This is a genomic window from Herbidospora yilanensis (assembly GCF_001570565.1).
GTDB classification, from domain to species: Bacteria; Actinomycetota; Actinomycetes; order Streptosporangiales; family Streptosporangiaceae; genus Herbidospora; species Herbidospora yilanensis.
This window is the reverse complement of sequence record NZ_BBXE01000041.1, coordinates 54,667-101,179: the sequence shown is the minus strand read 5'-3', so window position 1 is coordinate 101,179 and position 46,513 is coordinate 54,667. Positions and strand designations below refer to the sequence as shown.

The following is a 46,513-nucleotide window of genomic DNA, read 5'->3' as shown; positions in this document are numbered from 1 at the left end:
CCTTTATCTTCTCAGTGGCCCCGTTTAGTGTCAAACTCAGTGTTTTGACTTCCGGGCCCGAATCCGAGAGGAATTCGGCGCCCCCCTTCCGGAGGGCAACCCCTCTAACTTACCAGCGATCGGGGCGGAAGGCGAACCAGCCGCTAGACCTTGGGGTTCAGGGGATGAAGCAACCCACGCCGGATCGCCGTGAGGCGGTGGGTGGGGTTTCGCCGGACCAGGCCGACACGAGAAGACTAACAGTTCCCCCGACCACTCACGCCACAAACGACTGCCGTGGCCTGACAACCAACCTGGTCACTCGCGCATCTAAGTAGCACCCGGTTCGAGCGCGGCCGCATGACCTCGGTGAGGGCAAGCCGATGTCAAGCCGACCGCAATCAGGGCGGGATACGAATGAGATGCGGGAGTCACCCGGCGCCAACCCGGCGTCTGGACCCCCGCCGTGGAGGTGGCCATCATGACGCAGCGCTCGGAGTTCGACGACATCCGCGCCCACATCACGGCCGAGGCCGGGCACGCCGGCGATCTTCTCCGGATCGCCAGGGAACTGCTCGACGACCTGGAGCAGGCGCGCATGCGAGAGGCGTCCCTGCGCAACTACTACCTCGCCCTCCTGACGGCCAGCCGCGCGACGGTCGCCGCCCACGCGACGGGCGAACCCGAGCCGATGACCTTCCTTGAGCACGAGCTGGCCAAGAACGGCCAGCTTCCCGTGGGTGAGGAGGCCGCCCGGGTGCTGGCCGACGCCAAGACTGCCCAGGCGCTGGTGGCCGCGCTCGACCAGCCGGTCCGCGAGCCGCGGCGCATGGGCCCGGCGAGCAGCCGACTGCGCCGCTGCGTGAGCGTGCACCGCAGCCTGCCGCACTGACCACAGCCGTAGAGCTCGAAGCCACCGCGGCATGAACGCGGAAGGCGACCACACCAGGGGCTGCCACCCCGCGACCGCCCTCCGCCGATGGCCCGCACCCCACACCCACACCCCGGGGTACGGCCCGGCCCGGTTCCGATCCCGTCGGAACCGGGCCACCCAAGCACCACCAAGGGGGAACGGGGCCTGATTCCGGGGGTCGGGATCAGGCCCCACCACCCCTACGGCCCGCGATGGGGGAAGTTCTCTCTCCGTTACGGCTCCCGCCCACCCCACCCTCCTCGCCGTGTCCGGCCCGGCGAGTGCTCGGCGGCAACCGGCCGCTCCCGCAATGCACCGCCACGAGTCACCTCGGGCAGCCCGACTCTCCGCACGCCCCGCCGAGATCCGACCGGCAATGAGCGTGCCGAACGCCTTAGTCATGCCGGCCGTGTGGGGCCGCCCACACGGCGCACCGGAACCCGAGCCCGAACGTCGGCAGGGCCCGCGGGGACGTGGACACAACGACTCGATGTCGCCTCGGCTGAAACCCACAGCCCGAGGAGCAACATCCGATCGGGTGAACATCGACGTGTTGTTCACAACCAGAAGAGTCAGCCGCGATGACGCCGGGCTCCCCGGCCGGTCTTGAGCACGGTGACGGCGAGGTCGTCGCGGGGCCACCTCGGATCCACCGGCTCAGCCGTCCGTCTCACCCGAATTTCGCGAATTCCCGATTCGACCGGCCAAGACCCACCGCGCAAATTCGACATCAGATCATTTGGCCGGGAATCGCCATCTCGTACACGAGGGAAAACAAAGTGGCCCGGTTCCAGATCTGGAACCGGGCCACTTTCTTGGTAGCGGGGACAGGATTTGAACCTGCGACCTCTGGGTTATGAGCCCAGCGAGCTACCGAGCTGCTCCACCCCGCGTCGGTATGTAAGAACACTATCCATGAACGTCGGGTAGTGCAAATCAAAAGGCCCGGAGAGTGATCTCCGGGCCTTTTGGCTGAGTAGCGGGGACAGGATTTGAACCTGCGACCTCTGGGTTATGAGCCCAGCGAGCTACCGAGCTGCTCCACCCCGCGTCGGTGTGTCTTAAGACTATCCGGCGCGGGGTGATGCGGCAAATCGAATGCTCCGATCAGGGCGCTTGCGGTGGTGTCGAGGGTGTCGCCGTGGGTGTCGGTGTCGCCGACCCCGAGGCGGCCGGGGTCGATGACGGGCTGGGTGACGGGGCCGGGCTCGCCGCCGCGCCCTGGGCGGCGGCCAGCTCGTCGAGAGCGGCCTTCAGGGCGGCCTGGGCGGTGCCGTAGGCCTGCCAGTTGGGCGGGTTGGCCGACAGGGCCGCCTGGGCGTCCTCGTAGGCCTTCTGCGCCTTGCCCAGCGCCGTGGAGACCGAGGCCTGCTGTGCCGGTGTCTCGGCCTGCTCGTTCTGTGTCGGCTGGGTCTGTTCCTCGTTCTGCTCGGCCGGTTGGCTGGTGCCCGCCTCGCCGAAGACCTGCTTCAGCGCGGTCTCCAGGTCGTCGCCGAAGCCGACCCGCTGGCCGTAGAGGACCAGGACCTTCTGGAGGGTCGGGAAGCGGCCGGCCGCCTCGTCCTTCGGCTGGATGTAGACCGGCTCCACGTAGAGCAGGCCACCGCCGAACGGGAGGGTCAGCAGGTTGCCGAAGATGACGTCGGTGGCTCCGCCGCTGCCTCTCAGGATGTTGAGCTGGGCGGAGACCGTCGGGTCGGTCAGGAACGTGTTCTGCGCCTGGGGCGGACCCTGGATCGTCGTGGTGCTCGGTAGCTGGAGGATCTCCAGCTTCGCGTTCTTCGCGTCGGCCGTGGCGTCGACCGCCATGAACGCGGCCATGTTCTGCCGGTTGTTCGGGACGAACGTGGTCGTCAGGGAGAACTTCTCCTGGGCGACGCCCGGCATCTTCATGGTCACGTAGTAGGGCGGCTGCTTGCTCTTCTTGGTGGCCGGGTCTTCCGGGACCTTCCAGAAGTCCTGGCCGCCGAAGAACGAGTCGGGGTCGGTGACGTGGTATTCGGTGAGGATCTCGCGCTGGGCCTTGAACAGGTCGGCCGGGTAGCGCAGGTGCTCACGGAGCTGGTCGGAGATCTCGGACGCGGGCTTGACGATGCCGCCGAAGGCCTTCTGCCAGGTCTTCAGCACCGGGTCGGTGTCGTCCCACGCGTAGAGGGTGACGGTGCCGTCGTAGGCGTCGACGGTGGCCTTCACCGAGTTGCGGATGTAGTTGATGTTGTCGCGCGGCACCTGCGGAATACCGGGCTGGAGCTGGGAGGTCACGTCGGTCGTGAGGGTCTCCAGGCTGCGCGGCTCGGAGTAGGGGTAGGCGTCGGAGGTGGTGTAGGCGTCCACGATCCACTTGATCCGGCCGTCGACGATGGCCGGGTAGGGGTCGCGGTCGAGCGTCAGGAACGGGGCCACCGCCTGGATGCGCTCGATCGGCTTGCGGACGTACATGATCTTCGAGTCGGCGTTGATGCTGGAGTTCAGCAGCAGGTTGGTCTCGCCGTACTTGAGGGCGTAGAGGAACCGGGTGAAGATGCCGCCGACCGGGACGCCGCCGGTGCCGGCGTAGGTGTTGTTCTTCTGACCGCTGGTGCTCTGCTCGGGGTAGTCGAGCTCGACCGGGTTGCTGCCCTGGGGGCCGCCGACGATCGAGTATTCGGGTGAGTTCTCGCCGAAGTAGATCCGGGGCTCGTACTTGCCGAGGGCCTGGGTCGGCGGGATGTCCTTCTCGTTGAAGCTCGGCACGCCGCTGCCGTCGACCGCGCTGCCGGGGGCGGCCACGAAGCCGAAGCCGTGGGTGTAGACGAGGTGGTCGTTGATCCAGTTGCTCTGGGCGGCCGGCGGGGTGCCCATCTCGCGGACCGCCACGACCGTGTCCTGGTATTTGCCCGTGGCCGGGTTCTTGTAGCGGTCGACGTCGAGCTGCTCGGGGAACTGGTAGTAGCCGCGGATCTGCTGCCGCTGCTGGTAGGTCGGGCTGAGCACGCTCGGGTCGAGCAGGCGCAGGCCGGGGATCTGGGACGACTCGGTCTGCAGCACCTCGGGCTTGGCCTCGGTCTCGGCGCCGTATTGGGTGACCGTCGCGTTGTCGACCCCGTAGGCGGCTCTCGTCGCCTTGATGTTGCGGTCGATGTAGTCGCGCTCCTTGGCCTGCTGGTTCGGCTTGACCTGGAACTGCTCGACGAGCGCCGGGTAGACGCCGCCGATCAGGACCGCCGACAGGACGAGCAGGCCGAGCGCGACGCCGGGCAGCATGCCGCCGGAGCGCACGACCCCCGCGAAGAACAGCGCGGCGCAGATGAGCGCGATGAACGCGAGGATGGTCTTGGCCGGGAGCACCGCGTTGACGTCGGTGAACGAGGCGCCGAACACCTTGCCCCGGTCGGAGAAGACCAGGCCGAACCGGTCGAGCCAGTAGGCCAGCGCCTTCAGCAGCACGAACACGCCCAGCAGCACCGACAGGTGGGCCCGCGCGCCGCGCGAGGCGTGCACCCCGCCGGGGGTCTGGATGCGGAAGCCGCCGTAGAGGTAGTGGACCAGCGCCGCCGCGATCGCCGACAGGACGACCGCCACGAACAGGAAGTTCAGCACCATCCGCAGGAACGGATAGGTGAACGTGAAGAACGACAGGTCCATGCCGAATTCGGCGTCGACCTTGCCGAACGGCGTGGCGTTCTGGAACAGCAGCCAGGTCTTCCACTGGCCCGAGGTCGACGACCCGGCGAACAGGGCGAGGATCGCCATGCCGATCAGGAAGATGATCTTCCGGTGCGGGTCGATGGCCAGGCGGTAGCGGTCGGCGCCCTGGGCGTTGCCGAACATGCCGGGGCCGAACATGGGACGCACCCGGAAGGCCAGGGCCATGTTGCCGCCGACGATGCCGACCATCAGGGCGGCGCCGACGACGAACAGCAGGATCTGGGTGATCAGCATGGTCGAGAAGACCGAACTGAATTGCACCGAGTCATACCAGAGATAGTCGGTATAGAAACCGGCGAAGATGTAGAGGACGATCACGACCGCGACGATCGCGATTCCCACGGGAATGAGCAGGCGGGGCCGGCGGGGCACGCGCATCGCCCGACCGGCTCCGGGGCTCCGGAAGCTCAACGCCAAACCCCTTTGGTCAAAAGCACAAACGGTCTGTGCCTGGCAACCTACACCGCGTTCGGCAGTGCTGCGCTTCCGGAAAGCTCTCGGGAAAGTGTTCAGGAAGCGCAGGCGGGGACGGATCCCGATCCGGTCCGAATCGCGTCGATCGCCTTGATGGCGCCGTTCAGGGTGTCGACCTTGACCAGGCGCAATCCGTCGGGGACGGCCGCGACGGCGGCGGGACAGTTCGCCGAGGGCGTCAGGAAGACCGTGGCGCCGGCCTTCTTGGCGCCGACCATCTTCTGCTCGATTCCGCCGATGGCGCCGACGTTGCCCTCGCCGTCCATCGTGCCGGTGCCGGCGATGGCCTTGCCGCCGGTCAGCGGGCCGGGGGTGAGCTTGTCGTAGATGCCCAGGGAGAACATCAGGCCCGCGCTCGGGCCGCCGACGTCGCCGACGCTGATGTCGACGGTGAAGGGGAACTTGTAGGACATCCCCATGCGGACGCCGACGATGGCCTGGCCGTTGGGACCCTTCACGGTCTTGACCGTCACGTCCTGTTTGACGTTCTTGCGGTCGATGCCGAAGGTGACGTCGTCGCCGGGGGTGTGCTTGCGGACCAGGGAGGCCACCGTCTCCATGTCGGTGGCCGGGTCGCCGTCGACGGTCGTGATCACGTCGCCGGGCAGCAGTTTGCCCTCGGCCGGGGAACCCTTGTCGGTGCTGGCGACCTCGACCACGTTCTGGTAGGCGATCTTGAGTTCCCGCAGGGCGGCGGCGGTGGAGGTCTCCTGGGAGGTCGCCATCTCGGCGGTGTTCTCCTCTTCGACCTCTTCGACGGTCTGCTCCCTGGGGAAGATCGTCTCTTCCGGCACGACGGCGATGGTGTCGTCGAGCCAGCCGCGCAGCGCGGTCAGCAGGCCGATGCGGTTGCCGGGGCCGCCCTGGTAGGCGACGGTGACCATGCTGAGCATGCCGGTCGTGGGATAGGTCTGGTGGCCGGTGACGGTGATCACCGGCTTGCCCTTCACGTCGCCGATCGTGTTCTCGGTCGGGCCGGGTGACAACACCACGTAGGGGACGGGGAGCAGCGCTCCGCCCACAGCCAGCGCGAGTGTGAGGAAACCCGCCACGAGCAGGGTGAGGGCACGTCGGGACATGCCAGAACTCTAAGGGCTCACCGATAAGGAGCGGCTAACAGGCGCCGACCCACTCGGCCGATCCGTCCGTGAAGCGCTGGTTCTTCCAGATCGGCACCTCGTGCTTGAGGTCGTCGATCAGCCGCCGCGATGCCGCGAACGCCTCGCCCCGGTGGGGGCAGGCCACCGCGACGATCACCGCGATGTCGCCCAGCTCCAGGTCGCCGACCCGGTGGACGGCCGCGAGCGCGGTCACCGGGAAGTCGGCGGCCACCTTCTCGGCCACCCGCCGGAGCTCGGCCTCGGCACTCGGGTGGGCCGAGTAGGACAGCAGCTCGACGCCGCGGCCCTCGTCGAGGTCGCGGACGGTGCCGATGAAGAGCGTGGTGCCCCCGGCCGCGTGGTCGCCGACGGCGGCGACCACCTCGTCGACGGAGAGCGGGGTCTCGCGGATGGCCAGGAGGCGGATGACGTCCACCCGACGAGTCTAAATCTTCTTCTTCCGCCGGGCCGCGCGGACGATCGCGGCCGTGCCGATGACGGCGACGGTGGCGCCGGCGGCGGTCAGGGTGGCGTCCTTGCCGGAGAGGCGGCGGCCGACGACGGCGTGCTTGCCCTCGCGGTAGGTCATCAGCTCGCGCAGGGCGGCCTCGTTGGTCCAGGCCGGCTTCCAGCCCGCGGCCCGCAGGGTCGCGCAGTCGACGACCCAGGGGTAGACGACGTAGTGGAGGTCGGTGGCCGGGGCCGGGGTGATGCCCAGACGGTGGAGGCGCTGGGCCGTGGAGAAGGTCAGGCCCGCGGGGAGCTCGAAGCGGCGTACGCCGGAGACCTCCTCGACCTGCTCCATCTCCAGCCAGCCTTCGGAACCCACCGCGACCACGCCGTTGACGTGGCCGAGCGCGGCCAGTTCCAGGGCCGAGACGAGGTCGTCGACGTGGCAGAACTGCCAGCGGGGCAGGCAGCCCTTGACGACGAGCAGGCGGGGGGCCTCGAAGTGGCGGGTGACCACGGTGTCGACCTCGGGCCCGACCAGGGCGGCCGGGCGCAGCACCACGACCTCCAGGCCGGGGTGGGCCCGCAGCGAGCGGCGGACCAGCGACTCGATCTCAAGATGGTCGCCCACGACGCCGGTGTCGGGTTCGGCCGCCACGGGGGCGTCTTCGGGCAGCGGCACGGGGTTGTCGGCGTCGGCGCCGTACACCATCGCGCTGGTGACCAGCACCACCCGGCGCACGCGGGCGGCGGCCGAGGCGGTGAGGACGGTCTGGGCGGCCCGCAGGTTGTAGGCCCGGCGTTCGGCGGGGTCGCCGTCGAGCGAGAAGTCGCCCGCCAGATGGACCAGCACGTCGACGTCGGAGATCCGGTTCGCCAAGAGCGGATCGCGGATGTCAAGCACCCGCCAGGTCACGTCGGTGACGTCGCCGCGTTGCGCGTCGATCGCCACCACACGGCGGAAATCCGCAGACGAGGCGACTTTCGACAGGAACGCCCTGCCTACTCCCGAGGCCGCGCCGGTGACGGCGACGACGGGCGGACGATGGCGTTTCGAGACTGGCACGCGGTCCTCACTTTGCGCTGACACGCCCCACGACGGATAACGTGGCGGATGTGGACTCCTCCATCCTGCACGAGGTGGCGCGGTGACTGACCTGCCAGGTCGCGAAAACGATCCTAACGAGAACCCGTTCGCCATGTTCGGCAACCCCGAGCAGATGGCGCAGGCGATGCGCCAGTTCGCCGACATGCTCTCGGCCCCACCGGGCTCCGGTCCGGTGAACTGGGAGATGGCGAAGAACATCGCCCGCCACGCGGTGGTCGCCGACGGCGGTGATCCCAGCGTGATGGAAGGGGAGAGACGCCAGGTCGTCGACGCGCTGAACCTGGCCGACCTGTGGCTCAACGAGGCCACGTCGTTGCCGAGCGGCGTGTCGAACCCGCAGGCGTGGAGCCGGTCGGAGTGGATCGAGAAGACCACGCCGATCTGGGGCCAGCTCTGCGACCCGGTGGCCGCCAAGATGGTCGAGACCATGGGCGGCAGCCTCGGCGCCGCCGGGCTCCCGGCCGAGGCGCAGGCCATGGCGGGGCCGCTGATGGGCATGCTGAAGCAGATGGGCGGCATGATGGTCGGCCAGCAGATCGGCCAGGCCCTCGGCACCCTCGCCCGGGAGGTCATCGGCACCAGCGACATCGGCCTGCCGCTGTCGGAGACCGCCGCACTGCTGCCCGGCGGGATCGCGGCGTTCAGCCAGGGGCTCGAACTGCCCGCCGAGGAGATCCGCCTCTACCTGGCCCTTCGTGAAGCGGCTCATCACCGGCTGTTCCAGCACGTGCCGTGGCTGAAGTCACACCTGCTCGGGGCGATCGAGGAATACGCCCGCGGCATCACCGTCGACGTCTCGGCCCTCCAGGAGAAGCTCCAGGGGCTCGACATCAACGACCCGTCGCGGCTCCAGGAGATCCTGTCGGGCGGCGACCTGCTCAAGCCCGCCGAGACCGAGCGGCAGAAGGCCGCCCTGGCCCGCCTGGAGACCACGCTCGCGCTGGTCGAGGGCTGGGTCGCCACGGTCGTCGACGCGGCGGCGGCGGGCAAGCTGCCCTCGGCCGGCGCGCTGGCCGAGACGGTCCGGCGCCGCCGGGCCTCCGGCGGTCCCGCCGAGCTCACCTTCTCCACGCTGGTCGGCCTGGAACTGCGGCCCCGGCGGCTGCGCGAGGCGGCGGCGTTGTGGAGGGCGCTGGGCGAGGCGCGCGGCGTCGACGAGCGCGACGCGGTGTGGAGCCACCCCGACCTCATGCCGAACTCCGACGACCTCGACAACCCCGAGGCGTTCGTGGCCGGCAAGGAGGACTTCGACCTCGGCCTGCTGAAGTTCCTCGAAGAAAACGACGACGAAGACAAGTGACCCTGCGCGACGAAGCCGCGGCGCTGCTGGCGGCCTGGACCGGCCCGACCCCGCAGGAGGAGACGCTCCGCCAGGAGTTCCTCCGTCATCTGGCCGACCACGAGAACGGCATGTGGCGTGAGTGCGCACCGGGGCACCTGACCGCCACGACGGCGGTGTTGTCCCACGACGGCGCGAAGGTGCTGCTCACCCACCATCCGAAGGCGAAGTTGTGGCTCCCGATGGGCGGCCACTGCGAGCCTGGCGACCGGACGCTGCCCGACGTGGCGCTGCGTGAGGCGGTCGAGGAGTCGGGCATCCCCGGCCTGACCCTGCTGCCCGGCCCGCTGGCGCTCGACCGGCACGAGGTCTGGTGCCATCCGCCGCGGTGCTGGCACCTCGACGTGGAGTTCGGCGCGGTCGCGCCGCCCGGCGCCGAGTTCGTGATCAGTGACGAGTCGCTCGCGCTCGACTGGTTCCCGGTCGACGACATCCCCGAGCCGAGCGACATGGCCACCCGGCGGCTCGCGCACAGGGCCCGCGCGATGCTCGCACACGATCTTCACAACTGACTTACCCCTCCCCTGCGCGGCGCTGGTTAGTGTGGCCGGGGTGGACACACAGGTAGGCGTCGACGTCGGCGGGGAGATCCGCTCGCCCGCCCCCTCGCCGGGGCGCAAGCGGCGGGCGTTCGCCTGGCTGCTTGCCGGGATCGGCGTGGTCTGGGCGGTCTTCCGGCTGACCGGGATCGAGCTCACCGGGTTCGGCACGCTCCTGTCCACCGGCACGCCCTACGCGGTGCTCGGGGCGGTCGTGGCGGTCCTGGTCGCGGTGTTGTGCCGGGCCCGGCGGGCCGCCGTCGTCGCGCTGGTGCCGGTCGTCGGGTTGTCGTTCGTGGTGCTGCCTCGGGCGCTGCCCTCGGCGCAACCCTCGGCCGACGGGCCGTCGTTGCGGGTGCTGTCGGTCAACATGCGCTTCGGGCGCGCCGACGTCGGTTCTCTGATGGCCCTCGTACGTTCTTCGCGCCCCGATGTGATCTCGGTGCAGGAGCTGAGCCCCCGGGCCGTCGAAGGGCTGGCCGCGGCGGGGCTGGGGGCCCTGATGCCGTACACGCATCTGGAGCCCCACTGGAGCGCCGCGGGGTCGGGCGTCTACTCGCGGTTCCCGGTGACCCCGCTGGTGCCCTTCGCGCCCGGGGACGGGCACCGGATGCCGTACGCGAAGATCGAGATTCCCGGCGGCCCGCCCGTCGAGCTGGTCGACGTGCACACGGTGGCGCCGCTGGGGCGCGACATCGGCCTGTGGCGCGACGGGCTGCGATCGCTGCCCCGGCCCGAGGCCGGCACGATCCGCATCCTGGCGGGCGACTACAACGCCACCTTCGACCACGCGGAGTTCCGCGCGGTGCTGGGCCACGGGTGGGTCGACGCCGCCGACGCCACGGGCAAGGGCCTGATCGCGACCTGGCCGGCCGGGCGGCGGCTGCCGCCCTTCATCACCATCGACCACGTGCTGGTCGACCCCCGGGTGGCGGTCGGCCACGCCAGCGTGCACGACGTGGCCGGCACCGACCACCGGGCGCTCTTCACCGTGCTCAGGCTTCCTTCTTCAGCGGCTGGTTGAACCGCAGCAGGTTGCCCGACGGGTCGCGGAAGGCGCAGTCGCGGACGCCGTAGAACTGGTCGATCGGCTCCTGGAGGACTTCTGCGCCCGCTTCGGCGATCTTCTCGAAGGTGGCGTCGCAGTCGTCGGTGGTGAAGATCAGACCGCGCAGCAGGCCCTTGGCCAGCAGCTCGGACATGGTCTCCTTGTCCTCGGCCGAGGCGTTGGGGTCGGCCAGCGGCGGTTCGAGCACGATCTCCACGTCGGGCTGCGCCGGCGAGCCGACGGTCACCCAGCGCATGCCCTCGTAGGAGACGTCGTTGCGGACCTCCATGCCGAGCACGTCGCGGTAGAAGGCGAGCGCGGTGTCGTGGTCGTCGACGGCGATGAAGCAGGTGTGCAGTTTGATGTCCATGCACCTCACGCTAGAGGGCGATCGGTGGCGTTGGCTTCTCCGTTCCTGACCGGCCTGGTGTGGATCTTCGCCATGCAGGCGGGGATGGCGGCGGCGTCGTCGTGGGAGCGGGCGCGGTAGGCGCTGGGGCTCTCCCCGACCAGCTCGGTGAAGCGGGAGCTGAAGGAGCCGAGCGACGTACAGCCGACGGCGAAGCAGACGTCGGTGACCGACAGGTCGCCGTTGCGGAGCAGCGCCTTGGCGCGTTCGATCCGGCGGGTCATGAGGTAGCTGTAGGGCGTCTCGCCGTAGGCCGCCCGGAAGCTGCGGGAGAAGTGGCCGGGGGACATGAGGGCGGCTTGGGCCAGGGCGGGCACGTCGAGGGGGCTGGCGTAGTCGCGGTCCATCATGTCGCGGACCCTGCGCAGCCGGACGAGGTCGTCGCGGTTCACGCCAGTACCAACGCCCTGGTGGCGTCCCATCCTTCCAGGCCCGGGTCGAGGCGGGCGAGGTCGCCGGGCCCGCGCAGGCGGTGCCAGCCCGGCCCGGTGGCGACCTTGCGGGGGCCGGGGGCCTGGGCGCGCAGCGCCTTGACGACCTCGGGGTGGTCGACGTCGAGGGTCGCCCATTCGGGGAACGGCAGGTGGGCGGCCACCGCGACCGCTCCCCCGGTGTCGGACGGGCAGACGGCGATCTCGGCGCGGCCGAGCTCGCGGAAGAGCTTCCCGATCAGCAGCGGCGGCAGGTCGGGCGCGTCGCCGCAGACCACGACGGCCTGGTCGGCCGGGGGCAGCGCGGCGAAGGCCTGGCCGGCGGACTCGACGGAGATCACCGGCGTGCCCGGCCAGGCGATCTCCTCCAAGCCTGTGACTCCAACCGATATGATCACTGGGGTCACCAGGTCGAGCCCGGCGACCATCTCGTACGTGTCCTCGGCCACGGCGCGAAGGAACTCGTCACGGCCGACCCCCGGTGGCGCGGCGTCACCGCACGACGGGGTCACCAGGACGGCCACCAGCCGTTCGGTCAACATTCCTCCGGGGTGCCGCTCGCGGCCATGGAGAATCCCTCCAGGAAACCGCGCGCGCGTTCGGCCTTGGGGTAACGTTCGACCAGCGCCCAGAACCGGGGGCCGTGGCTCGGCACCAGCAGGTGCACCAGCTCATGCATGATCACGTAGTCTACGACCCACGCGGGCATGCCCCGGAGTCTCGCCGACAATCGGATCGTGCCATGATCTGGTGTGCACGACCCCCATCGGTGGAGCTGGTTCTCGACCCAGCGCACACTCGAGGGCGCGGCCCGTCCGTCGAGGTAGCGGGCCGACAGTTCCCGCGCGCGATCGAGCAGGTCGTCGTCGCTGGGTCTTTTGCGCTGCTCCTTCGCCGCCAGGCGTTCGAGCATGCGGCGTACCCACTGCTCCTCGTCGGTCGTGCTCAGACCGGCAGGCAGCAGCACGATGGTCTTGTCTCCATCGCGGTACGCGGAAACGGTTCGCCGCCGTCGTGCGCTCCGACGAACCTCGACTGTCTCGGGGGGCACATATGCACGGTACTCGACACGCGCGGAATTCCACAGGGGGTCACGGACGTTCCCGCTGGTCAATCAACGTTTCCCACACGTTAAACCGGCACACCGGCCCCATCTGTGAGGCCCGGGAAGGCCGGTGCGCGGCCTGTTTCCGGGTTTGCGGGGCAACGAATGGATATGGGGGGCGGCGCAGAAGTAAAACCTGCGGTGCGGGCCTGACCTGCGCGGACGCGCACCGGGCATCCCCTCGGCGGCAACGCGCACCCGGCGTCGGTGATCACGGTTCGCTCGAGGGCCGGTGGCGCCGCGCGCCGAGGAATGATCAATAGTGGTCCCGGCGGACGTGAATGCGGCCGCACCTCTTATCGATCTTTCCCGTATACGTCGGTCGCCGGACCGATTCGAGGCCGGAATTCCCACTTGGAGAAATCGGGGCCTGGCGCTCGACGGGTGGTCGCGATGGACGGTTATCCACAGGCGGCGGGAAAGCGGCTCGGGTGACCCGCGGGATGTGACAGTTTCCCGCCCATGACACAACCCTTGGGTATGGCGAGCCGGCCGCGGGTCAAGCCCGCCGTCGGAGTCGCGACGCGTGACGAGGAGACCCTCCAGTTCGGGCTGCACCCCGCACGGGCCGTGCTGCTGACCGGGCTCGACGAGCGGGGGCGGCGATTCGTGGGCGGTCTCGACGGAACCAGGACGCTGGCGCAGGCCATCGCCGAATCCCAGGTCGACGAGACGATCGCGACGCGGATCATCGACCTGCTCGCCGGGCGCGGCCTGCTCGACGACGTCTCGGGGCCGGCCCCGCTGTCCACGCTCAGCCGCGAGGAGCGCGACCGGTTCAGGCCCGACCTGGAGGCATTGTCGCTTCCCCCGACGGTGTACGAGCTCCCGGAGACCACCTCCGGGCAGAAGCCCCCTCCCCCGGCCCTGGATGGGGGCCTGACGGCCTTTACGGGCAGACAAAGGTCTTATGTCCGGATTTACGGCGCCGGGCGCATAGGGGCCCGTGTGGCCGCGCTGCTGGCGGCGGCCGGAGTCGGGCGGATCTGCGTGCTCGACCCCGAGTGCGCGCGGGCCGAAGACGTAGTGCCCGGCGGGCTCGGCTGGGACCACGTCGGCAGGCCCCGCGAGGAGGGCGCGGTGGCGGTGGCCGCCGCGGTCGCGCCGAGTGTCACGGCCTGGGCGGGGCGATCCGCCGCCGGGCTCATGGACGGCTCCGCCACGCCCGACCTGGTCGTGCTGGCCCCTGTCGGAGCGCCCGATCCGCTGCTGGCCCACGACCTCACCACGCTCGGCATCCCCCATCTGCTGGCCACGTGCGCCGAGGGGTGCGGGGCCGTCGGGCCGCTGGTCGTTCCCGGGCAGTCGCCGTGCCTGGCCTGCATCGAACTGACCCGGCGGGATCGTGATCCGGGCTGGCCCGCCGTCCGGGCCGCCATCAGGGGACAGTCGGGATGCGACACCATCACCTCGGGTCTGGTCGCGGGCCAGGCGGCCGGGCAGGTGCTCGCATTCCTCGACAGACGTGGGGTCGACGCCGTCGGAACGGCCGAAATCCTGCCCGATTTACAGTGGCGGCGCCGGGTCTGGCCGCGTCATCCCCGATGCCGTTGTAGTCGAAACGACCAGGCTGGGCTAACAATGGTCGCGTGAGTGACCTTCCGCGCAACGCCGTGACGCGCTCGGCGAAGCTGGCGGCCCTGCCCCTGGGGTTCGCCGGGCGCACTGCTCTCGGCCTGGGGAAACGGATCGGCGGGAAGTCCGCGGAAATCGTCGCCCAGGAGATCCAGGAGCGTACTGCGGCGCAGATTTTCAAGATCCTCGGTGAGCTCAAGGGCGGGGCGATGAAGCTCGGCCAGGCGTTGTCGATCTTCGAGGCGGCGCTGCCGAGCGAGATCGCCGGACCCTACCGGGCCACCCTGACCAGGCTTCAGGACGCCGCGCCCCCGCTGCCCGCCGCGACGGTCCACCGGGTGCTCGCCGAAGAGCTGGGCGACGACTGGCAGGAGAACTTCCTGTCCTTCGACGACCGCCCGGCCGCGGCCGCCTCGATCGGGCAGGTCCACCGGGCGGTCTGGCACGACGGCCGCGAGGTCGCCGTGAAGATCCAATATCCCGGTGCGGGCAAGGCGCTGATCTCCGACTTCAACCAGCTCGCCAGGCTGGGCAAGTTGTTCGGGGCGCTGCTGCCGGGCCTCGACGTCAAGGCCGTGCTGGCCGAGCTGAAAGACCGGGTGGTCGAGGAGCTCGACTACTTCCTGGAGGCCGAGGCGCAACACGCCTTCGCGGTCGCCTTCAAGGACGACCCCGACTTCCGGGTCCCCGACGTGATCGCGGCCAACGAACACGTCCTGGTCACCGAGTGGATCGACGGCACCCCCCTGTCGAAGGTGATCACCGACGGGGGCCGGGAGGAACGCGACCGGGCCGGCCTGCTGTTGACCCGGTTCCTGTTCAGCTCCCCCGCCCGCGTGGGCATGCTGCACGCCGACCCGCACCCCGGCAACTTCCGCATGCTGCCCGACGGCCGGCTCGGCGTGCTCGACTTCGGCGCGGTCAACCGCCTGCCCGACGGCTACCCCCCGGTGTTCGGCCGGCTGGTGCGCCTGTTCAACCAGGGAGACATGGACACGGTCGTCGAGGGCCTGCGGGCCGAGGGCTTCATCCGCCCGCACATCGAGATCGACGTCGAGGCGTTGCGGGCGTTCCTGGCGCCCTACGTCGAACCGACCCAGGTCGAGGAGTTCAGCTTCAGCAGAGAGTGGCTCCAGGCCCAGGCGGCCAGCGCGACCGACCTCCGCCCGACGAACGTGGTCCGCCACCTCAACCTGCCCGCCACCTATGTGCTGATCCACCGGGTCCACGCGGCGGGAGTGGGCGTCCTGTGCCAGCTCGGCACGACGGCCCGCTTCCGCGACGAGGTCCTGACGTGGGTGCCCGGCTTCGCCGACGAGGAGAACCAGAGACCGGCCCCTGCCTCCTGAGCCGGCCCGGCCTGGCTGACGGCGGTGCTCGGCCAGGCGCCGTAGTGGCGACCGCGTCGACCGGTGAGGCTCACCGCCGCCGACGGCCGCGCGCCCGGCGCGGTCGGGGAGTTGGGGCGGCCGGCATGAGCCGGTCGCCTACTCGGGCGGCTGCTCTTCGACCGGGCGGCGGGCCGGCAAGTACGCCTGGGGGAAGCCGCGCTTGGCGTCCTCACCCGTGGGTGTTCATCACGCCCACCTCGAAGCGCTGGCCCTGATGGGCGCTCCGGGCGGACGCGATCATCTCCGGGGAGACGTCGAGGCCGAACGCGGTCACGCCGAGAGTGCGGAGGTGCGCGGTCACGTGGCCGGGGCCGCAGCCCACGTCCGCCACCAGGCCGCCGCCCCCGGCCCTGACCAGTTCGGCGAAGACCGGGATCATCGCGTGGGCCAGCGGCTGCGAGTGGTAACGCTCGGGGACGTCCCGGGCGTAGTCGGCGGCGACGGCGTCGTAGGCCGCGCGGGCGGTGGCGGGGAAATCCGGTTCCGTCATGGTCGCAAGCATGCGGAAAGGCCCGGGTGTGTAGTGGTACACCCGGGCCTTTCTCTACAAGTGGCCGTTAGAGCCTCGACAGGGCCGCCTGGAGGGCGGCGGTGGCGCGGGCGGCCCGTTTCCGGGCCTTGTTCGCGTTGACCACACGGCTGGCGAGGCGGTGCTCCGCGGCTTCCCGCTGGAGCCCTCGTATTCGCTCATCCACCAGTTCCTGGAACAGATGTGGGGCGGTGGAGGTGTGGAAGGTCATCGCACTTCTCTTTTCTGCAGGTCTTCGGGTCGGGTTGTCTGTCGGTCTTCGTCAGAGCGGGAGCGGGGTCTTGCGGGGGCGACCACGGGGCCGCTTGCGCGGAACCACGGTGCCTCGCAGGATCAGCTCGCCGCCCCAGACGCCCCAGGGCTCCTCACGCTCGAGGGCCCGGGCCAGGCAGGTCTCCCTGATGGGGCAGCCGCCGCAGAGCGCCTTGGCGAACTCGACGTCTTCGGGAGACTCGGCGAACCAGAGGTCGGGGTCGGTACGACAGGGGATTTCGGCTTCGATCAGGTCCATGACCGGGGCCGCCATCTGCGTCACCTCTTTGTGAATCGGGTTGGTCGTCTGTCCTCTGCAGTGGGGGGATACGGGCCGGAGAAAAAACAAGAAGGCCGCGGATCCGATGTGGGGATCCGCGGCCTGGAGGCTGACTGACCGGTCAGGTTGTGACTGGTCGACTCCAGGCAGGACGCGGACGCCCCACTCCACGCTTGGTGGTGTGGCTGGTCTGCTCGATACGCGTACGCCGGACTAGCGGGTTCGGCGCGAAGGCGCCATCGACGCGCAGTTTGGCGTGCGAGCCATAACGGGCGGCATCGGTGGCAGGGCATGCGGCGGCGAGCCACGGCGTGGCGTTCGTCATTCTGATGCTCAGCACTGGGCTCACCTCCTGGTGACTTTCTCGGGGGGCCGGACAGTAGTGTCCGACTCGCATGTGCATGACCCTAAACGGCAACCTGCCGAGTGGGCAACACATTTTCGACCTGCGATTACATAGAAGTTTTCCGGGTTCAGCCAACCCGGATGAGGCACTCCTGCACGACCGACACGGCGAGCTCGCCGGAGGCGGTGAACATCCGGCCCTGGGCGAGGCCGCGGGCGCCGCCGGACCAGGGGGATTCCTGCGCGTACAGGATCCAGTCGTCGGCGCGGAACCTGCGGTGGAACCACATGGCGTGGTCGAGGGAGGCGCCGGAGATGTTCGACGTGCCCCAGGCCAGGCCGTGGGCGAGCAGCACGGTGTCGACGAGGGTGTAGTCGGAGGCGTAGGCGGCCAGGACGACGTGGAGCAGGGGGTCGTCGGGGAGGTCGGCGTCGTAGCGGAACCAGACCTGGTTCTCCGGGCCGATCAGGCTCGGGTCGCGGTTGGCCTCCCACGTGAGCGGGGTGACGTAGCGGGCGTCGAGGGGGCGCGGGCGCGACAACCAGGCCGACCACTCGGGGTCGTCGCCGATGAGCTTGCGCAGCCTGTCCTGGAAGGGGGCCAGGCTCTCGGGGCCCGGTACGTCGGGCATCACTACCGCCTGGTGGTGGACGCCCTCCTCCTCGATGTGGAAGGAGGCCGACATGGTGAAGATGACCTTGCCGTGCTGGACGGCGACCACCCGCCGGGTGCTGAACGAGCGGCCGTCGCGGACCCGGTCGACCGTGTAGACGATCGGCACGGCCGGGTCGCCGGGACGGATGAAGTAGGCGTGCAGCGAGTGGACCTGACGTTCCGGGCCGACCGTGCGGGCCGCCGCCATGAGGGCCTGGGCGGCGACCTGGCCGCCGAAGACCCGCTGGATGCGCTCCTCGGGACTGCGGCCGCGGAAGATGTCGAGCTCGATCTGCTCCAGGTCGAGCAGGTCGAGCAACTCCTTGAGGGCGGAGTTCACGAGGCCTCCAGACGGCGTCGGACGAGGGAGAGCACGGCTTGACCGTATCGCTCCAGTTTGACGCGGCCGATCCCGGCTATCGCGAGGAGGGCCTCCTCGGTCGCGGGGGCACGTTCGGCGATGGCCTGGAGGGTGACGTCGGTGAACACGACGTAGCTCGGCACCTTGGCCTCTTTGGCCGCCTCGGCGCGCCAGGCCTTCAGTTCCTCCAGCAGCGCCTCGTCGTATTCGGCGGGGCAGGTCGCGCAGCGGCCGAGCTTCTGCTCCGGGCCGGTGGCGAGCGTGCGGGCGCACACCCGGCAGGTGGCGGGGGCGGCGACGCTCCTGCGGGTGGCGGGCTGCGGCGTGAACGAGGGCTGGCTGGCCGGTGTGCCGGCCAGGGACTCCACGAAGCGCGAGGGGCGGCGGGACCGGCGGCCCCCCGGCGAGCGGGCCAGCGCCCACGACAGGTTGAGGTGGACGCGGGCGCGAGTGATGCCCACGTAAAGAAGGCGGCGTTCCTCCTCGACCTGGTCGGGGGTCTCGGCGTACACGATCGGGAGCATGCCCTCGGTGAGGCCGACCAGGAAGACGGCGTCCCATTCGAGGCCCTTGGCGGCGTGGAGCGAGGCCAGGGTGACGCCCTCGACCGGCGGGGCGTGTTGTTCGGCGGCGCGGCGTTCGAGGTCGGCCACGAACGCGGGCAGGTCGCCGCCCCTGGCGGCCAGGTCCTCCGCGAGTTCGGCGATGGCGTTCAGCGACTCCCACTTGGCGCGGGCGGCGCCGCCGCCGGGCCGCTCGGGGGTCAGGCCGATGCCGGCCAGGATCGCGTGGACGGCCGGGGCCAGCGGCTCCTCGTCGTTGGCCGACCGGGCGGCGCCGCGCAGCAGGACGACGGCCTGACGGACCTCGGGGCGCTCGAAGAAACGCTCCGCGCCGCGCAGCAGATAGGGCACGCCGGCCTGGGTGAAGGCCTGCTCGTAGGCCTCCGACTGGGCGTTCACCCGGAAGAGGACCGCGATCTCCCTGGTCGGGACGCCGTCGGCCATCAGCTTCTTGACGCGGAGCGCCACGCCCATGGCCTCGGCGGGTTCGTCGTCGTATTCGGTGAAGACCGGTTCGGGGCCCGGCTCGCGCTGGGCGACGAGTTCGAGACGGTGGGGGCTGCGGGCCATCACCCGGTTGGCCAGGGTGACGACCTCGGGGGTCGAGCGGTAGTCGCGGACCAGCCGCACGACCGTCGCGCCGGGGTGTTCGACGCCGAAGCCGGTCAGGAAGTGGGGGCTGGCGCCGGTGAAGCTGTAGATCGTCTGGTTGGGGTCGCCGACCACGCAGACGTCGTCGCGCCCGCCGAGCCAGGTGTCGAGCAGGAGCTTCTGGAGCGGGTTGACGTCTTGGTATTCGTCGACCACGAAGTAGCGGTATTGCGATCTGATCTGGTTGGCGACCTCGCGGTGCTCGGTCATCACGGCGGCCGTGAGTTCGAGGATGGTCTCGAAGTCGACCAGGTGGCGGGCGCGGCGGAGCTTCTCGTACTGGTCGAAGAGGCGGGCGACGTCTTCGGCCGGGATCGGCGGGCTGCGGCGGGCCTTCAGCGCGGCGGCCGGGTAGTCGTCGGGGCCGTGCTGGGTGACCTTGGCCCACTCGATCTCACTGGCGACGTCGCGGAGCTCGGCGCGGTCGGGGTTGCGGCGCAGCATGCGGGCCGCCTCGATCAGCAGCGGCAGCTTCGACTCGATCACCTGGGGCGGGTCGCCGCCGATGACGCGCGGCCAGAAGTAGGTGAGCTGGCGCAGCGCGGCGGCGTGGAAGGTGCGCGCCTGGACGCCCGGCGCGCCCAGTTCGCGCAGCCGGTGGCGGAGCTCTCCGGCGGCCCGGGTGGTGAACGTCACAGCGAGCACGCTCGGCGCGTCGGCGATACCGGTTCGTACCGCATGGGCGATTCTGTGGGTGATCGCCCGAGTCTTGCCGGTACCTGCGCCGGCCAGCACGCACACCGGACCCCGCAGCGTTTCGGCCACCTCCCGCTGCTCGGGATCGAGGCCCGAAAGGACGTCCAAATGCGGCCTCCAACGTGCGCGGCGGGTGATCTGCTGGCATCATCCTTCCAGCACCCGGCCAAGCGCGTCTCAAGAGCCGGGTCGCCGAAGGCAAAGAGGGAGCGTCCCCGGAGGGCACGACGGGGGCCGCGCGGGGAGGTTTCAGACCGTTGAAGAAAGCGGCCGTCGCCGGTGCGCTCGCACTCGCCGCCGTCCTCGGCGCTCCGATGAGCGCGGGCGCGCACGCCGTCAGCCCGCAGCCGGCCGCCACGGCCTCTCCGACGCCGGTCTCCTCGCCTTCGCCGACCACGTCGTCCACGCCGCCGCCGGTCCAGGAGCGCAAGACGCTCGTGAAGTACGGCCGCCACGTGAAGCAGCGCATGGACGTCTACTGGCGCGCCAACGACCAGCTCGTCCGCCCGGTCGTGTTCATGATCCACGGCGGCTGGTGGTCGGGCGGCGACAAGGCCTACATGAAGGCCGTCACCCGCAGCTACTTCGACCTCGGCTACGTGGTCGTCAACGTCAACTACCGGCTGTCCGGCGACGCGCGGTGGCCGGCGCAGCGCGACGACGCCCTTGAGGCGATCGCCACCACCCGCCGCATGGCCGCGGAGTTCGGTCTCGACCCCAACCGCTACGCCGTCATCGGGTTCTCGGCCGGCGGCCACATCGCCGCCTCCGTGGGCACCTACGGCGACGGGCTGCCCGGGTTACGGGCCGTCGTCGGCGTCTCGCCGGTGATCTCCCCGCTGACCGCCTACTCCGACGGCGGCCCCGGCGCCACCCACGAGCAGCGCAAGCTGCGCCAGGCCGCGGTGGCCCTGGCCGGGGGCTGCGGCCCCAACAAGTGCCCCCGGATCTGGTCGAGCATGGAGGTGCCGTTCCACGCCTCCTACGGCGACGCGCCGATGCTCAGCGTCCACTCGGCCCGCGAGTTCGTGCCGCCCTACCAGAGCGAACTGCTCCGCGAGTCGCTGGCGGTCTACGGGATCGACATGTCGGTCCGGGCCTACCCTGGACGCAACCACAGCTCGCCCCTGTTCCGGGAGCCCGGCGTGGCCGAGACGATCCAGTCGTGGGTCATCGGACATCTGGCCTACTAGACCGGGAAGATGAGCACCATCTGTTGTGTTGGCAATGGCTGCCGACAGAAAGGGACGACAATGGCGCTCACGGTATACACCACGTCGTGGTGTGGCCCCTGCAAGCGGCTCAAGAGCCAGCTCAACCGCGAAGGCATCGCCTACGAGGAGGTCGACGTCGAGGCCGACCCCCAGGCGGCGTCGTTCGTCGAGAGTGTCAACCAGGGCAACCGCGTGGTGCCGACGGTCGTGTTCCCCGACGGCAGCGCGGCCACCAACCCTTCGGTGATCGAGGTCAAGCGTCGCCTGGCGACGATGGGCCAGGCGATATAAGCAACCGCGGGCCTGCCTTGACCGGAACACTCGGTGTGATCGCGGCCGGCGGGGTCGCCGGGTCGTTGGTCCGCTACGGGCTGGGGGTGCTCTTCCCGAGCGCCCCCGGGTTCCCGTGGACGACCCTGTTCATCAACGTCACCGGGTGCCTGCTGATCGGCGTCCTGATGGTGGCCGTCACCGAGATCTGGGCCGCCCCCTCGTGGGTACGCCCCCTTCTGGGGGTCGGGGTGCTGGGCGGCTACACCACCTTCTCCACCTACATCGCCGACGTCGGCCTGCTGTTCGCGGGCGGCGCGCCCCTGTCGGCGCTGGTCTACTTGGTGGTGACGCCGCTGCTGGCGCTGGCCGCCGTGTGGGCGGGCACGACCGCCACCCGGGCGGCGGCCCGGCGACTGGGGAGGCGAGCATGACACCGGCGCTGCGGCTGACCATCTTCGTCGGCGAGACCGACACCAGCCACCACAAGCCGCTCTACCACGAGATCGTGCACCGCGCCCATGCCGCGGGGCTGGCCGGGGCCAGCGTCTTCCGCGGCATCGAGGGCTACGGCGCCTCCAACCACATCCACACCACCCGCATCCTGTCGTTGTCGGAGGACCTGCCGGTGGCGATCGTCATCGTCGACGAGCCCGACCGGGTGCGGGCGTTCCTGCCGGAGCTCGACGGGCTGATCGGCGAGGGCCTGGTCATGGTCGACGAGGTCGAGGTCCGCCACTACGGCGGGCGGTCCCGGTGACCGGACTGCTGACCGCCCTGCTCGTGGCGGCGGGCGCGGCGGTCGGGGCTCCCCTGCGCTACCTGACCGACCGGCTGATCCAGTCGCGGCACGACAACGTGTTCCCGTGGGGGACGTTCGGGGTGAACCTGGCCGGCTCGGCCCTGCTGGGCTTCCTGGTCGCCCTGCCCGCCGACGACGCGGTGCGGGCCCTGGCCGGGACGGGCTTCTGCGGCGCGCTGACGACCTATTCGACCTTCAGCTACGAGACCCTGCGCTTGGCCGAGGACGGCGCCCGGCTGGCGGCGGCGGCCAACGTGGTGGCGAGCGTCGCGGGCGGGCTGGGGGCAGGGGCCTGCGGCATGCTCCTCGCCCGCGCCGTCGGAGGATGATCACACGACGTGCCCGCGCATCAGCGGGGCGAGCGCATCACCTTGCCCGCCCACGGGCACGAGCAGCATGTCATCAGCTCTGGCGCCCATCGCGCCGCCCGGCGCCGCTGGAGCATCGTCTCCGGATCGTTATGGCGAGCACCCGGGGCGCCGTCTCCCGCCTGCTGCCTGAATCCGTTTTCCGCGCTCGTCGGCATCACGGCGTCAGCGGCCCCAGTTGCCCTCGTCGTCGATGCCCGATCCGTACCAGGTCTCGATGAGCCGGCGGGCGATCGAGACGGGCGGCGGGACCCGCAGTTCGCCGGTCGCGACGGCCACACGGAGTTCGTCGCGGGTGAACCAGCGGGCCTCGGCGATCTCCTTCGGGTCGAGGTTCAGGTCGCTGGTGAGGGCGCGGGCGAAGAAGCCCAGCATCAGGCTGCGGGGGAACGGCCAGGGCTGGCTGCCGAGATAGCGGGGGTCGGCGACGCGTACGCCGACCTCTTCGAAGACCTCCCTGGCCAACGCCGCCTCCAGGGACTCGCCCGGCTCGACGAAGCCCGCCAGGACGGACATGCGGCCCTCGGGCCACTGGGGGCCGCGGGCCAGCAGGACGCGGTCGTCGGGGTCGCGGATCAGCATGATGACGGCGGGGTCGACGCGGGGGAAGTGCTGGGAGCCGTCGTCGGGGCAGACGCGCACGTGGCCGCCCTGGGTGACGGTGGTCTCGGCGCCGCACTGGGGGCAGAAGCGGTGGGTGGCGTGCCACGACTCCAGGGCCACGGCGTAGACGAACAGGCCGGCGTCGCGGTCGCCGAGTATCGAACCCGCCTCGCGCAGGCCGGCGGAGTCGGCGTCGTCGGGGAGTTTGGCCAAGACGGAGAAGTAGGCCACGCCGTCGGCGACGCCGAGCAGGTGGCGCGGGCCCTCGGGGGCCTCTTCGGGGGCCAGGAGGACGAGTTCGGCGTCGTCGCCCGACCGTTTGATCAGGGTCTGGCCGTCGCTGATGACGAGGACGCGTGTGGACGGGTCGTGCCACACCCGCTCCAGCCAGTCGGGGTCGTGGCGGAGCTGGGCGGAGCGGTCGATGGTGCTGCGGCTGAGTAGCAGGGGCCCCAGGAGTCCCTCGGTGATGTCCACGGGGTTATTCTTTCATCGGCGCACGCAGACGCCCGTTCCCCACTAAGGTTCTAGTGGTTAGGTAAGCCTTACCTCAGGGGATGCACTTGCGGCTGTACCTCACCACGCTCAACCCCACCGACTCGGTCACGCGGGGTTTCCTGCCCGCCGCGAAGGCCCTCGGGTGGGAGGTCACCATCCTGACCGATCGACCGGAGAGCTATCCGGGGCACGAGACGATCCCGGCCGACGTACACGACCCGAGAACCGTCATCGACGTGATCGCCCGGCACCACCGGCCCGATGTGATCTTCTCCAACTCCGACCACCTCCAGGTGGAGACCGCCTTGGCCGCCGACTACTTCGGCCTGCCGGGCAAAGACTGGCGGGCCTGCCTGACCACCAAGAACAAGGCGCTCACCCGGCGTGCGCTCGGCGACGTGCGCGCGGCCCGGGTGGTGCCGGGCGAACCGCCGCCCGAGGTCGGCTATCCCGTCGTGGTGAAGCCGCGCGAGGGGGTGGCCAGCGAGGACGTCGTCCTGGTCCGGGACGACCTCGGCGCGGCGGCGCGGGACATCTGGACCCGACGCCCGGGGGCGGTGCTGGTCGCGGAGGAATACCTCGAAGGGCCGTTGATGACCCTCGAAACCCTCGGCGACGGCGTCACGACCCGGGTGCTGGGCGGGTTCCACACCACGCTGGGCCCGCTGCCCCATTTCGTGGAGGAACGGCTCGACTGGTCGCCTGAGCTCGCGGGCGCCGACGAGGTGCTCGCCCGGCTGGAGGCAATGGGCGTCGGGTTCGGGGCCTGTCACACCGAATACGTCCTGACCGGGAAGGGCCCGCGCATCGTCGAGGTCAACTACCGGGTCATCGGCGACAACTGCGACCTGCTGCTGGCCGACCACCTCGACGTGCCGCTGTTCGAGTGGATCCTGCGGGTGCACGCGGGCGAACCGGCCCCCGAGGCGCCCCGGCCCGGCGGGCACGCCGCGGCGATCAGCGTGCTGGCCACCCGGCCCGGCACGATCATGAAGGCCCCGAAGGAGCTCACCGGCGCCCACGAGGACGTGCGGCTCTGGCACCTGCCGCTCAAGGAGGCCGGGCAGCCGGTCTCGGTGACCCACACCAACCGCGACTACCTGGCCCTGCTGCGGGCGATCGGCCCAACCCGCGACGCCGTCGACACGGCCGCGAAGGCCTTCCTCGACGCCCACCCCTGGGTGGTCGCGTGACCAACGCCACGGCGGTGCGGGTCGGCCGCGACGGCTACCTGGCGGCGCGGGTGCTCAACGCCCTGATCAGAGAGGACGTCGGTGGTCTCGCCGGCCGGCTGAGCTGGGACAAGGCGGGCGCCTACGTGCCGCTGTCGGCCTCGCGGCGGGTGCGGCTGGCGCCGGGGTTCCCCTCGGGCGGCCTCGAAGGGCTCTTCCAGGACTTCACGGTGGCCCCCGGCGAGACCGTGCGGCTGCGCGAGGTGCTGGCGACGCTGGCCAAAATCGCCGACCCGGCCGACGCCGAAGGGGTGGCCGCCTTCAAGGAGGAGTGCCGCCAGACGCTGACCGGCCTGGAGCTGCTCGACCGTCACCGCGCCTCGGTCGAAGACCGGCTGCCCGAGCTCGGACCGATCGGTTATGAGGTGCTGGCCGCGTTCAGCGACCATCCGGTCTATCCGACCGCCCGCTGCCGCCACGGGCTGACCGAGGAGCAGTTGCTCGCCTACGCGCCCGAGTTCGCGCCGCGGTTCACGCTGCGCTGGGCGGCCGTGCCGGGGGCCGGACCGGCGCCGGAGTTCTTCCCGTCGTTCGCCGCCGTCGGCCTGCCGCCCGGCCTGGCCGCGACCCACCGGCTGTTCCCGGTGCATCCGCTGTCGTTGCCGCAGGTGAACGCCGTGGTCGCGCCGCTCGACTTCCTTCCGGTACGCCCCACGTTGTCGATGCGCACGGTCGAGGTGACACCCCGCACCCACCTGAAGATGCCGCTCGCCACGGCGACGCTCGGGGTGCGCAACCGGCGGTCGATCAAGCCGGGCGTGCTCGACGACGGCGCGCGGGCCGAACGGCTGCTCGCCGAGGTGCTCGACCGGCATCCGGGCCTGCCCGTCCGGCTGGCCGGGGAGCAGGAGTTCGCCCACTCGGGCAACGAGTTCCTGGCCTGGATGGTCCGGCGGCTGCCCGAGGGCGAGATCGTCTCGGTGGCCGCGCTCAACGCGCCCGGCGTGCTGGAGGCGCTCGCCGACCGGCACTGCCGCGGCGACGTCGAGGCGCTGCTCACCGACTACCTGCGGGCGCTGCTGACCTGGAACGTCACCCTGTTCGTGCGGTACGGCCTCGCCCTGGAGGCGCACCAGCAGAACCTCGCGCTCGTCTTCGGCGACGGGCCGATGCGGCTGCTGGTCAAGGACAACGACGGGCTGCTGGCCTCCCCCGACCACCTGGCCGCGGCCGGGATCGAGACGCCCGGCTTCGCCGACGAGCGCATGCTGACCGGCGACCCCCACGCGCTGGCCGACGTGTTCGTGACGATCACCCTTCACCTGGCCGCCGCCGCGGTGACGCTGCGGCCCGACCTGGTGCGCGCCGCGCTGGCCGAGGCCCTCGACGAGCACGGCGACCATCCGATGGCCCGGCTGCTGCGCAACCGCACGCTGGAGGCCGCCCGGCTGGTCGGCAAGAGCATGGTCACCGCCGGCAGCCTCGTCTCCAAGGCCAGAAGCGGCGCGAAGGACATCAACAAGTTCTACGGGACCAGCGGCCCGAACTATCTGCGAAAGGGGTCCTCTGGCCCATGTACATGAACGTCGCGGAGCATGCCACGGTCGCGGCCCTTCTCCGGTGCTGCATCCGCGAACTGCCCGGCCAGGCGTTCCCGGCCGGGCCGTACACGATGGTGCGGGTCGGCGGGGTGTGGCTGCGGGCGAAGACGGCCGGGGGGACGGCCCTGCGCCTCACCGAGCCGGAACGGCTGACCGGTCCGGCCTGGGAGCCGCTGAGCTCGGCCGACCTGGTCGGCCTCGTCGCGCGGGAGCTGCCCGGGGTGAACGGCGAGTTCGCCGCGCAGGTGGCCGGGAGCCGGGAGGTCGTCGAGCGGCTGCTGGCGGCCCGCGCCCAGGGCAAGCCGCCCGCCGACGACTGGATGGCCTCGGAGCAGGACCTCGTGTTCGGGCATCCGTTCCATCCGGCCCCCAAGGCCCGGGAGGCGGCCAGGGGCGACTGGCTCGCCTACGCGCCCGAGGCCCACGCCCGGTTCCCGTTACGGCTGCTGGCGGTGCGCGAGGACGTGGTCGTCGAGGAGGGCGACGTGAGCGCCCTCGACGGTATCCCGGCGGACGTGCCGCCGGGATACCGGCTGCTGCCGGTCCACCCGTGGCAGTACGAGCTGATCGGGCCCCCGGTCGACGGCGACCGGCTGATCGACCTCGGCCCGGCCCAGCACGACGTGCTGCCGACGTCGTCGGTGCGGACCGTCTACGACCCACTGCTCGACAAGTGCCTGAAGTTCTCCCTCGACGTGCGGATCACCAACTGCGTTCGGAAGAACGCCTGGTACGAGCTGTCGGGCGGGGTCGAGTTGTCGCGGCGGCTGGCGCCGGTCTTCGCGGCCCTGACCGAGCGGTTCCCGGGCACCCGGTGGTTGCCCGAGCCCGGCTACCGGACCGTCGACCTGGGCCGGGAGTTGTTCGAAGGGCTCGGGGTGCTGGTGCGGTGCAGTCCGCGCGGCCGGTGCGGGCCCGACGTCACGCCGGTGCTGGCGGGGGCGCTGGCGCTGCGGAACCTCGGGGGCGACGACCCCGTCGGGTGGTGGCGTTCGTACGTCGAGGTGGTCGCGCTGCCCGTGCTGGAGGCATTCCTGCGGCACGGTGTGGTGCTCGAAGCGCACCTGCAGAACGTGCTGGTCGGGCTGGACGCCGGTGGGCGGCCCGCGCAGGCGGTGTTCCGCGATCTCGAAGGCGCCAAGCTGGTCGGGCACGACCTGGCCGGGCTGCGGGAGGAGGTGGCGCGGGCGATGACGTACACGCCGGAGAAAGGGTGGGACCGGGTGGTCTACTGCCTGGTCGTGAACCATCTGGCCGAGATCGCGGCGTCCGTGGACGCGCCCCTGGAGACGCTGTGGGGCGTGGCTGCGGAGGAGATCAGCGCCTACGGCGACTCGATCGGGTGGCCCGAGCCGCTGGCCCGGCTGATGTCGGGGGTGCCGCTGCCCGCCAAGGCCAACCTGACCGTGCGGTGGGAGCGGCGGGCCGACCGGGCCGCGACCTACGTGCCGGTGGCGAACCCGCTGGTGGCCCCATGACCGCCGGGCTCCGCGAGCTCCGCGAGATCGCCGCGCGGCTGGGAGACGTGCCGGCCTACGTCTACGACCTGGCTGCGCTCGACGCGCACGCCGCCCGGATCCGCGCGGCGACGTCCGGGATCGAGCTCTACTACGCGGTGAAGGCCAACCCCGATCCGGCGATCCTGCGGACGCTGGAGCCCTACGTCGACGGGTTCGAGGTGTCGTCGGGCGGCGAGTTCGACCACGTCTCGGCGCTGTTCCCGGGTAAGCGGCTGGCGTTCGGCGGGCCGGGGAAGACCGCGTCCGACCTGGCGCGCACGCCCTACCGCTTCCACGTCGAGAGCCCCCGGGAGCTCGATCTGCTGGAGTCGGGCGACGTGCTGCTGCGGGTGAATCTCCGGACCGAGACCGAGACCGAGGGCGCGGCGCTGGCGATGAGCGGGCCGTTCGGGATGGATCCGGCGATGGTGGCGCAGTGCCGCGCCAGGCCGGGGAAGGCGCGGATCAGGGGCGTCCACGCCCACCTCGCCAGCGGCCTCGACGCGCCCGCCCTCACGACGCTGGCCGAGATGATCGTCGGGCACGCCCGGCCGGGCGAGGAGGTCTGCGTCGGCGGCGGGATGGCCGTCGACTACACCGATCCCGCGAACCTCTTCGACTGGGAGGCCTACGGGGCGGGTCTTCGCGGACTGGGCAGGGAAATCGTCAGGATCGAGCCCGGCCGGGCGATGACCGCCTACTGCGGCTGGTATCTGACGAAGGTCCTCGACGTGAAGCGGGTGCACGGCGAGTTGTTCGCCGTGCTCACCGGCGGCACCCACCACCTCCGCACGCCCGTCACGAAGGGCCACGACCAGCCCTTCACGGTCTTCGGGTCAGGCGGGCACGAGGAGGAGGTCACCCTCGTCGGCCAGCTCTGCACCCCCAAGGACGTCTTCGCCCGCCGGGTCGGAGCCGCCCTCGCCCCGGGAGACGTCGTCGCCTTCGCGATGGCCGGGGCCTACGCGTACAACATCTCCCACCACGACTTCCTGATGCATCCGAAGCCGGAGTTCCACTACGTCTCGGGGATGCCGTAGATCAGCGCCGTCAGGTCGTCGAGGCCCATGAGGTCGACCGGCCGGACGGTGCGGTTCTCCAGCACGTAGTGGAAGGCCGCGCTCACCCGGGTCAGCGGCACCTCGGCCAGTTTCGCCCAGGCCAGCCGGTAGGCCGCGAGCTGGATGGCCTGGACGCGGGCGGCGGCAGACCCGCGCGGCCGGTTGCCGGTCTTCCAGTCGACCACGACGTAGCCGTCGCGCCAGGGGAACACGGCGTCCATCCGGCCGCGCACCAGCCGGTCGGCGATGACGGTCTCGAACGGGACCTCCAGGTCGATCGGGGTGCGCTCGGCCCACTCGCTCTCCTCGAAGCGCGCCTGGAGCACGCGGAGCTGCTGGTCGGCCTCGTTGAGGTCGTCGGCCGCGCCGGGCAGGTCGAGTTCGTCGATGAGGCGCTGCTGGCCCCACCGGGTCTCCAGCCAGCGGTGGAACGAGGTGCCCCGCCGGGCCAGGGGGGCGGGCCTGTGGGGCAGCGGGCGGCGTACCTCGCGGGCGTAGGCCGACGGGTCCTTGGCCAGGGAGACCAGCGAGGAGACCGACAGGCGCAGCGGCAGTTCGACGAGGTTGCCCTCGCGCCGCCGGTCGCGCTCGCGCAGCAGCAGCGTGGTGTCGCGCGCCCACGACTGCATACGCTCCTGCTCCCACTGGCGCAGGTCGCCGACGCCCTCCTCGTCGAGCCCGTCGAGGGCCTCCCGCACGAACCTGGCCCCTTCGGCGATCCCGTCGCGCACCACCACGGCCGGCCACGCCGCCTCGGCGGGCTCGGCCAGCAGCGGGTTCTCCACGGCGTCGTCCTCGGTCCAGACGGCGACCGACGAGGCCTGGTCGCGGACCTCCAGCAGGAACCGCGACGGCTCCAGCGGACGCGACGCGGTCCCCCACCGGTAGCCCGACGCGATCAGCAGGTAGTGGGCCCTGGTCACCGCCACGTAGGCCAGGCGCCGTTCCTCGCGCAGGTCGCGCTCCCGGCAGGCGGCGTCGAAGTCGGCCAGCTCCTCCTTGGTCAGCCCTTCGAGGGCGGGCAGGTCGCGGGCGTCGCCCCGCAGGGCGTAGGGCAGTTTGCGCGGATTGTCGGTCCAGCGGGAGTTGGTCACCGGCGTGGCCGGGAAGATGCTCCCCCGGGCCAGCCCACCGGCGGCCGTGGTGACCTCGGACAGGCCGGGCACGATCACGACGGGCCATTCGAGGCCCTTGGACGCGTGCACGGTCATCAGCTTGACGCTGTTGGTCTCGCCGACCCGGCCGCCTTCGAGGCCGAACTCCTCGGTCTCGGCCGCCTTGAGATAGGCGAGGAACGCCCCCAGCGTCGGGTCTTCGGCGTCACCGGCGAACCGGGCCGCCGCGTCGAGGAAGGCGTCGAGGTCGGCGCGGGCGGCCAGCGGGCTGCCGCCCCGCGCGGCCACCTCGACGTCGAGGCCGGTCCGGCGCTCCACCTCGGAGATCAGGTCGGGCAGCGGCAACCCGGCGTGGGAGCGCAGCAGCCGCAGCTCCTCGGCGAGCTTCGGCAGCCGCTCCCGGGCCAGCGGGGAGTAGGGGTCGAGCCACTCGGGCCGGTCGGGCAGTTCGTCGAGGGCGTCGATGATGCTGCCGCGTTCGGCCTCCAGGTCGGCGACCACCTGGTCGAGGGGGTCGCTGGGCCGTCCGCCGCGTTCGTCGCGCTCGCGGTTGAGCTCCCTGGCCTGGTCGCCGAGTTGCTTCAGGTCGGCGGGCCCGATGCGCCAGCGGGGCCCGGCCAGCAGCCTGATCAGGGCGTCGCCGGCGGTGGGGTCGTACATGACCCGGAGCGTGCAGACGATGTCGGCCACCTCGGGCACGGTGAGGAGCCCGCCGAGCCCGACCACCTCGACCGGGATGCCGCGTGCCTCCAGCGCCTTGCGGAGCGTCGGGAACTGCGAGCGTTTGCGGGCCAGGATCGCCACGTCTCCCGGTTGCAGGGCGGGACCCTGCCGGGGCTTGCTCCGCTCGCCCTCCCCCCACGGAAGCCCGTCGGGCGCGAGTTCCAGGCCCAGTTGCCTCTGTACGCCCTCGGCGATCCACTCGGCCTCGTCGTGCGCGGTCGCGTGATAGGCGCACACCACCCGGCCCCGGTCGGCCCGGTTCTCCCCCGGCGTCAGGACCGGCACCTCGGTGCTCTCGCGGCGCAGGTCGGTCTGGATGCGGGCGGCGACGTCGAGCACCCGCTCGCCGTTGCGGAAGCTGATCGACAACTGCCGGACCGGCGCCGGCTCGCCCTGCGCGGTCGGGAAGTCGTGCGGGAACCGCGACAGGTTGCCCGCCGAGGCGCCCCGCCAGCCGTAGATCGACTGGCACGGGTCGCCGACCGCCGTGACCGGATGGCCGCCCCCGAACAACGACCGCAGCAGCACGAGCTGGGCGTGGCTGGTGTCCTGGTATTCGTCGAGCAGCACCACGGTGAAGCGGGCACGCTCGATCTCCCCGACCTCCTCGTGCCGGGAGGCGATGCGGGCGGCCAGCGCCATCTGGTCGCCGTAGTCGATCACCTCACGGGCCCGCTTGAGCTTCTGGTACGCCTCCACGAGCGGCAGCAACTGCTCCCGCACGGCGTGGATCTGCACCGGCCTGCGCTGGGCCTGGGTGACCCGCCCCGGCAACATCGCCAGCCGTTCGGACCAGCGCCGGCCGTAGTCGCGCACCTCGTCGGCGGTGGCCAGGTGTTCGGCCATCTCCCCGGCCAGGTCGAGCACGGCGGCGGTGACGCTCGGGGGGCCGAGGTCGATCTGGTCCATCGGGCCGTCGTACTGGCCGACGACGCGGGCCGCCATCTGCCAGGCCACGGCCGGGGTGACCAGGCGCATCGTGGGCTCCATGGCCTCCCGCAGGGCGTGGTCGGTGACCAGCCGGGCCGCGTAGGCGTGGTAGGTGGAGATCGTCGGCTCCACCTCCAGGTCCATCGGGGTCTCGGTCTTCTCGGCGAGCGTCGTCAGCCGCTTGTGCACCCGTTCGGCGAGTTCCGCCGCCGCCTTGCGGGTGAAGGTGAGGCCGAGGATCTGCTCGGGTTTGGCGAACCCGTTGGCGACCAGCCAGACGACCCGCCCGGCCATGGTCTCGGACTTGCCCGACCCGGCTCCGGCGATGACGACCATCGGCCCGAGGTCGGCGGAGATCACGCCGGACTGTTCGTGCGTGGGCGGTGGCACACCCAGCGTCGCCGCCAGGTCGAACGGGGTCAGCACACCTGGCCCCCGCCGTCGTTCACCGGGCACGAGAACCGGGCCGCGCAGGTGCGGCACCCGTCGTTGACCTTGGCGACGAACAGGTTGGCTGACATGCCGGCGGCGACCGTGGTGACCAGGTCCTGCGCCCACCCGGGGTCTACGTCGTCGGCGAGCGGGATCTGCGACTGCTCCCTGGCCAGCGGGCCGGTCCCGGCGGCCTTGCCGACCTGGAGCAGCGCGGCTCCCCCGGGCTCGGTCATGCCGTGGCGCTCGAACGCGCCCAGAACCGTCGCGAGCTGGTAGACGCCGAGCTGCGGATGGCGATCGAGCTCGTCGTCGCGCGGTTTGGCGGTGCCGGTCTTGATGTCGATGATCACGGCCCGGTTGTCGCCGTCGCGCTCCACCCGGTCGACCCGGCCCTTGATGACGATCCCGTCGGAGACGACCTGGGTGAACGACTCCTCGAACCCGACCAGCTCACGCGGGTTCTCCCGGTGCCAGGTGAGGAAGCGGTCGACCATCTTCTCGGCCACGTGGCGCTGCTTGCGGTTGAACCAGATGCCGCCGAAGTCGAGGTCGTCCCACACGTCGTCGAGCCGTTTGGCCAGTTCGTCGGTGGTGTGCTCCTCGGCCGCGAGCACGGCGATGGCGTGGATGACGTTGCCGAAGACCTGGGGCACGCTCTCGCCGCCCGTGCCGACCGCGGTCTCCAGAACCCACCGCAGGCCGCACTTGGTGAACTTCTCCACCGCCGACGGCGAGATCTGCACCACCCCGTCGGGCCAGCCGAGCGGGCGGTCGTCGGAGATCTCGGTGAGGGCGTACCACGACGACGGGTCGGCCCCCGGCACGCCCTCGTCGGCGAGCCGGGCCAGATGGCGGGCGGCGGCGCGGCGCATCGGCTCGGGGCGGGTCGGATCGCAGACGGCGGCGCGCAGGTCGGCGACCAGGGCGGGCATGCTCAGCCAGCGGGCCCGGTCGTCGACGGTCGCGTTCTCCAGGCCGCCCGGCACCAGCTCGTTGAGGAACCGCGAGGGGCGCTCGTCGGCGTCCTCGCCGCCGACCGCCGTCACCACCAACCGGCTACGGGAGCGGGTGGCGGCGACGTAGAAGAGCCGCCGCTCCTCGGCCAGCATCTTCGAGCCGAGCGCGTACCTCTCCGCGTCGGTGCCGTCGAGCGCGATCCCGCCCGCGACCTCGACCAGCGACTCGACGCCGAGCAGCGACCCCCGCACCCGCAGGTCGGGCCAGACGCCCTCCTGCACTCCGGCCGCCACGACGACGTCCCATTCGAGGCCCTTGGCGCGGTGGGCGGTCAGGATCCGCACCGCCTCGCCGTCGGGCGCCTGGGCGGCCAGCGAGTCGGCCGGGATCTCCTGGGCCATCAGGTCGTCGACGAACACCTCGACCCCGGCCTGCGGCAGCCGGTCGACGAACTTGGCGGCGTAGTCGAACAGGTTCACCACCGCGTCGAGGTCGCGGTCGGCCTGGCCGCCGCGCGCCCCGCCGCCGAGACTCGAATGGGTCCAGCGCTCCGACAGGCCGCTGGCCTTCCACACCTCCCACAGGGCGTCTTCGGCGGTCAGCTCCTTGGCCACGGTCTGCCGCGCCGTGGCCAGCAGGGTGGCCAGCCGCTGGGCGGGCGCGGCGACGTGGGGTTCGAGCAGGGTCAGCTCGTTGGGGGTCTGCACCGCGGCCACGATCAGCTCGTCGCTCGACCGGGGCGGCATGACCCCCGCCTCGTGCTCGGCGATGCGCAGCCCGCGCCGCAGGCGGCGTACACCGATCATGTCGGTGCCCCCCAGCGGGCCGGTCAGCAGCTCCTCGGCGGTGGCCACGTCGAGCGACTCGGGCCGGGCCGCCGCCTTGAGCAGCAGGACGAGCGGCCGGACCCCGGGCTCGGTGACCAGCGGCCCCTCGTCGCCGGTCACCACGACCGGCACCCCGGCCGTGTGCAGCGCCCGCCGCAACATCGGCACCTGCCGGGTCGCGCTGCGCACCAGCACCGCCATCCGCTGCCACGGCACGCCGTCGAGCAGGTGCGCCCGCCGCAGCGTGTCGGCGACCACGGCGGCCTCCTGCGACACGCTGTCGGCGATCACCACCCGGACCTCGCCGGACTCCAGCCCGTCGACGGGGTGCAGGTCGCGGTGGGAGGTGTCGCGCCACCCCGGCGGCACCGGCAGCCGGTTCGCGATCCGGCGCGAGGCGGCCAGCAGGTCTGCACCGCTGCGGCGGCAGGTGCGCAGCGCCACGATCGGCGCGGGCTCGTCGCCGGCGGTCCGGAAACGTTCGGGGAAGTCGAGGATGTTGCGCACCTCGGCGCCGCGGAACCCGTAGATGGCCTGGTCGGGATCGCCGACCACGATCAGGTCGCGCCCGTCTCCGGCCAGCCCGCGCAGCAGGCTCTCCTGCGCCGGGTCGGTGTCCTGGTATTCGTCGACGAACACCACGTCGTAGGCGGCCCGCTCGCGATCCCTGACCGGCCCGTCGGCCAGCAGCGCGGCCGCCTCCCGGATCAGCTCGGCGTAGTCGAGCGTCCAGACCGGGTCGAGGTCGAACCGCTCCTGGTAGCGGGCCGCGAACCGGCCGACCGCCACCCAGTCGGACCGCCCGTGGGTGTGCCCGAGCTCGACCAGCGCCGGCCCGTCGAGCCCCCGCTCCCGCGCGCGGGCCAGGAAGTCGCGGACCTCCTCGGCGAACCCCCGCGTCTTGAGCCACTCGCGCATCGCCTCGGGCCACTGCCCGGCCCCGTCTTCGAGCTCGCCGTGCAGCAGCCGCCGCACTTCGAGGAGCTGCTCGGGCCCGGTCAGCAGCCGGGGCGGCGGCTGGCCCGCTTCGAGGGCCTCGCGGCGCAGCAGCGCGTAGGCGTAGCTGTGGAAGGTCAGCGCGAGGGGGGTGCGGGTGGTGCGGCGCAGCCGGGCGGTGACGCGGTCGCGCAGGTCCCCGGCGGCCCGGCGGCTGAAGGTGAGGACCAGGATGCGCTCGGGGTCGACGCCGCGCGATTCGACCCGGTCGACGACGCTCTCGACTATGGTGGTCGTCTTCCCGGCCCCGGGGCCCGCCAGAACCAGCAGCGGCCCGCTCTCATGGGCCACCACAGCCCGCTGATGCTCGTCGAGCACAGGACCGGGACCCCGTCCCACGCCCCCACGCCGCACCAGCCGATAGCTCATAACGCTCTATTGCACCAGATCATGACCATGCGATGCGCGGTGAACGGTGGTAGTCGACCCCCCATCGGTCCCAGACGGTCGCCATCGGGGCGAGGCGGGCCGCGAACGCGTCGAACGAGCGCTGCGACTGCGGGGTCCAGGCGACCTCCGCGATGGCCGGGAGCCGGGGGAAGGTCAGGAGTTCGACGTCGTTCATGGTGACGACGGTCTCGGTCCACAGGGCCATCTCGACGCCCTCGATCCGGTCTTCGCCGATCCCGTCGATCAGGGTGGCCGGGTCCCAGTCGTAGGCGTCGTCGACCTCGGTCGTGCCGGCCCAGGTCTGGCCGATCCTGGTGGTGTCGTCGTACTTCATGTCGAGGTAGACGCGGCTCGCCGGGGACATGATGACCTTCGCGCCCTGGGCGACCGCGCGTTCCACGTCTTCGGGCCCGCCGTTGGTCTGCCAGTACTGGACCAGCGAGTTCGGCGGCAGGACCGTCGCGCCCGCCTCCTGCCAGCCGACGACCTCCTTGCCGTTGGCGGTCACCGCCCGGGTGGCGAGTTCCACGATCTGGGCGTACTCGCGCTCGCTCAGCTTCTCGACCTCGTCGCCGCCGATGTGCAGGTGGTGGCCGGGGGTGAGGGCGGCCAGCTCCCTCAGCACGTCGTTCAGGAACCGGGCGGTCTCCGGTTTGCCGGGGCACAGGGCCGAGAAGCCGACCTTGATGCCCGTGTACGGTTCGGGCGCCACCCCGTCGCAGGTGAGCTCCGGGTGGGAGGCCAGCGCGGCGTTGGTGTGGCCGGGCACGTCGACCTCGGGCACGACCCGGACGAACCGCTCCTGGGCGTACCGCACGATCTCGCGGTAGTCGGCGGCCGTGTAGAACCCGCCGGGGCCGCCGCCCACCTCGGTCGAGGCGCCGACCGTGGTCAGGCCGGGCCAGCCGGGGACGGCGATGCGCCAGCCCTGGTCGTCGGTCAGGTGCAGGTGGAGCACGTTCAGCTTGTACGCCGCCATCAGGTCGAGGAACCGTTTGACGTCGGCCACCGGGCGGAAGTGGCGGGCGACGTCGAGCATCGCGCCGCGCCAGGCGTAGCGGGGCCGGTCGCTGACGCGCACCCCCGGGACGGCCCGCTCGCGGGCGAGCTGGCGGAAGGTCTGCGCGCCCCGGAACAGTCCCTCGGGGGTGGCCGCGCTGATGCGGGCGCCGTCGGGGTCGACGGTGAGCTCGTAGCCCTCGCGGCCGGCCTGGGGGGCGTCCAGGTCGAGCCTGATCCGTCCCGTGGGGCCGGTCGCGAGCTCCAGGCCGGTGTCGGCCCTGATCCCGCCGACGAGCTGGGCGGCGACGGCCGTCTCGGCCGAGGTGACCGTGTCGCCGGGTTCGAGGGTGAAGCCCTCCTCCAGCCGGGTCACGGAGGCGGGGTAGGGCACGAGGGAGAGCTGCCGGGATTCCGCCGGAGTCCCCGAACCACACGACGTCACCAGTATCACCAGTCCCAACGAAAGCCGCCGCCACACGACCCTCATTGGATCACGTGACGGCGGCAATAGGAAAGTTTCTTTAACGTTATCCGGTGAAGACGTGGTCGACCAGGCGGGCGGTGGCCTTCCCGGAGTCGTGCGGGGCGTACGTGCGGGTGAAGGCCGCGTGGCGGTCGGCGAGCCGGACCGAGACCGAGTCGATGGTGCGCAGCACCTCGACCACCTCGGCCGAGCTGGCCAGGCGCGGGCCGGGCCGCTGGGCCTCCAGGTCGAGGTAGAGGCCCCGGTTGCTCTTGTACTTGTCGATGTCGGGCGTGAACAACACGACCGGCCGCCCGGTGGCGACGAAGTCGAACACGCAGGAGGAGTAGTCGGTGACCAGCACGTCGGCGATGACCAGCAGATCGGCCATGTCGGGGTAGGTCGTGACGTCGATCGCGAACCCGCCGAACGACTGGACGTGCGGGAACGCCTGCATCATGTGCCCGCGGACCAGCACCACGTGGTCGTCGCCCAGCGCCCGCTGCGCGTCGGCCAGGTCGAGCTTGACGGCCGCGTTGCGGCGGTCCCAGTCGCGGAAGGTGGGCGCGTACAGGACGACCCGCTTCCCCTCCGGGATGCCCAGCCTGCGGCGGATGGCCGGGGCCAGCGCGTCGCGGTGGAACAACACGTCGTTGCGCGGGTTGCCGCACTCCAGCAGCTCGCCCTCGTAGCCGAACGCCTTGCGCAGCACACCCGACGCCCACGGCGACTGGGAGATCAGCAGGTCCCACTGACGGACCTCGGTGGTCTGCCGGGCGTACACCGGCGGGCGCGGCTCGCGCCGCATGTGGGGCAGGTCGCGGCCGATGTGCTTGACCGGGGTGCCGTGCCAGGTCTGGACGTAGACCTGGTCGTCGCGGGCCCGGAACCACGGCGGCAGGAACTGGTTGGCCACGATGTAGCGGGCGCGGGCCAGGGCCTCGTAGTGCTCCCGGCTGCCCTCCCGAACGACCGTCGGCACGATGCCCTCGCCGAGACCGAGCTCCGCCGAGCCCGGGGGCACGAAGGCGCCGTCGCGGACGACCCAGATGTGCTCGCCCTCGTCGCCCCGGCGCACCCGCTCCTCGTAGATGGCGCGCGGATTGTCGGAGTAGGACCGGCCGTCGAAGGAGGCGTAGACGGTGGCCTGGCGGATCGGCTTGGCCTTCTCGGCCGGGTAGAAGGTGCGGCTGAGCGCCCACACCCCGGCCGCGCTGCGCTCGTCGCCGGGCCGCTCCTCGGCCGCCACCAGGACGGGCACGTCGTAGCGGGTGGCCACGAACCGGTAGACCCGGCCGCCGGCCGTGCGCTGCTCCTCGTCGATGGTGTCGAGGGCGGCGTGGTCGACCCGGACGGGGACCATCGCGGGGCCGTACTTGCCGGGCGGGGCGACCGACATGGTCCAGGTGCCCTCGACCAGCGGGGTGGTGTCGCCGAAGCGGGGCATCGCGCCGGGCGCGAACTCCACCTCGAAGGCGGTGCCCTCGCGGCGCAACGGCACCCGGTAGGTCAGCCCGCCCCGGTGCCGCAGCACCAGGTCGCGCTCGCCGGCCTCGGCCGGGTATTCGCCCCGCAGCTTGAGCGCGCCGTCATGCCAGGCCATCGTCTTGATGACGGGCAGCACCTTGTGGCCGGAGATGACCACGCGGTCGCGCCGGTCGCCCTGGACGGTGATCTCGCGGTCGCCCAGCAGCAGCCGGGTCTCCGGAGTGCCCTCCAGCATCACCGAGGCCGCCGGGTCGCCCTTGGGCTCGACCCAGAGCCGCCGCGCGTCGGCGGTCAGCAGGGTCTGCACGCTCAGCGAGAGCGAGAAGACGCTGCCGCCCTCGGCGGGGGTGAACTCGGCCGGCATGCGGTGGCCGCCGACGCGGGCCTTGCCCTTGCTGACGGGACGTCCCGGCAGGAAGCCGGTCAGCTCGATCTGCTCGCCGTCGAGCTTGACGCCGGTCAGCTCGGCCCGGGTGGGCTGGAGCACAACCTGGAGCGCCTTGTCGGAGGTCCAGACGGGCCGCACCCACCAGCGGTCGCGGGTCCGGCGCCCGGCGGGCCGCTCGACCCGGCCGATCGACGGGCCGCGCAGCACGCCCTTGGCGCGGGCGGCCCGCGACCAGATCACGATCTCGGCCCGCCAGGTCGTGGTGTCCTGGACGGTGTGCCGCCGCTTGAGCATGCGCTTGCCGCCGCGGACCAGCGCCCGCACACCGGCCCGCCAGCGCAGCGAGAACGGGTTGAGCTCGGCCTGGAAACCGGCCCAGTCGTAGTTGCAGCCCGGCTCGCGGGCGTCGTGGGTGGCCTCGGGCCGGAAGACCCGGGTGGTCTTCAGGGTGACCGGCGGAAGCCAGCGCGGACCGCGCAGGACCACCGTCGCCCGGTTGAAGCGCCGCGACCGCACCGACAGACCGGCCAGATAGGCGTGGCCGGTGATGCGGAGTCTGCCGCCTTCCCAGGTGATGTCGTCGATCTGGGTGACGGGCACCATGTCGGCGGGGCGCAGGCGCAGCAGCGACTGGTCGGGGACCTCCACGGGGAGGTCGGCGTACCAGCGCAGGCCCTTGCGGACGCGGCGGGACGGCTCGGCGGCCGCGGCGGCCAGCTTGGCCAGCGCGTCGCCGTCGGCGAGCGCCTTGGTGTCGGAGGTCTCCACCAGGTGGAAGGCCACCCGGCGGCCGACCGGCAGGTCACGCTTGACCTTCGGGTCGACGGTGGCCAGATAGGGGCGCAGCACCTCGATGGCCTGGGCCCTGCGGGCGGGCCCGCGCTTGGCGGCGGCGTCGAGCCGGGCGCCCAGGCAACCGGCCAGCACCTCGGCGTCGAGCCGGGCACGTTCGGCGCCGCTCAGGCCCTCTGCGCGGATGAGCTCCACCAGGGCGTCGAGTGGCTCGCCCCGGTCATAGAGCTCCTGGACAGCCCGCAGTCGATCGGCGACGGAATCGCCCTGGCGAGCGGGTGTCATAAGGGGGCACCACCCTTCGGATGACCGGTGTTTCAGAAATGGTAATGCCGGTTAAAGGGGGATTCCGTCCCATCGTGCCTCACGCATCAATGCGCGTTCCCCTTTCACCGGTGTTCCTTCCGTACGCCACCTGCGGAGACATTCGGCCTCCAAGCCCGGCGGCGGGCTCCCATCGGTTCTGATCACGCGCCACCATGAGACGGCTCCGCCCCACGTGGCCATCACCCGCCCCACCTGCCGGGGCCCGCCTTCACCGAGATATTCGGCCACGTCGCCGTACGACATGACCTTCCCGGGCGGAATCCGGTCGACCAGGTCGAGGACCCGGTCGGCGAACGGCGGCGGGTGTTCGTTCATTGGCTCCAGCTCGTCGGTCCGGCGTAGAGGAGGTCCTCCAGCTTGCCGAACTCGATGTCGCCCTGTTCCAGAATTCCGTCGCGGACGCCGTAGACCTCGCCGTCCTCACCGACCAGTCGCCCGCCCAGCAGCTCGGCGACGCGCGCCAGGTGGGCGAGGTGCCAGTCGGATTCGGGCGAGCCGAACAACCGGCCCGACCACTCGGCCACCCGGTGGCCGTCGTCGCCGTGCCGCGCGACGACCTCTCCCGCCTCGGCCGATCCGCGCACCTCTAGGTCGGAATGGCCCGACAGCGCCCGGACGAGTTCGGCGTAGGCGAGCGCTGATTCACGCTCGACGCGCAGCTCGTAACCCATGAGGCGCGACGATAGCGAACCTTTGCCCCTTGTTGTGATGAGAAAGGGCAAGTTTCCCTCTAAGTCGTCATCTCCTTCTGCGGGCCAGCAGTCCCGCGAGAAGGCCGAAGGCGGCCAGGCTCAGCACGGCTCCCGCGCCGAAGACCCACAACCGGAGCGGGTCGGGGCCGGGCGGCTGCGGACCGGCCGACTTCGGCCCCCCGCCGAAGTAGACGTCGCCGGCGACCGGCACGGTCTCCTGGTATTTCGCCAGCTCACCGGCCCGGTTCAGCGCCTTGCCCGCGTTCACCACGCCGAAGCCGACCTTGTCGTCGTAGCCGTTCCCGGGGTGGGGCCCGGCCGAGTCGGACATCGACCGGGCGACCAGTTCGGCGGGCAACCGGGGGAATCTGGACCGGATCAAGGCGGCCACCCCGCCCACGAGGGCACTCGCCGCCTGGGTGCCGTTCACCGCCAGCGGCCGGCCGCCCGCCTGGCCCGCCGGGATGCGGACGCCCGGCGCGGCGACCAGGACCGAGAGGTTGTCGGAGCTGGCCGGGGCGCGCACGCCCGCGTCGTCGACGGCGGCCACCCCGATCACGCCGGGGAACCCGGCCGGGAACTGCCAGTAGGAGGTGCCGTTGGTGGTGGACGAGGGCCACTGGCCGATGTCGCCCGCCCCCGAGACGATCACCACGTCGCGCTGGAGGGCGTAGGCGACGGCGTCGCGCTCGACCCGGCCGACGCCGAAGATGCCCATCGGGACCACGATCACCTGGGCGCCGTGGTTGACGGCATAGCGCACGCCGCGGGCGATCGGGCTGTCGAGCGGGGCGCCCTGCGCGCCCTCGGGGTCGACCACCCCTCCTTCGAGGGGCATCGAGGTGATCGGCACCGACAACACCGTGGCCTCGGGCGCGGTGCCCTGCCGGCCGCCGCCGGCGCCGTTCCCGGCGACCAGCCCGGCCAGGACGGTCGAGTAGTCGTTGGTGCGCATCTCGTCGCCCTCGAACAACGTTCCCGTCATGTCGGGGGCCTGGACGACGCGGCCCTTGAGCTCGGCCGGTTCGCCGACGCGGTCGTGGAGCAGCGCCACCGTCACCCCGGCGCCCCTGGTCTGGGCCCAGGCGGCGTCGACGCCGAGGTCGTCGAGGGGCGCCGGGGCCGCCGCGACGGTGAGCAGCGCGGCCACCGCCAGGGCGGCCGCCCTCAGCATTCGTTCCCCTGGGTGCAGCGCGGCACCTCGGGCTCCTCGCCCAGCGACCGGGCCACCCGGCCGCCGAGGGCCTGCGCGGTCGGCCACAGCTCGCTGTGCAACAGCTCCTCCTGCGGGATCGCGTCACGGGTCCGCCCGTCGGTGTACCCGGCGGTGTAGAAGACGATGTACGGCCCCACCCCGACCCAGCCCGACCGCTGCCGCTGGGCCGCGCCGAACAGGTCGGTCACGGTGCCGGGGAAGGCCACCGGCCGCACCCCGACCCGGTCGTCGATCGGCAGCTTGGCGGCGGCGGAGGTGCGGGCTTCCTCGTCGGCCATGACGGCCACGCCGATGGTGATCGCGAAGGCGCCCGACTGGTCGACATAGGTCGCCCGGAGCAGCGACCGGCACGACACCTCGCGGAAGACCGAGGCGACCGATCGGTCGACCCCCGCCCAACAGGGGATCTCGGGCGCGATGCCGACCCGGCGGGCGAACTGCTGCGAGCGGGCCAGGCCGACGTATTCGAGCTCGTCGGGGAAGACCATGGACGCCGGCCAGTCGTGCCAGCGCCGCGCGACGTCCTCTTTCACGTAGTCGGCGCGTTCCTGGCCGGTCAGGGGCCGGGAGCGGGTCTCCTGGACGATGCCGACCCCGGCGATCACCGCGTTGACGGCCGCCACCAGCACCGCGGCCGTCAGCAGGCTCGTGACGATGCCCCGGCGGCGGATGCCCTTCTCGAGCTCCCGCCGCTCGTTGGCTGCCTGGACCGCCGCCGCGCGCCCGCGTGTGGCCGGCCATGGGCGCACCCGCGTTCGCTGGGCTCGCGGCTGCTGTGGCGACATTCCTCAATGTTACGCCGAAGACTCCATACGCCAACGATTCGGTAGAGGTCTCCTAGGTGGCGATTTCTGGTGAAGCCTCCCTGCGCCGCGCTCTGCGGGCGCAGACGACGATCACGGCGACGCTGCCACCTGCCCCGATGAGCCCGGCGACGCCGGCCGCGCCGTAGAGGGTGATCATCCGGTGGTCGCGCCGCACCATGGCGATCGGCTGCGGGGAGGCGGTGGAGAAGGGGCGGTCGGGATTGTGGGCCTCCTTCCCGGAGGCCGTCGGTCTATGCCCGGCGAGCCGGGCGGCGGCGGCCAGCGCGCGGCCGGCGTTCACCACGCCGAAGCCGGTGCCGGTGTTGTAGCCGGCGCCTTTGGGTGCGACGGCGGAGCCGGCGAGCGCCTGGGCCACCAGCGCGGGTGACATCTTCGGATATTTCGCTTTTATCAAAGCGGCCACACCCGACACCAGAGCCGTCGCCTGCGACGTGCCCCGGCCGACCCAGTATTCGTCGCCGGGCCCGGCCCCCAGGATGTCGACCCCCGGCGCGGCCAGCATCACCGAGGCGTTGCGGGTGGAGAAGAAGGCCCGCCGCATCGTTCCCGTCACCGCCGCGACCGAGATCACCCCGGGCAGCGAGGCCGGGTAGGAGTAGTGGCCACCGGTGTCCTCGGCGCCGTCGTTCCCGGCCGCCGCGACCAGCACCACGTTGTTCGAGATCGCGTACGCCACCGCGGCCCGATCGTCCTCCGTCGCGGCGCCCTTGGCGATCGACAGGTTGATCACGTCGGCGCCCTCTTCGACGGCGTGGCGGATGCCCCTGGCCATCACGCCCTCGTAGCGCTCGTCCATGTTGAACGTCTTGAAGCCCGGCTCGTCGTCCTCAAGGATCACCCGGACCGACAGGATCTCGGCCTCCGGGGCGACCCCGACCACGCCGTCCCGGCCGCCGGGACCGTGGCCGTGGCCGGCGATGAGGGAGGCCATGTAGGTGCCGTGCAGCCGCTGGGGCCGTACGCCGGGCGGGTTGGCGCCCTTGGTGAAGTCGCGGCCCACCCGGACCGACCCCGCGAGGTCGCGATGGCCCGGGTCGACGCCCGAGTCGAGCACCGCCACCAGCACGCCGTCGCCCTTGGTCTCGCGCCAGGCCTGGTCGATGCCGATCATGCCGAGCGTGCCGGTCTGCCCGCCCCGGACCCCGTCGGCGTAGGCCGGGACGGCGAGGAAGAGCAGCGGGAGCGCCACCGCGAGGGCCCGGATCAGCACAGGAAGCCCTCCGATTCGCAGGTCGCGCGCGCGGGCGTGACGAGGCCGCGGGCGATCTGCTCCGACAACTCGTCGGTGAAGGTGAACATCGAGGTCAGCGGCCGGTCCAGGGCCTTGGCGGGACGGCCGTCGGCCTGCCCGGCGGTGACCATCACGAGATAGGGCCCGGCGCGGTGATAGGTGCCGTACTGGCGACCGGCGGCGGTGAACCGCTCGGTGGCGGTCTTGGCGAAGGCCAGGGGCCGCAGGCCGGGCGAGGGGCGGTGTTCGCGGGGCAGCGCGGTGGTGGCGGCCATCACGGCGGTGTCGTCGCGGAAGGCGGCCACCCCGATGGTCACCACGACGCCCTCGACGGCGTCGAGATAGGTGGCGCGGACGAGGCCGCGGCACCCGGCCTCGTCCATCGGGGCCCGGAGCGCGGCGTCGACGGCCCGCGCGCAGTCGGTCTCGGGGCCGATGCCGACCCGGCGGGCCACCTCACGGCCACCCTGCTCGGAGGTGTAGGCGAGCCGTTCGGGGAAGATCCGGCCGGCCGGCCAGGTGCGCCAGCGGCGGGCCAGTTCCTCGGCCGCGGCGGCGCGGCGCTCCTGCTTGGTGGGGCCACGGGTCAGCTCGGTCATCGCCGAACTGACCCCCACCCCCGCGACGACCGCGCAGCTCACGGTGAGGGCCGACGCCACGACGAGCGCCGGCCAACTGCGTCTTTCCGTCACGGACCGACTGTAACCGGGCCAGATGGGTCGTATCAGTAAGTCGGCTGAGACGGGTCTACCGTCTTGACCCAGCTCAGCACGCCTCCACCCACGTGGACGGCGTCGGCGAACCCGGCGCTCTTCAGCACCGCGAGCACCTCGGCCGAACGGGCGCCCGACTTGCAGTGCAGGACGATCTTCTTGTCCTGCGGCATCTTCTCCAGGGCCGAGCCGTTGAGGAACTCGCCCTTGGGGATCAGCGTGGCGCCGGGGATGTTGACGATGTCGTACTCACCCGGCTCGCGCACGTCGACGAGGTAGATGTTCTCGCCGTCGTCCTGCCACTTCTTGAGTTCGAGCGCGGTGATCGTCGACCCCTGCGCGGCCGCCTGGGCCTCGTCGGAGACGACGCCGCAGAACGCCTCGTAGTCGTCGAGCAGCGCGGTGACCGTGGGGTTCTTGCCGCACAACACGCACTCGGGGTCTTTGCGGACCTTGACGTCGCGGTACTTCATCTCAAGCGCGTCGTAGATCATCAGACGGCCCACCAGCGGGTCGCCGATGCCGGTCAGCAGCTTGATGGCCTCGTTGACCTGGATCGAGCCGATCGAGGCGCAGAGCACACCGAGCACGCCGCCCTCGGCGCAGGACGGCACCATGCCGGGAGGCGGGGGCTCCGGGTAGAGGCAGCGGTAGCAGGGACCGTGCTCGGCCCAGAAGACACTGGCCTGGCCGTCGAAGCGGTAGATCGAGCCCCACACGTAGGGCTTGCCGAGCAGCACCGCCGCGTCGTTGACCATGTAGCGGGTGGCGAAGTTGTCGGTGCCGTCGACGATCAGGTCGTAGCCCGAGAAGATGTCCATCACGTTGTCGGTGGTGAGGGCCACATTGTGGATCACCACGTTGACGAGCGGGTTGATCTCGCGCACGGTAGCCGCGGCCGACTCGGCCTTGAGGCGGCCGACGTCGGACTGGCCGTGGATGATCTGGCGCTGCAGGTTCGACTCGTCGACCACGTCGAAGTCGATGATGCCGAGCGTGCCCACACCCGCCGCGGCGAGGTACATCAGGGCGGGGGAACCGAGGCCGCCCGCGCCCACACACAGGACCTTGGCGTTCTTCAGCCGCTTCTGCCCGGTCATCCCGACGTCGGGGATGATCAGGTGGCGCGAGTAGCGGCGCACCTCGTCGACGGTGAGCTCGGGGGCCGGCTCGACCAGCGGTGGCAACGACACAGTTCCACTCCCGTTTCAGGGCGTTCGAGGGTAAGGCTCGCGCCCCCGCGGGGGCGCGCTCCACATCACAACCTAACCGGCGCGTCCGCGCATTCCCGAATCAGCGCACGGGCCTCGCGGGCGACGATCTGAGGGGACTCCATCTGGGCCACGTGACCCGCCCAGGGCAGCGTCACGATGCGGACGTCCCGGAAGACGCGGGAGGCGCGGCTGGCCATGCGCGCGTCGACGATGCGGTCGCGGCGCCCGTGGATGACCAGGGTGGGGGCCTCGACCCGGGCCGCCTCACGCCAGAGGTCGGGCCGGAAGTACTCGCGCACGATGCCCCGGGCCGAACCGATCATGGCCGAGGCGGAGTAGGGCAGGTCGTCGCGGCGGCGCAGCTCCTCGATCGCGGCGGCCAGCCGGTCGGGGTGCACGCAGTCGAGGTCGCCGTAACACATGGAGATGGTCGCCTGGATGCGCTTCTCCGGCGGCACGGCCACCGACATCCGCCGCACCACGAACTCGGCCACGCCGGGCACCGCCGACAGGGCCACCCGCGCCGGGCCCACCCGGGGCAGCAGGTCGGGCAGCGCCGGCGAGACCAGGGTCAGGGACTTCACCAGATCGGGCCGCCACGCGGCCACCCGCACGGACACCGCCCCGCCCAGCGAGTTGCCGAACAGGTGGACCGGCCCGCCCACCCATTCGATGAAGCGCACCATGGCCCGCGCGTGGGCGGACACCGAGTAGTCGCGGTCTTCGGGCTCGGGTGACCACCCGGCGCCCGGCAGGTCGGGCGCGAACGTGCGCACCTGGTCTTTGAGCAGGTCGGACAGGTCGGTCCAGTTGGTCGCC

At 71.5% G+C, this 46,513-nt stretch carries 41 protein-coding genes and 2 tRNA genes (1 of these 43 cut by a window edge); 15 read left to right on the top strand and 28 right to left on the bottom strand.

Translation table 11 applies throughout. The features are described 5' to 3' along the window. Positions 1–460: 460 nt before the first annotated feature. Complete coding sequence (locus tag AW273_RS31305; RefSeq protein WP_062356195.1) at positions 461–871, top strand: hypothetical protein; 411 nt, start codon at positions 461–463, stop codon at positions 869–871. A gap of 837 nt (positions 872–1,708) precedes the next feature. Here AW273_RS31305 and AW273_RS31300 read toward each other — a convergent pair. From AW273_RS31300 to AW273_RS31275, 6 genes are all read right to left on the bottom strand, one after another. After that, positions 1,709–1,785: transfer RNA gene (locus AW273_RS31300), tRNA-Met, on the bottom strand. Positions 1,786–1,869: 84 nt separating this feature from the next. After that, positions 1,870–1,943, bottom strand: a tRNA-Met gene (locus AW273_RS31295). Between the two features lie 56 nt (positions 1,944–1,999). Next, positions 2,000–4,921, bottom strand: a complete 2,922-nt coding sequence (locus AW273_RS31290) for a UPF0182 family membrane protein (protein WP_369409277.1) — start codon at positions 4,919–4,921, stop codon at positions 2,000–2,002. Between the two features lie 167 nt (positions 4,922–5,088). Further along, positions 5,089–6,132 (bottom strand): YlbL family protein, encoded by a 1,044-nt coding sequence (locus AW273_RS31285; RefSeq protein ID WP_062356138.1) that lies wholly within the window; start codon positions 6,130–6,132, stop codon positions 5,089–5,091. A gap of 34 nt (positions 6,133–6,166) precedes the next feature. Then, positions 6,167–6,589 carry a molybdenum cofactor biosynthesis protein MoaE gene (locus AW273_RS31280; RefSeq protein ID WP_062356136.1) on the bottom strand — a complete coding sequence of 141 codons (423 nt, stop codon included), beginning with the start codon at positions 6,587–6,589 and terminating at the stop codon, positions 6,167–6,169. A gap of 9 nt (positions 6,590–6,598) precedes the next feature. Further along, positions 6,599–7,669, bottom strand: a complete 1,071-nt coding sequence (locus tag AW273_RS31275) for an NAD-dependent epimerase/dehydratase family protein (protein WP_232327689.1) — start codon at positions 7,667–7,669, stop codon at positions 6,599–6,601. 82 nt (positions 7,670–7,751) lie between these two features. Here AW273_RS31275 and AW273_RS31270 point away from each other — a divergent pair, with 82 nt between their 5' ends. Genes AW273_RS31270 through AW273_RS31260 form a run of 3 tightly spaced genes read left to right on the top strand, consistent with a single transcriptional unit; the run spans position 7,752 to position 10,613 of the window. Further along, positions 7,752–9,011, top strand: coding sequence for a zinc-dependent metalloprotease (locus AW273_RS31270; RefSeq protein WP_062356130.1), 1,260 nt, complete (start codon positions 7,752–7,754; stop codon positions 9,009–9,011). After that, entirely contained in the window at positions 9,008–9,562 is a 555-nt protein-coding gene (locus AW273_RS31265) for an NUDIX hydrolase (RefSeq protein WP_062356128.1), read from the top strand. The genes AW273_RS31270 and AW273_RS31265 overlap by 4 nt, the downstream gene beginning before the upstream one ends. A gap of 40 nt (positions 9,563–9,602) precedes the next feature. Continuing rightward, a complete protein-coding gene (locus AW273_RS31260) occupies positions 9,603–10,613 on the top strand; it encodes an endonuclease/exonuclease/phosphatase family protein (protein ID WP_062356192.1) in 1,011 nt (336 codons plus the stop codon). Here the strand turns inward: AW273_RS31260 and AW273_RS31255 are convergent. The 4 genes from AW273_RS31255 to AW273_RS31240 are packed head-to-tail and all read right to left on the bottom strand — an operon-like array spanning position 10,585 to position 12,528. Then, positions 10,585–11,007 (bottom strand): VOC family protein, encoded by a 423-nt coding sequence (locus tag AW273_RS31255; protein WP_062356125.1) that lies wholly within the window; start codon positions 11,005–11,007, stop codon positions 10,585–10,587. The genes AW273_RS31260 and AW273_RS31255 overlap by 29 nt on opposite strands. A gap of 5 nt (positions 11,008–11,012) precedes the next feature. Next, complete coding sequence (locus AW273_RS31250) at positions 11,013–11,393, bottom strand: helix-turn-helix transcriptional regulator (protein ID WP_198168455.1); 381 nt, start codon at positions 11,391–11,393, stop codon at positions 11,013–11,015. 41 nt (positions 11,394–11,434) lie between these two features. Further along, positions 11,435–12,019: a hypothetical protein gene (locus AW273_RS31245; protein ID WP_062356119.1), complete on the bottom strand. Its 585-nt coding sequence runs from the start codon at positions 12,017–12,019 to the stop codon at positions 11,435–11,437. Then, positions 12,013–12,528 carry a M48 metallopeptidase family protein gene (locus AW273_RS31240; protein WP_062339090.1) on the bottom strand — a complete coding sequence of 172 codons (516 nt, stop codon included), beginning with the start codon at positions 12,526–12,528 and terminating at the stop codon, positions 12,013–12,015. The genes AW273_RS31245 and AW273_RS31240 overlap by 7 nt, the downstream gene beginning before the upstream one ends. Before the next feature lie 534 nt (positions 12,529–13,062). Between AW273_RS31240 and AW273_RS31235 the strand changes: the two genes are divergently transcribed. Further along, positions 13,063–14,175: a ThiF family adenylyltransferase gene (locus tag AW273_RS31235; RefSeq protein WP_062356116.1), complete on the top strand. Its 1,113-nt coding sequence runs from the start codon at positions 13,063–13,065 to the stop codon at positions 14,173–14,175. Beyond that, a complete protein-coding gene (locus AW273_RS31230) occupies positions 14,172–15,506 on the top strand; it encodes an ABC1 kinase family protein (protein WP_062356114.1) in 1,335 nt (444 codons plus the stop codon). The genes AW273_RS31235 and AW273_RS31230 overlap by 4 nt, the downstream gene beginning before the upstream one ends. A gap of 211 nt (positions 15,507–15,717) precedes the next feature. On the opposite strand, the gene AW273_RS31225 is transcribed toward AW273_RS31230, so the two are convergent. The 5 genes from AW273_RS31225 to AW273_RS31205 all read right to left on the bottom strand — a co-directional run bounded on the left by AW273_RS31225 (position 15,718) and on the right by AW273_RS31205 (position 19,988). Next, positions 15,718–16,038 carry a class I SAM-dependent methyltransferase gene (locus tag AW273_RS31225; RefSeq protein WP_157556362.1) on the bottom strand — a complete coding sequence of 107 codons (321 nt, stop codon included), beginning with the start codon at positions 16,036–16,038 and terminating at the stop codon, positions 15,718–15,720. A gap of 67 nt (positions 16,039–16,105) precedes the next feature. After that, the gene (locus AW273_RS31220) at positions 16,106–16,288 is read right to left on the bottom strand and encodes a hypothetical protein (protein WP_062356109.1); all 183 of its coding nucleotides are present in this window, start codon (positions 16,286–16,288) and stop codon (positions 16,106–16,108) included. Between the two features lie 51 nt (positions 16,289–16,339). Further along, a complete protein-coding gene (locus AW273_RS31215) occupies positions 16,340–16,603 on the bottom strand; it encodes a WhiB family transcriptional regulator (protein ID WP_030451771.1) in 264 nt (87 codons plus the stop codon). 479 nt (positions 16,604–17,082) lie between these two features. Then, the gene (locus tag AW273_RS31210; protein ID WP_083950184.1) at positions 17,083–17,949 is read right to left on the bottom strand and encodes an acyl-CoA thioesterase; all 867 of its coding nucleotides are present in this window, start codon (positions 17,947–17,949) and stop codon (positions 17,083–17,085) included. Further along, positions 17,946–19,988 carry an ATP-dependent DNA helicase UvrD2 gene (locus AW273_RS31205; RefSeq protein WP_062356106.1) on the bottom strand — a complete coding sequence of 681 codons (2,043 nt, stop codon included), beginning with the start codon at positions 19,986–19,988 and terminating at the stop codon, positions 17,946–17,948. Before AW273_RS31205 ends, AW273_RS31210 begins: the two co-directional genes overlap by 4 nt. 149 nt (positions 19,989–20,137) lie before the next feature. Between AW273_RS31205 and AW273_RS31200 the strand changes: the two genes are divergently transcribed. Genes AW273_RS31200 through crcB form a run of 5 tightly spaced genes read left to right on the top strand, consistent with a single transcriptional unit; the run spans position 20,138 to position 22,495 of the window. Further along, positions 20,138–21,073, top strand: a complete 936-nt coding sequence (locus AW273_RS31200; protein WP_232327688.1) for an alpha/beta hydrolase — start codon at positions 20,138–20,140, stop codon at positions 21,071–21,073. Positions 21,074–21,133: 60 nt separating this feature from the next. Continuing rightward, positions 21,134–21,385, top strand: a complete 252-nt coding sequence (locus AW273_RS31195) for a mycoredoxin (RefSeq protein ID WP_062356103.1) — start codon at positions 21,134–21,136, stop codon at positions 21,383–21,385. Between the two features lie 17 nt (positions 21,386–21,402). After that, the gene (locus AW273_RS31190) at positions 21,403–21,798 is read left to right on the top strand and encodes a fluoride efflux transporter FluC (protein WP_062356100.1); all 396 of its coding nucleotides are present in this window, start codon (positions 21,403–21,405) and stop codon (positions 21,796–21,798) included. After that, complete coding sequence (locus tag AW273_RS31185; protein WP_062356098.1) at positions 21,795–22,124, top strand: DUF190 domain-containing protein; 330 nt, start codon at positions 21,795–21,797, stop codon at positions 22,122–22,124. Before AW273_RS31190 ends, AW273_RS31185 begins: the two co-directional genes overlap by 4 nt. Before the next feature lie 8 nt (positions 22,125–22,132). Further along, positions 22,133–22,495 carry a fluoride efflux transporter CrcB gene (gene crcB, locus AW273_RS31180; protein WP_062356181.1) on the top strand — a complete coding sequence of 121 codons (363 nt, stop codon included), beginning with the start codon at positions 22,133–22,135 and terminating at the stop codon, positions 22,493–22,495. 204 nt (positions 22,496–22,699) lie between these two features. On the opposite strand, the gene nudC is transcribed toward crcB, so the two are convergent. Beyond that, on the bottom strand, positions 22,700–23,614 hold the full coding sequence (gene nudC, locus AW273_RS31175) for an NAD(+) diphosphatase (protein WP_062356095.1): 915 nt from the start codon (positions 23,612–23,614) through the stop codon (positions 22,700–22,702). An 80-nt stretch (positions 23,615–23,694) separates the two neighbouring features. Here nudC and AW273_RS31170 point away from each other — a divergent pair, with 80 nt between their 5' ends. The 4 genes from AW273_RS31170 to AW273_RS31155 are packed head-to-tail and all read left to right on the top strand — an operon-like array spanning position 23,695 to position 28,947. Next, the gene (locus AW273_RS31170; RefSeq protein WP_198168452.1) at positions 23,695–24,828 is read left to right on the top strand and encodes an ATP-grasp domain-containing protein; all 1,134 of its coding nucleotides are present in this window, start codon (positions 23,695–23,697) and stop codon (positions 24,826–24,828) included. Then, a complete protein-coding gene (locus AW273_RS31165) occupies positions 24,825–26,390 on the top strand; it encodes an IucA/IucC family protein (RefSeq protein ID WP_063910168.1) in 1,566 nt (521 codons plus the stop codon). Before AW273_RS31170 ends, AW273_RS31165 begins: the two co-directional genes overlap by 4 nt. Beyond that, entirely contained in the window at positions 26,381–27,886 is a 1,506-nt protein-coding gene (locus tag AW273_RS31160) for an IucA/IucC family protein (protein WP_062356092.1), read from the top strand. The genes AW273_RS31165 and AW273_RS31160 overlap by 10 nt, the downstream gene beginning before the upstream one ends. Then, positions 27,883–28,947 (top strand): type III PLP-dependent enzyme domain-containing protein, encoded by a 1,065-nt coding sequence (locus tag AW273_RS31155; RefSeq protein WP_062356089.1) that lies wholly within the window; start codon positions 27,883–27,885, stop codon positions 28,945–28,947. The genes AW273_RS31160 and AW273_RS31155 overlap by 4 nt, the downstream gene beginning before the upstream one ends. Here AW273_RS31155 and AW273_RS31150 read toward each other — a convergent pair. From AW273_RS31150 to AW273_RS31100, 12 genes are all read right to left on the bottom strand, one after another. Then, entirely contained in the window at positions 28,926–32,162 is a 3,237-nt protein-coding gene (locus tag AW273_RS31150; RefSeq protein ID WP_062356086.1) for an ATP-dependent helicase, read from the bottom strand. The two genes, AW273_RS31155 and AW273_RS31150, sit on opposite strands and share 22 nt — an antisense overlap. Then, a complete protein-coding gene (locus AW273_RS31145) occupies positions 32,156–35,320 on the bottom strand; it encodes an ATP-dependent helicase (RefSeq protein WP_062356083.1) in 3,165 nt (1,054 codons plus the stop codon). The genes AW273_RS31150 and AW273_RS31145 overlap by 7 nt, the downstream gene beginning before the upstream one ends. Positions 35,321–35,339: 19 nt before the next feature. Then, positions 35,340–36,830 carry a beta-N-acetylhexosaminidase gene (locus AW273_RS31140; protein ID WP_083950183.1) on the bottom strand — a complete coding sequence of 497 codons (1,491 nt, stop codon included), beginning with the start codon at positions 36,828–36,830 and terminating at the stop codon, positions 35,340–35,342. A gap of 40 nt (positions 36,831–36,870) precedes the next feature. Beyond that, a complete protein-coding gene (locus AW273_RS31135; RefSeq protein ID WP_083950182.1) occupies positions 36,871–39,759 on the bottom strand; it encodes a CDP-glycerol glycerophosphotransferase family protein in 2,889 nt (962 codons plus the stop codon). Positions 39,760–39,810: 51 nt separating this feature from the next. Continuing rightward, positions 39,811–40,116, bottom strand: a complete 306-nt coding sequence (locus AW273_RS36685) for an MGMT family protein (RefSeq protein WP_083950181.1) — start codon at positions 40,114–40,116, stop codon at positions 39,811–39,813. Further along, a complete protein-coding gene (locus tag AW273_RS31130) occupies positions 40,113–40,472 on the bottom strand; it encodes a hypothetical protein (protein ID WP_062356077.1) in 360 nt (119 codons plus the stop codon). Before AW273_RS31130 ends, AW273_RS36685 begins: the two co-directional genes overlap by 4 nt. Positions 40,473–40,539: 67 nt before the next feature. Then, positions 40,540–41,667, bottom strand: coding sequence for a S8 family serine peptidase (locus AW273_RS31125; RefSeq protein ID WP_062356074.1), 1,128 nt, complete (start codon positions 41,665–41,667; stop codon positions 40,540–40,542). Then, positions 41,661–42,458, bottom strand: coding sequence for a hypothetical protein (locus AW273_RS31120; protein ID WP_083950180.1), 798 nt, complete (start codon positions 42,456–42,458; stop codon positions 41,661–41,663). The genes AW273_RS31125 and AW273_RS31120 overlap by 7 nt, the downstream gene beginning before the upstream one ends. An 88-nt stretch (positions 42,459–42,546) precedes the next feature. After that, positions 42,547–43,746 carry a S8 family serine peptidase gene (locus AW273_RS31115; protein WP_232327687.1) on the bottom strand — a complete coding sequence of 400 codons (1,200 nt, stop codon included), beginning with the start codon at positions 43,744–43,746 and terminating at the stop codon, positions 42,547–42,549. After that, positions 43,740–44,459: a hypothetical protein gene (locus AW273_RS31110; protein ID WP_232327686.1), complete on the bottom strand. Its 720-nt coding sequence runs from the start codon at positions 44,457–44,459 to the stop codon at positions 43,740–43,742. Before AW273_RS31110 ends, AW273_RS31115 begins: the two co-directional genes overlap by 7 nt. A 32-nt stretch (positions 44,460–44,491) precedes the next feature. Next, positions 44,492–45,673, bottom strand: coding sequence for an adenylyltransferase/sulfurtransferase MoeZ (gene moeZ, locus AW273_RS31105; protein ID WP_062356064.1), 1,182 nt, complete (start codon positions 45,671–45,673; stop codon positions 44,492–44,494). 65 nt (positions 45,674–45,738) lie between these two features. After that, on the bottom strand, positions 45,739–46,513 hold the 3' portion of the coding sequence (locus AW273_RS31100; RefSeq protein WP_269750273.1) for an alpha/beta fold hydrolase. 113 nt of this gene lie beyond the right edge of the window; the window shows 775 of its 888 coding nt (coding positions 114–888); its start codon lies off the right edge, out of view; the stop codon is at positions 45,739–45,741.

What these genes read in the sequence shown, in the direction of transcription:
- AW273_RS31220 (WP_062356109.1), bottom strand. Translation starts at nt 16,288, where the DNA reads ATGACCTTCCACACCTCCACCGCCCCACATCTGTTCCAGGAACTGGTG.
- AW273_RS31245 (WP_062356119.1), bottom strand. Translation starts at nt 12,019, where the DNA reads ATGTTGACCGAACGGCTGGTGGCCGTCCTGGTGACCCCGTCGTGCGGT.
- AW273_RS31235 (WP_062356116.1), top strand. Translation starts at nt 13,063, where the DNA reads ATGGCGAGCCGGCCGCGGGTCAAGCCCGCCGTCGGAGTCGCGACGCGT.
- AW273_RS31215 (WP_030451771.1), bottom strand. Translation starts at nt 16,603, where the DNA reads ATGGCGGCCCCGGTCATGGACCTGATCGAAGCCGAAATCCCCTGTCGT.
- AW273_RS31305 (WP_062356195.1), top strand. Translation starts at nt 461, where the DNA reads ATGACGCAGCGCTCGGAGTTCGACGACATCCGCGCCCACATCACGGCC.
- AW273_RS31125 (WP_062356074.1), bottom strand. Translation starts at nt 41,667, where the DNA reads ATGCTGAGGGCGGCCGCCCTGGCGGTGGCCGCGCTGCTCACCGTCGCG.
- AW273_RS31155 (WP_062356089.1), top strand. Translation starts at nt 27,883, where the DNA reads ATGACCGCCGGGCTCCGCGAGCTCCGCGAGATCGCCGCGCGGCTGGGA.
- AW273_RS31135 (WP_083950182.1), bottom strand. Translation starts at nt 39,759, where the DNA reads ATGACACCCGCTCGCCAGGGCGATTCCGTCGCCGATCGACTGCGGGCT.
- AW273_RS31185 (WP_062356098.1), top strand. Translation starts at nt 21,795, where the DNA reads ATGACACCGGCGCTGCGGCTGACCATCTTCGTCGGCGAGACCGACACC.
- AW273_RS36685 (WP_083950181.1), bottom strand. Translation starts at nt 40,116, where the DNA reads ATGAACGAACACCCGCCGCCGTTCGCCGACCGGGTCCTCGACCTGGTC.
- AW273_RS31145 (WP_062356083.1), bottom strand. Translation starts at nt 35,320, where the DNA reads ATGAGCTATCGGCTGGTGCGGCGTGGGGGCGTGGGACGGGGTCCCGGT.
- AW273_RS31195 (WP_062356103.1), top strand. Translation starts at nt 21,134, where the DNA reads ATGGCGCTCACGGTATACACCACGTCGTGGTGTGGCCCCTGCAAGCGG.
- AW273_RS31140 (WP_083950183.1), bottom strand. Translation starts at nt 36,830, where the DNA reads ATGAGGGTCGTGTGGCGGCGGCTTTCGTTGGGACTGGTGATACTGGTG.
- AW273_RS31225 (WP_157556362.1), bottom strand. Translation starts at nt 16,038, where the DNA reads ATGACGGAACCGGATTTCCCCGCCACCGCCCGCGCGGCCTACGACGCC.
- AW273_RS31250 (WP_198168455.1), bottom strand. Translation starts at nt 11,393, where the DNA reads ATGGACCGCGACTACGCCAGCCCCCTCGACGTGCCCGCCCTGGCCCAA.
- AW273_RS31255 (WP_062356125.1), bottom strand. Translation starts at nt 11,007, where the DNA reads ATGGACATCAAACTGCACACCTGCTTCATCGCCGTCGACGACCACGAC.
- AW273_RS31170 (WP_198168452.1), top strand. Translation starts at nt 23,695, where the DNA reads ATGCACTTGCGGCTGTACCTCACCACGCTCAACCCCACCGACTCGGTC.
- AW273_RS31285 (WP_062356138.1), bottom strand. Translation starts at nt 6,132, where the DNA reads ATGTCCCGACGTGCCCTCACCCTGCTCGTGGCGGGTTTCCTCACACTC.
- AW273_RS31130 (WP_062356077.1), bottom strand. Translation starts at nt 40,472, where the DNA reads ATGGGTTACGAGCTGCGCGTCGAGCGTGAATCAGCGCTCGCCTACGCC.
- AW273_RS31160 (WP_062356092.1), top strand. Translation starts at nt 26,381, where the DNA reads ATGTACATGAACGTCGCGGAGCATGCCACGGTCGCGGCCCTTCTCCGG.